Source organism: Methanospirillum stamsii (genome assembly GCF_003173335.1).
Taxonomy (GTDB): Archaea; Halobacteriota; Methanomicrobia; order Methanomicrobiales; family Methanospirillaceae; genus Methanospirillum; species Methanospirillum stamsii.
In genome coordinates, this window is sequence record NZ_QGMZ01000006.1 from 57,672 (window position 1) to 115,342 (window position 57,671).

Annotated in this window: 51 protein-coding genes and 1 pseudogene; 16 read left to right on the forward strand and 36 right to left on the reverse strand. The window is 41.7% G+C overall.

The genetic code is table 11. The features are described from left to right. Nucleotides 1-86: 86 nt before the first annotated feature. Nucleotides 87-1,082, forward strand: coding sequence for an ATP-binding cassette domain-containing protein (locus tag DLD82_RS02070; RefSeq protein ID WP_109939451.1), 996 nt, complete (start codon nucleotides 87-89; stop codon nucleotides 1,080-1,082). Next, nucleotides 1,079-1,834, forward strand: coding sequence for an ABC transporter permease (locus tag DLD82_RS02075; RefSeq protein ID WP_109939452.1), 756 nt, complete (start codon nucleotides 1,079-1,081; stop codon nucleotides 1,832-1,834). Before DLD82_RS02070 ends, DLD82_RS02075 begins: the two co-directional genes overlap by 4 nt. Nucleotides 1,835-1,851: 17 nt before the next feature. Here DLD82_RS02075 and DLD82_RS02080 read toward each other — a convergent pair whose 3' ends face one another. From DLD82_RS02080 to DLD82_RS02095, 4 genes are all read right to left on the reverse strand, one after another. Continuing rightward, nucleotides 1,852-1,989, reverse strand: coding sequence for a type II toxin-antitoxin system HicA family toxin (locus DLD82_RS02080; protein WP_219968289.1), 138 nt, complete (start codon nucleotides 1,987-1,989; stop codon nucleotides 1,852-1,854). 69 nt (nucleotides 1,990-2,058) lie between these two features. Further along, complete coding sequence (locus tag DLD82_RS02085) at nucleotides 2,059-2,277, reverse strand: type II toxin-antitoxin system HicB family antitoxin (RefSeq protein ID WP_109939453.1); 219 nt, start codon at nucleotides 2,275-2,277, stop codon at nucleotides 2,059-2,061. A 257-nt stretch (nucleotides 2,278-2,534) separates the two neighbouring features. Then, nucleotides 2,535-3,155, reverse strand: a complete 621-nt coding sequence (locus DLD82_RS02090) for a flavin reductase family protein (protein ID WP_109939454.1) — start codon at nucleotides 3,153-3,155, stop codon at nucleotides 2,535-2,537. A gap of 12 nt (nucleotides 3,156-3,167) precedes the next feature. After that, nucleotides 3,168-4,058, reverse strand: coding sequence for a class I SAM-dependent methyltransferase (locus tag DLD82_RS02095; RefSeq protein WP_245920337.1), 891 nt, complete (start codon nucleotides 4,056-4,058; stop codon nucleotides 3,168-3,170). A 454-nt stretch (nucleotides 4,059-4,512) separates the two neighbouring features. On the opposite strand from DLD82_RS02095, the gene DLD82_RS18190 reads away from it, so the two are divergent. Continuing rightward, nucleotides 4,513-4,734, forward strand: a complete 222-nt coding sequence (locus DLD82_RS18190; RefSeq protein WP_146199660.1) for a hypothetical protein — start codon at nucleotides 4,513-4,515, stop codon at nucleotides 4,732-4,734. 179 nt (nucleotides 4,735-4,913) lie between these two features. Here the strand turns inward: DLD82_RS18190 and DLD82_RS02105 are convergent, their stop codons facing one another. Together DLD82_RS02105 and DLD82_RS02110 are read right to left on the reverse strand one after the other, a co-directional pair. Beyond that, nucleotides 4,914-6,449 (reverse strand): beta-ribofuranosylaminobenzene 5'-phosphate synthase, encoded by a 1,536-nt coding sequence (locus DLD82_RS02105; protein WP_109939457.1) that lies wholly within the window; start codon nucleotides 6,447-6,449, stop codon nucleotides 4,914-4,916. A 357-nt stretch (nucleotides 6,450-6,806) separates the two neighbouring features. After that, the gene (locus DLD82_RS02110) at nucleotides 6,807-7,433 is read right to left on the reverse strand and encodes a hypothetical protein (RefSeq protein ID WP_109939458.1); all 627 of its coding nucleotides are present in this window, start codon (nucleotides 7,431-7,433) and stop codon (nucleotides 6,807-6,809) included. Nucleotides 7,434-7,833: 400 nt separating this feature from the next. Between DLD82_RS02110 and DLD82_RS02115 the strand changes: the two genes are divergently transcribed. Further along, the gene (locus DLD82_RS02115; RefSeq protein ID WP_109939459.1) at nucleotides 7,834-9,402 is read left to right on the forward strand and encodes an L-lactate permease; all 1,569 of its coding nucleotides are present in this window, start codon (nucleotides 7,834-7,836) and stop codon (nucleotides 9,400-9,402) included. Between the two features lie 106 nt (nucleotides 9,403-9,508). Next, on the forward strand, nucleotides 9,509-10,024 hold the full coding sequence (locus DLD82_RS02120) for a shikimate kinase (RefSeq protein ID WP_109939570.1): 516 nt from the start codon (nucleotides 9,509-9,511) through the stop codon (nucleotides 10,022-10,024). A 103-nt stretch (nucleotides 10,025-10,127) separates the two neighbouring features. On the opposite strand, the gene DLD82_RS02125 is transcribed toward DLD82_RS02120, so the two are convergent. Both DLD82_RS02125 and DLD82_RS02130 read right to left on the reverse strand, forming a co-directional pair. After that, a complete protein-coding gene (locus DLD82_RS02125) occupies nucleotides 10,128-12,755 on the reverse strand; it encodes a DUF3821 domain-containing protein (RefSeq protein ID WP_109939460.1) in 2,628 nt (875 codons plus the stop codon). A 237-nt stretch (nucleotides 12,756-12,992) separates the two neighbouring features. Next, nucleotides 12,993-13,616, reverse strand: coding sequence for a hypothetical protein (locus tag DLD82_RS02130; protein ID WP_146199661.1), 624 nt, complete (start codon nucleotides 13,614-13,616; stop codon nucleotides 12,993-12,995). A 337-nt stretch (nucleotides 13,617-13,953) separates the two neighbouring features. On the opposite strand from DLD82_RS02130, the gene DLD82_RS02135 reads away from it, so the two are divergent. Both DLD82_RS02135 and DLD82_RS02140 read left to right on the forward strand, forming a co-directional pair. After that, entirely contained in the window at nucleotides 13,954-15,210 is a 1,257-nt protein-coding gene (locus DLD82_RS02135; protein WP_109939462.1) for an ABC transporter substrate-binding protein, read from the forward strand. A 1-nt stretch (nucleotide 15,211) separates the two neighbouring features. Beyond that, nucleotides 15,212-17,896 (forward strand): PAS domain S-box protein, encoded by a 2,685-nt coding sequence (locus tag DLD82_RS02140; RefSeq protein WP_109939463.1) that lies wholly within the window; start codon nucleotides 15,212-15,214, stop codon nucleotides 17,894-17,896. Nucleotides 17,897-18,013: 117 nt separating this feature from the next. Here the strand turns inward: DLD82_RS02140 and DLD82_RS02145 are convergent, their stop codons facing one another. Then, complete coding sequence (locus tag DLD82_RS02145; protein WP_109939464.1) at nucleotides 18,014-18,514, reverse strand: type II toxin-antitoxin system VapC family toxin; 501 nt, start codon at nucleotides 18,512-18,514, stop codon at nucleotides 18,014-18,016. Further along, the gene (locus DLD82_RS02150; RefSeq protein WP_109939465.1) at nucleotides 18,483-18,677 is read right to left on the reverse strand and encodes a hypothetical protein; all 195 of its coding nucleotides are present in this window, start codon (nucleotides 18,675-18,677) and stop codon (nucleotides 18,483-18,485) included. Before DLD82_RS02150 ends, DLD82_RS02145 begins: the two co-directional genes overlap by 32 nt. 578 nt (nucleotides 18,678-19,255) lie before the next feature. Here DLD82_RS02150 and rhuM point away from each other — a divergent pair. After that, entirely contained in the window at nucleotides 19,256-19,642 is a 387-nt protein-coding gene (rhuM, locus tag DLD82_RS02155; protein ID WP_245920338.1) for a RhuM family protein, read from the forward strand. Between the two features lie 34 nt (nucleotides 19,643-19,676). Here rhuM and DLD82_RS02160 read toward each other — a convergent pair whose 3' ends face one another. The 11 genes from DLD82_RS02160 to DLD82_RS02205 all read right to left on the reverse strand — a co-directional run bounded on the left by DLD82_RS02160 (nucleotide 19,677) and on the right by DLD82_RS02205 (nucleotide 27,615). After that, complete coding sequence (locus DLD82_RS02160; RefSeq protein WP_245920339.1) at nucleotides 19,677-20,351, reverse strand: restriction endonuclease; 675 nt, start codon at nucleotides 20,349-20,351, stop codon at nucleotides 19,677-19,679. After that, nucleotides 20,338-20,586, reverse strand: a complete 249-nt coding sequence (locus DLD82_RS19110) for a winged helix-turn-helix domain-containing protein (protein WP_245920340.1) — start codon at nucleotides 20,584-20,586, stop codon at nucleotides 20,338-20,340. The genes DLD82_RS02160 and DLD82_RS19110 overlap by 14 nt, the downstream gene beginning before the upstream one ends. Before the next feature lie 105 nt (nucleotides 20,587-20,691). Then, nucleotides 20,692-21,153, reverse strand: coding sequence for a hypothetical protein (locus tag DLD82_RS02165; protein ID WP_109939466.1), 462 nt, complete (start codon nucleotides 21,151-21,153; stop codon nucleotides 20,692-20,694). After that, complete coding sequence (locus DLD82_RS02170) at nucleotides 21,150-22,271, reverse strand: AAA family ATPase (RefSeq protein WP_109939467.1); 1,122 nt, start codon at nucleotides 22,269-22,271, stop codon at nucleotides 21,150-21,152. Before DLD82_RS02170 ends, DLD82_RS02165 begins: the two co-directional genes overlap by 4 nt. 4 nt (nucleotides 22,272-22,275) lie before the next feature. Beyond that, entirely contained in the window at nucleotides 22,276-22,470 is a 195-nt protein-coding gene (locus tag DLD82_RS02175) for a 2-oxoisovalerate dehydrogenase (protein WP_109939468.1), read from the reverse strand. Between the two features lie 229 nt (nucleotides 22,471-22,699). Then, entirely contained in the window at nucleotides 22,700-23,068 is a 369-nt protein-coding gene (locus DLD82_RS02180; protein ID WP_109939469.1) for a nucleotidyltransferase domain-containing protein, read from the reverse strand. Next, complete coding sequence (locus DLD82_RS02185; protein WP_109939470.1) at nucleotides 23,041-23,427, reverse strand: HEPN domain-containing protein; 387 nt, start codon at nucleotides 23,425-23,427, stop codon at nucleotides 23,041-23,043. The genes DLD82_RS02180 and DLD82_RS02185 overlap by 28 nt, the downstream gene beginning before the upstream one ends. Before the next feature lie 137 nt (nucleotides 23,428-23,564). Continuing rightward, on the reverse strand, nucleotides 23,565-23,873 hold the full coding sequence (locus DLD82_RS02190) for a hypothetical protein (RefSeq protein ID WP_109939471.1): 309 nt from the start codon (nucleotides 23,871-23,873) through the stop codon (nucleotides 23,565-23,567). A 4-nt stretch (nucleotides 23,874-23,877) separates the two neighbouring features. Then, on the reverse strand, nucleotides 23,878-27,006 hold the full coding sequence (locus tag DLD82_RS02195; RefSeq protein WP_109939472.1) for a hypothetical protein: 3,129 nt from the start codon (nucleotides 27,004-27,006) through the stop codon (nucleotides 23,878-23,880). Beyond that, on the reverse strand, nucleotides 26,993-27,286 hold the full coding sequence (locus DLD82_RS02200) for a hypothetical protein (protein WP_109939473.1): 294 nt from the start codon (nucleotides 27,284-27,286) through the stop codon (nucleotides 26,993-26,995). The genes DLD82_RS02195 and DLD82_RS02200 overlap by 14 nt, the downstream gene beginning before the upstream one ends. Further along, a complete protein-coding gene (locus tag DLD82_RS02205) occupies nucleotides 27,283-27,615 on the reverse strand; it encodes a PDDEXK family nuclease (protein WP_109939474.1) in 333 nt (110 codons plus the stop codon). Before DLD82_RS02205 ends, DLD82_RS02200 begins: the two co-directional genes overlap by 4 nt. Nucleotides 27,616-28,080: 465 nt before the next feature. Here DLD82_RS02205 and DLD82_RS02210 point away from each other — a divergent pair, with 465 nt between their 5' ends. The 3 genes and pseudogenes from DLD82_RS02210 to DLD82_RS19425 all read left to right on the forward strand — a co-directional run bounded on the left by DLD82_RS02210 (nucleotide 28,081) and on the right by DLD82_RS19425 (nucleotide 32,434). Next, on the forward strand, nucleotides 28,081-30,726 hold the full coding sequence (locus DLD82_RS02210) for a NosD domain-containing protein (protein WP_109939475.1): 2,646 nt from the start codon (nucleotides 28,081-28,083) through the stop codon (nucleotides 30,724-30,726). 418 nt (nucleotides 30,727-31,144) lie between these two features. Continuing rightward, a pseudogene (locus tag DLD82_RS19420) lies at nucleotides 31,145-31,651 on the forward strand (AAA family ATPase); the annotation flags it as partial. 210 nt (nucleotides 31,652-31,861) lie between these two features. Continuing rightward, nucleotides 31,862-32,434, forward strand: coding sequence for a DUF234 domain-containing protein (locus DLD82_RS19425; RefSeq protein ID WP_342764511.1), 573 nt, complete (start codon nucleotides 31,862-31,864; stop codon nucleotides 32,432-32,434). Nucleotides 32,435-32,466: 32 nt separating this feature from the next. Here the strand turns inward: DLD82_RS19425 and DLD82_RS02220 are convergent, their stop codons facing one another. The 7 genes from DLD82_RS02220 to DLD82_RS02250 form a co-directional block, all read right to left on the reverse strand. Beyond that, nucleotides 32,467-32,652 (reverse strand): hypothetical protein, encoded by a 186-nt coding sequence (locus DLD82_RS02220; RefSeq protein ID WP_146199663.1) that lies wholly within the window; start codon nucleotides 32,650-32,652, stop codon nucleotides 32,467-32,469. Further along, nucleotides 32,642-33,202 (reverse strand): hypothetical protein, encoded by a 561-nt coding sequence (locus DLD82_RS02225; protein WP_109939478.1) that lies wholly within the window; start codon nucleotides 33,200-33,202, stop codon nucleotides 32,642-32,644. The genes DLD82_RS02220 and DLD82_RS02225 overlap by 11 nt, the downstream gene beginning before the upstream one ends. Nucleotides 33,203-33,226: 24 nt before the next feature. Continuing rightward, nucleotides 33,227-33,730 (reverse strand): hypothetical protein, encoded by a 504-nt coding sequence (locus tag DLD82_RS02230; RefSeq protein WP_109939479.1) that lies wholly within the window; start codon nucleotides 33,728-33,730, stop codon nucleotides 33,227-33,229. 253 nt (nucleotides 33,731-33,983) lie between these two features. Continuing rightward, on the reverse strand, nucleotides 33,984-35,291 hold the full coding sequence (locus DLD82_RS02235; RefSeq protein ID WP_109939571.1) for an ATP-binding protein: 1,308 nt from the start codon (nucleotides 35,289-35,291) through the stop codon (nucleotides 33,984-33,986). 259 nt (nucleotides 35,292-35,550) lie between these two features. Then, nucleotides 35,551-36,756, reverse strand: coding sequence for an MFS transporter (locus DLD82_RS02240; RefSeq protein WP_109939480.1), 1,206 nt, complete (start codon nucleotides 36,754-36,756; stop codon nucleotides 35,551-35,553). A 53-nt stretch (nucleotides 36,757-36,809) separates the two neighbouring features. After that, nucleotides 36,810-37,538: an ABC transporter permease gene (locus DLD82_RS02245; RefSeq protein WP_342764508.1), complete on the reverse strand. Its 729-nt coding sequence runs from the start codon at nucleotides 37,536-37,538 to the stop codon at nucleotides 36,810-36,812. Next, complete coding sequence (locus DLD82_RS02250; protein ID WP_109939481.1) at nucleotides 37,535-38,491, reverse strand: ABC transporter ATP-binding protein; 957 nt, start codon at nucleotides 38,489-38,491, stop codon at nucleotides 37,535-37,537. Before DLD82_RS02250 ends, DLD82_RS02245 begins: the two co-directional genes overlap by 4 nt. Before the next feature lie 390 nt (nucleotides 38,492-38,881). Between DLD82_RS02250 and DLD82_RS02255 the strand changes: the two genes are divergently transcribed. Beyond that, entirely contained in the window at nucleotides 38,882-39,088 is a 207-nt protein-coding gene (locus DLD82_RS02255; protein ID WP_109939482.1) for a CooT family nickel-binding protein, read from the forward strand. Nucleotides 39,089-39,420: 332 nt separating this feature from the next. On the opposite strand, the gene DLD82_RS02260 is transcribed toward DLD82_RS02255, so the two are convergent. Continuing rightward, nucleotides 39,421-40,242: a hypothetical protein gene (locus DLD82_RS02260; RefSeq protein ID WP_146199664.1), complete on the reverse strand. Its 822-nt coding sequence runs from the start codon at nucleotides 40,240-40,242 to the stop codon at nucleotides 39,421-39,423. 155 nt (nucleotides 40,243-40,397) lie between these two features. Further along, nucleotides 40,398-41,276 (reverse strand): hypothetical protein, encoded by an 879-nt coding sequence (locus tag DLD82_RS02265; RefSeq protein ID WP_146199665.1) that lies wholly within the window; start codon nucleotides 41,274-41,276, stop codon nucleotides 40,398-40,400. Nucleotides 41,277-41,608: 332 nt separating this feature from the next. Between DLD82_RS02265 and DLD82_RS18840 the strand changes: the two genes are divergently transcribed. Continuing rightward, nucleotides 41,609-45,013 carry a hypothetical protein gene (locus tag DLD82_RS18840; RefSeq protein ID WP_219968290.1) on the forward strand — a complete coding sequence of 1,135 codons (3,405 nt, stop codon included), beginning with the start codon at nucleotides 41,609-41,611 and terminating at the stop codon, nucleotides 45,011-45,013. Nucleotides 45,014-45,318: 305 nt separating this feature from the next. Here the strand turns inward: DLD82_RS18840 and DLD82_RS02280 are convergent, their stop codons facing one another. The 3 genes from DLD82_RS02280 to corA all read right to left on the reverse strand — a co-directional run bounded on the left by DLD82_RS02280 (nucleotide 45,319) and on the right by corA (nucleotide 48,983). Then, on the reverse strand, nucleotides 45,319-46,416 hold the full coding sequence (locus DLD82_RS02280; protein WP_219968291.1) for an adenosylcobinamide amidohydrolase: 1,098 nt from the start codon (nucleotides 46,414-46,416) through the stop codon (nucleotides 45,319-45,321). A 156-nt stretch (nucleotides 46,417-46,572) separates the two neighbouring features. Next, complete coding sequence (locus DLD82_RS02285) at nucleotides 46,573-47,703, reverse strand: PKD domain-containing protein (RefSeq protein WP_109939486.1); 1,131 nt, start codon at nucleotides 47,701-47,703, stop codon at nucleotides 46,573-46,575. A 230-nt stretch (nucleotides 47,704-47,933) separates the two neighbouring features. Continuing rightward, complete coding sequence (gene corA, locus DLD82_RS02290) at nucleotides 47,934-48,983, reverse strand: magnesium/cobalt transporter CorA (protein ID WP_181391206.1); 1,050 nt, start codon at nucleotides 48,981-48,983, stop codon at nucleotides 47,934-47,936. Nucleotides 48,984-49,863: 880 nt separating this feature from the next. Here corA and DLD82_RS02295 point away from each other — a divergent pair. The 3 genes from DLD82_RS02295 to DLD82_RS02305 all read left to right on the forward strand — a co-directional run bounded on the left by DLD82_RS02295 (nucleotide 49,864) and on the right by DLD82_RS02305 (nucleotide 53,046). Next, nucleotides 49,864-50,949, forward strand: coding sequence for a FecCD family ABC transporter permease (locus DLD82_RS02295; RefSeq protein WP_109939488.1), 1,086 nt, complete (start codon nucleotides 49,864-49,866; stop codon nucleotides 50,947-50,949). A 17-nt stretch (nucleotides 50,950-50,966) separates the two neighbouring features. Beyond that, the gene (locus tag DLD82_RS02300; protein WP_109939489.1) at nucleotides 50,967-51,755 is read left to right on the forward strand and encodes an ABC transporter ATP-binding protein; all 789 of its coding nucleotides are present in this window, start codon (nucleotides 50,967-50,969) and stop codon (nucleotides 51,753-51,755) included. 280 nt (nucleotides 51,756-52,035) lie between these two features. Then, entirely contained in the window at nucleotides 52,036-53,046 is a 1,011-nt protein-coding gene (locus tag DLD82_RS02305) for an ABC transporter substrate-binding protein (RefSeq protein WP_109939490.1), read from the forward strand. On the opposite strand, the gene DLD82_RS02310 is transcribed toward DLD82_RS02305, so the two are convergent. From DLD82_RS02310 to DLD82_RS02320, 3 genes are all read right to left on the reverse strand, one after another. Continuing rightward, nucleotides 53,022-54,422, reverse strand: coding sequence for a tetratricopeptide repeat protein (locus tag DLD82_RS02310; RefSeq protein ID WP_109939491.1), 1,401 nt, complete (start codon nucleotides 54,420-54,422; stop codon nucleotides 53,022-53,024). The genes DLD82_RS02305 and DLD82_RS02310 overlap by 25 nt on opposite strands. Before the next feature lie 74 nt (nucleotides 54,423-54,496). Further along, a complete protein-coding gene (gene ppcA, locus DLD82_RS02315; RefSeq protein WP_109939492.1) occupies nucleotides 54,497-55,984 on the reverse strand; it encodes a phosphoenolpyruvate carboxylase in 1,488 nt (495 codons plus the stop codon). Nucleotides 55,985-56,130: 146 nt separating this feature from the next. Further along, complete coding sequence (locus tag DLD82_RS02320) at nucleotides 56,131-57,474, reverse strand: SpoIIE family protein phosphatase (RefSeq protein ID WP_109939493.1); 1,344 nt, start codon at nucleotides 57,472-57,474, stop codon at nucleotides 56,131-56,133. Between the last annotated feature and the right edge of the window lie 197 nt (nucleotides 57,475-57,671).

The window sequence follows — 57,671 nt, forward strand, 5'->3', positions numbered from 1 at the left end:
GGGATGAAAAAAAAATTTATGTTTCGAAAGATCTCTTTATACCAATTTCAAACTCATGAATACTGATTACAACAACCGGACAATTCATGAATCAAATAATCATCGAAACAGACAACCTGATAAAAAAATTCGGTTCAAACATTGCGGTAGACAATATTTCTCTGTCCATTAAACGCGGCGAGGTCTTCGGCCTTCTCGGACCGAACGGGGCCGGAAAAACCACTCTCCTTTCAATGCTCTGCACTATCCTGAAACCCACCTCCGGAACTGCCCGGATAAACGGATATGATATTATCAGAGATAATTCCATGGTGCGAAAATCAATCGGCATCGTCTTCCAGGACCCGAGCGTGGACACTGACATGACCGCCAGGGAAAACCTGCAGATGCATGCCGACCTCTATGGCGTTCCGGTGTCAGAACAAAAAGAACGGATAAAAGACGTTCTCAACCTGGTAGGTCTCTCTGATAAGGCTGAAGATTTTTTAAATACGTATTCCGGAGGCATGAGACGAAGACTTGAGATTGCTCGTGGTCTGCTCCATTATCCAAGGGTTCTTTTTCTTGATGAACCAACCATCGGTCTTGATCCCCGGAGCAGGGAACATATCTGGGATTATATCAGAATGCTCCGGAAACGGGAAGACATGACCGTTATCCTCACGACCCATTACATGGAGGAGGCAGACCGACTCTGTGACCGGATTGCCATCATTGATCGGGGGAAGATAATAATCCTCGACAAGCCGGATGTCCTGAAAGGAGGTATCGGAAAAGATACGGTCATATTAATCACCGATGAACCGGACAAACTCCAAACAGTACTTACCGGAGAGAACATATCCGAAGATATCAGGATATCAGGCAGGGAGTTGAAGGTAGGAGTGAGTCATGCCAATCTCCTGCTCCCGAAAATCATGGAATCCGCTATTAAGGCAGGAATCCGGATTGAATCAGTCACCATAAGTAATCCTGACATGAATGATGTGTTCATTCATTATACCGGAAAAAACCTCTCTGATGATGAAACCCGGGAACGAACCGGACGGGTTGCGATGATGAAACGGAGGCGGGCCAGATGAGTGAAATCAGGGGAATTTACACACTCTGGCTCAGGGAAGTAAAAAAATTCCTCCGGGAAAAACCCCGGCTCATCAATGCATTCTGTCAGCCGCTCATCTGGCTGTTTATTTTCGGAACAGGCATGAGGTTTTCTGCAGGAATTCCCGGAATAAATTACCAGGAGTTTATCTTTCCCGGACTCATAACCCAGGCTATGCTCTTTACTGCCATGTTCATGGGCATTTCAGTCATCTGGGACCGGGAGTTCGGGTTCATGAAAGAGATCCTTGTTTCGCCCATATCAAGACCGTCAATATTTCTTGGAAAAATGATTGGAGTGAGCACTGATGTCATGATACAGGGGATTATCATCTTCCCGTTTGCTCTGCTCATTGGAATCCCGCTGAACTTTTTCATGGTTATAAAAGCTCTTCCGATTATGCTTCTCGTAACATTTGGCCTTGTCTGTATCGGACTAATATTTGCAAGCCTAATGAAAAGTTTTGAGGGTTTCGGCCTTATTCAGACATTCATAAACCTGCCCATGTTTTTCCTGTCCGGAGCATTGTTTCCTCTTTCCCAGGTGCCAGATTGGCTCCAGGTGGTCAGCTATGCAAATCCCCTCACCTATGGAGTGGATGCACTCCGGACGGTAATGATGGGAGAGAGCTGGGTTCAGTTATTCCCGATGGAATTGGATTTAGCAGTGCTAATCGGGTTTGATATTCTCATGTTTGTTATCGGAACAATGGCATTCAGCCGGATTGAATAAAAAAAGTCCGCTAATTTTTATGCATCATCCAGCATTGAGATAAACAACTCCTTATCTATCCCTACTTCATGAATAATTGTTCGAAGAAGCCCTTTATGAATATCTTCTCCATTATGTATGGGAATTATCGTGGTTCGTACATCGGGATGTTGCATTATCAGATTCCCCTTTGCCTTATAGTGACAAATCCAAGGGAAGAATGAACTTTAATAACTTTTTTGGGATTAACAGGCTAGAGCATCTACGATCTGAACCCCGACAAATGAACGCAATTCCTCAACAGGAGGTTTGCCTTTTACCTCAAGATAGAGGGTTATCGCTTCACGTATTCTTTCAAGGAGGTCATCAAGACTTTGAGCCTGAGAATGACACCCGGGAAGAGATGGGACAGTCGCTACAAACCAACCATCTTCATCCTTCTCAATTATGATATTAAATTGCATTATCCCTCATTTATGTATATATTCTCAAACCCTATCGTTTTTGTGTTTATATCCAGTAGTGAATAATGAAAAATTCCGGATGGGGGATTTCTTATAATATATATGGTTTTTATCAAGAATGAAGTCATTCCTTTCAATTGGGTATTATCATACTTGATGATGGATGTTTAATTACCCCAATTAAGGAAGCACATGAACAATTTATCGAATCAATCAGTGTCAGAAATACAACATCAGTGAATATCGGTTGGAAAAAATTATTTGGAAGATTTTTCCCGGTATTTTTCAGCCAGAGGATCTCCCCGGCCAGGAAACATCGCACTAAAAGGATCAGAACGTCCGGTTGGTGTAACAGTCCCATAATGCATGTGTGTATCTGATCCGGTCATCATAAGAGGCTCTGCCTTTGAAACATCCCATGAACCATCTTCCCGGAAGTATTCATCATCTATCTCAAGATGTACAACCTTACCCATAATGAGGATGTATGACGGCTCTTCAAACAATTTATCGAGTTTACACTCCATCCATGCATAACACCCTTTAATTCCCGGAGGTTTGACCACCACTGAGGGTTTTTCATCGAGTTCGGCAGTAATGAACTCGTCTTCCTCTGGTGGAGACATCCGGGCGGTCGGGATTACCTTATCGGAAAGAGCAGTTCCGGCCATGTTTATAACAAATTCTCCGTTTTCCCGGATATTATCCAGGGTATCACGCCTTTTCGCGGTTGCAATACAGACCAGGTCAAGAGGCCGGAGAACTGGCATGACACATGAATAGGGAGCAATATTCCTGACACCTGCATTGCTGATGGTAGAAATAAACGTCACCGGAAGTGGCATGACTGATTCCCGTTTGAACGGTTTCAAATCCATACTTGTTCACCATCATAAAAGTACAGGAGTTTGGTCTCTATTACAGTTTTTTCTCATATCCCAGACCATCATTCCGGTTGTAACCATCGTTTTTGAATGATACACTCCATTATCTGTTTTCCTAGCAAAGTATTCCCGGATTTTAATTTTTTTATCTTCATCAATATGCTTTGTAACTCCGAAAAACCCGGAAACGGTCTCAACAATCTCATCCAGCGTCTCTTCACTCTGCCATTCATCCTGTTTGAGGACAATATCCGGCTGGTATCCAAGCATGTACAGGTACATGAACGGCAGGTAAATTCCATGGGTTCCCTCACGATGCTCTTCATGAAAGAGATCACGATAGAGTTCGTAATATTCCGGAGACCATTTTCTCTTCACCCATCCACTATAGTAACAGACTCCTTTTGAAGCTTCGAGCATGAGTCTGAAATCATCCGGAGTCCGGACAGCAGGAGTCATCGATGCAAGGACAATATCAAATTGTTTTTTAAAACCCTCTTTTTCAAGATCAATGGCATCCCAGGATGAAAGAATGGTCCGTTCTATAGGGACTTGTTCTTTTTGTGCCCGTTCTTTAAGTTTCTGCAGCATACCTTCGGAAAAATCAACAACCGTAACCCGTGCACCGCTTTTAGCAAGAGGTATCGCTAGTGCTCCGGTCCCGCCACCAATATCCAGTACCCGGGCACCGTCCAGTATGATTCCGGTACTTTTCAGAAGATTAAAAATTGTTTCGAGCCGCTCTGATTCTCTCTTAAGGTCTTTATTCCGTTCGTATTTTCCGGCCATATGATTCCAGAAACCAGGATTCATCGGTCCTCTTCGTACTCCTTCCTGGATTGCTTCCTGCCAGAAATCTGCCCATAATCCGGAGTTGTTGTGATAAGTAGTAGTCATGTTTAGATCACTCATGAGAATAATGTCAAAAATTAATCAAAATACTAGCGATTAATATGAATTATGAATTTGTTATTATTTTATAATATCAAATTCTATTTATTCATTCTTCTTTTAGGTATACTTAGCAGGCAGGTATACTATGAAGAAACCTGAAACCCGGATTACACCGGATGATCACGAGAATAAAAAATTAAAATAGGAATTTACGCGAAATAGAAGAATGTTCGAATTTTCCCCCGGATGCGGCATAATTAAAGCAGGATAATCGATTCCTCTCCTTCCCCAGGGAGTAATGAACCGATCATCCTTCTTTTCAATCGTATCATATTGAACCATTACGGTACTCGTTAGATCAAGGAAACTCTTTGCATTCAGAGGAGGACATGTTTTTTCTGAGTACAAATCCAAAAAAACATCTTCATCAACTGTACCTTTCCTTTCAGGCGACTGTGTGATAGGTGTGGAAGAGAATTCGGTTTTTAAAGGGGGGGGAATAATAAAGGGACGTGTACCTACTGAATCCGGAACTGCAAAAAACTCCCAGATAAGTCCATACTTAAGTGCAGCCCTTGCATTCAGGTTTAGTGTCATTATTATTCTCCGGATGAACATGGTAACCGAACATACCCATATTCACTACTATCCAATTACCAAAACAGCGTATAAACTCTGACGATGAAGTGCAAAAAGAAAAAAACGGTATAATTTTTTAGAAAATAATTGACAAATCATATTTTTGGTAGTGCAACCAATACCTTTATTACACTGCTCCGGTATCCGGAATAGGAAAAAAATCCCATAGAGAGACTATCATCTCAAGCGAAAAAAGAGAGAACCCGGGGTTTTTCCTATTTATGATACTATCTTCGCTCCCTGGTTTCTTCCCTTGGTAAGGATAGTTTTCCCGCCGGAATAATCATTCATGACCTCTTCTGCCGCAGAAATCACAGATGATGACCCGGTATCACAGACCCCGTATACCACCGGACCAAAAGAACTCATCCCTACACCAGATGCACCGGCATCTCTCATGCTTTCCATCAGAGTTCTGATAACCGGAGGCTGGATATCAAGTTCGCACTTTTTAAACCCATATTCCTGGAATTCATTTATAGCAGTTCCGAACTGATCCAAATCATGCTCGATTATTCCGGGAATGAGTTTCATGAGAAGAATATGAGACAATACCTGCACATCATGAACCGGAACCGGACAACACTTCTGGAAAATGTTTACTTCATCAGTCCCGTGAATTTCATGGAGTCCATCAGGAACGGCAAGAACAAAATTCCATTCTTTTGGGATATCATACCTGCTTATCAGCGGTGCAAAACCTGCACCACCAGATACAGAAGAAGGAGCAAACGAACTCTTGGATTTCCCCGGACCAAACCGGTGTCCGGCATCAACAATAAGTCCCCCCTGGAAAAAAGCCTTCGTTCCGATTCCGGAAGTCCCTCCCCTGCCAGTTAAACCAATGAGGTAACTATCAGAATAAGATTCACCCTGAAATCCGGAGATACCTGCAGCTAAACCCAGTGCAAGCTGGGTTCCACTACCAAGCCCGCAATGGAATGGAATTGCCTGATCAATGTGGATGTGAAGAGGTGGAATATCAAGCCCGTTGGCTCTTAACCGTTCTATGACCGACTCAGCATTCTGACTTACTTTTGCATCTGATGAAGTAACAGAGAATGCATCTGCTTCAGAAATACGTATCTCAAATCCTGGGTTGTCTAGCGTAATCCCGGCCCCACCGTCAACTCGTCCGGACTCACCATTCATATCCAAAAGCCCGATATGAATCCGGGATGGTGTCTGAATCCGGATGGTTTTTCGTTCTGAAAACAGGTTTTCCGGAATTATCTCGTTAATCAGAAATATCGGCCGGTTGTTATGAATAATCCGGTATGACTTGCTTATTGAAGAAGAAACACGGGAAATCCCGGGTTTTCCCGCACCCGGCTGCTGCGATGGGAGTCGCTCCAGAGATATAATCTCCCTTCTGGATTCCATCATTTCATCCCGCATAATATACCCAATCGGTTCATCTTCGTTCATCAGACGGACCAGTGCATTTTCCGGAAGATGTGAGATTGGTGCGTAAGAAATTGCATGAATCAGGGTATTCAGGTTATTTTTATTATAGAGATCCACTTCACGATAATTTACCGGTTCATCCGGAGAAATATCCAACCTTGCAGCAATATCCGGAGAAGCCGGGATAATTTTCTGGCAGATTGTCCTCACCCCGACCGGAGCATTTGAGAACACCTCCAAAAGCCTGGTCACAGAACCATCGGTAATCAGGAGGGCCCGCTCGATATTTGACAGGGGTCCGGTCTCTTTTTCTATGATATTTATAAGATCAAGGACAGTACTTTCCATGAAATGATCTCCCACATAATGAAACCGTTACTCATTCTGATATTCATATTTACTTATTGGATGTACAAAACCCCGGTTGCTACAATGTGACTTTATCCATGAAGTTATGTGAGACAAAAATTGTCATTCTCTCCTCATTTAAAGAGAAACATGCACAGATAATAAACAACGGGGAAACCGACTGACAAAAAAATCTGGACAGCCCTGCAAACGATTTTAGAATAATCGAAATAAACCAAGATTATTCCTGGAAACTCCATGCACTTCAGGATATAAGCCTGTCTTTCTGGATTATTACAGAAAAACACAAAAAAATAAAAAAGGAGGATAACTAGTTGTTCGTAAGGCTATTCCGGGTTACTGGACTCTCTCACCGGTAAAGTCAAGAGTTCCGGTAACACCTGCTGCGGAGATTATTTTTGTGCCTTCGAATTGATCGCCGTTATATTGAGCGTTAACAGTCATGGAGATTGGATAGGTCTGGCCGGCATATTTAACTGAGGCATCGTTTGATCTCAGGGTAAGATCTCCATTCGGTGTGACCTGACCGGAGACGGTGCCTTTTACTTTTATTGTCCATCCCTGCTCGATGAATTTATAGGCTACGGTTCCTGATACGGAGTTATCTGGTGATACGGTATAATCGATATCTGCACCTCCTTCAAATAATGACCCATCAACACCGGTGGTCTTCTTCATGGTCTTATCCTGAAAAGTCCCTGCAATTTCTACCGGGGAGAAGGACTGCCCAAATTCGGTCACCGGAGAAGTCTCATGTTCACTGACAAGGTTTACATGAAGATTTCCATCTGAACCTAACGTACCGACACCTTGTGGAATTTCAATCGGAAGTGAGGTCGGAAGTCCGGTGTTTGCAGTTCCTGCAGGAGTGTTAAAGGGTGTTTCGGCTGATACAGGTAACAGAACATATGTCAGCAGAAACATTCCAAACAGGAAAGCACCGATGTTGAATGTTGTGGTCATGATTATCCTCCTTAAAGGTTGGAGGGCATGAGTTCCAGACTCATGCTCTCTACCCTCCAATTGCAAAAATACGAATATATATCAAACCAATGTGGTGCACGTTGAAAATTTTCAAAAATTTGTTTATAAATAAACGGGAAAGATAGCAGATGGTGCAATGCAACCGATGGTTTTTTATATCTTAAGAAATTTGAACCAAGAATATCTCTTATTTTTTGAATATCACTAAAAAACAGAGAAATTGGAGTGACATGCTACCACATATCAAGGTTTATATGAGCTCGAAAAAAACGTCTAAAGACATTGAGAAATTGCAGACATCCGGTACTGGTCACTATATCGAATAACCGGATCAACAGATTGCAATTTCCTCTATTCCTGAAGCGGACGGTAGATTGGATTGGACACGAATGTACTTTTTATTCTCGCAATTATCCCCATATTGGTAATCTTTGTAGGCCTTGTTTTTCTGCGGCTGTCAGGAACACTCATGAGCATCATCGGCTGGATTGTGACCGGAATCATCGCAATACTCTTCTTCAATACCACACCTGAAATCGTAGCCTATGCATCATTAAATGGCATACTTGCCTCTTTCGGGATATCCCTGATGGTACTCTTCACCATCCTCCAGGTGACCATGATGGACCTGACCGGAGCAATTCGTGCAATTTCCATCTATATCAAAGCTATTGCTGCAGAGCGATATGAACAGATTATGATCCTTAATGTGGGATTTGGATCATTTCTTGTCTCAATCGGGGCAACACCGGTGACGATGCTCCCTCCAATCATGCTGGCCTTAGGATTTTCACCCCTTGCAGCAGTTGCTCTTCCCTGCCTTGGGTACGATCCGCTCACCTCTTTTTCCCTGCTTGCAGTCCCGATTACGCTGCCGGCAACTGTATTCAACCTTGATGCAGGCCATCTTGGAAGCAACATCGCCATTTTTCTCCCGGTCATTTCTACCACCTTCGCTCTCAGTATGCTCTGGATTGCCGACGGAATAGAAGGTGTCAGAAAAGGCCTTTTCCAGGCTGTTGTGGCAGGACTGACTCTTGGGATATCCTGTATCATTTTTGTTCATATCCTCCCCTCATCTGCAATCGGACTGGTAGGAGTCTTTTCAGGACTTGTTACCATCCTTGTGCTCTTCCTGCTAAGATTCATCAAAGGAAAACAAATTCTTGCTAAACTGGATGAGAATGAGATAAAAAATGCGGGAATGCCACTCTGGAAGGCAGTCTTTCCGTGGTTACTTCTTGTTACCTTCTGTATTATCATCAGCATCCCGGCTATCCAGTCAGGCCTCTATGAATTCATCGGTCCCCTCCAGAAAATTACGATAGTAGCAGATAAATCAGTGGATCTGAAGATCTTAAACCAGGCATACTTCTGGGTGTTTATCAGTACCCTGCTTGCTGCTCCGGTCCTGATTCGGACGAAAGAAGAGGCAGATAAGATCGTAAAACTCTGGATGAGACGTGCCTGGGCCCCTACCGTTGCTGCAGCTGCTCTTTTTGCTGTTGCATATATCATGGACTGGTCCGGACAGAGTGTCATCAATAATAGTCTCAGCTTTGTTCCAGGCATGTCAGACCTGAACATGAATGCAGTGATTGGGCTTACCCTGGCCCTGGTATTTGGTGCTTCGTTCCCTCTCGTAAGTCCGATTATGGGTCTTTTCGGATCGTTTGTGTCCGGAAGTGAAACTTCATCGAATGTTATGTTTTATGGTATTGTGAAAAAATCAACCGACGTTTTGAACCTGGATTTCATGCAGGTATATGCAGCTCATGCTGTTGCAGGAGGAATAGCTTCAGCGATTGCACCGGCGAAAATTATCAATGCTGCGGCAGTAATTGACAGCCTTGGGATTGAAGGAGAGGTTATTAAAAAATGTGCCCCGGTCGCTGTCATTCTGACCATAATCACCGGACTCATGCTGACCGCTTTTATCTATCTCTAGTCTTCCCCCAATACCTTTTTCCGGACTTTATGGTTTATCCACCAATACTGAAACAGGGAATAATCCTTTACCGTTCAGATTAATGGTACTAAGAACTAAGAGTCCCATGAAGAATATTGTCCTTATTGGTCTTCCCGGTGCAGGCAAGAGTACCGTAGGAGTAATTCTTGCCAAAACCCTGGGAATGAAATTTATTGATACTGATATCGTCATACAGGAACATACCGGAAGACTTCTGCAGGAAATCATCGATACAGATGGACCGGAGTTTTTCCTGAAAAAAGAGGAAGAATCAATCCTTTCTCTTCATCCATTCAATAGCGTCATTGCGACCGGAGGGAGTGCAGTGTATGGGAGAGAGGCAATGGAACACCTGAAGTCCCAGGGTATTGTCGTATTTTTAAACATCTCCTATGATGAGATGGTCAAAAGACTGAGCAACATCAAAACCAGGGGTATTGTCAGGATTCCGGGTCAGACTCTTCATGATCTATTTGACCAGAGAATTCCCCTGTATGAAAAGTATGCTGATATCCGGATTGACTGTTCAGATGAGATGTTTGAGCATGTGGTAGAAAAAGTCGTGGATATCATCCGGAAACAAGGTCTGGAGAATAGATGAATCCAATTGTAATCCGGATTATTTAAATAGTAATTCCTTAAATGATAGATTAAAATCAGGTTTTTGTCCCGGAAAAACCTGACTTTATGCAATACAACAACAATTATCTTTTTAGCCTGGTTTCTGGTTCTTGACAGGTTTTGTCTCCGTCCTCAGTTTTCATCTTTTCCTGGCCGTCTGATGAAACACCAATCTTTCCATAGATGGTAATTCCGAAGATAAGAGCAATGACCAGGATAAGGACAGGAATTCCCATTCCTGGAGCCATTTCTGATGGAACTGAAGATACTGGTATTTCTTCTGTCACAGCCGCCTCGGTTACGACGGTTACAATATCTGATGTTAATTTTGGCGTTACAGGGGCAGCAGATTTCTCAGGTTCCGGTTCAGTTGTTCCTTTTTGAGCAGGACTGACAGTTGGTGTTAGTTTTGTCTCTTTCAGACTGACATTTAGTGTTCCGGTAGAAGAAGCCTGTGAGGAAATGGAATGTGCAATGACCCGGTATGAACCAACAGATATTCGTCCTGCAGGAATTTCAAGTGAAAAGAAATTCATTCCATCTGTGTCAGTCTGCACTTTCACAACTCCTGAGAAACCTGCTGTTGTCGAGCGTTCAGTTTTTAAAGTCGGTCCAAACCAGTCATCAGTAACTTCAACCAGAATCCTGGATCCCTCTTCAATATTTGTGGTCCCAGAGACAATAATCGGTTTATTAACCGTACCATCGAGTGATGCCGGATCAAAGGTTATTACCGGGTTTACTATGTTGATTGAATATTCAGCATATACGTCATCGATAAATGGACTGTTCAGGGCCTCGATAAGTGCGGTTGCTGCTGCCGGACCCTGCAATGCTCCCGGTCCACCAATCCTGAACTGTGGAGCTCCCGTATATGGTTGTGATCCAAGCACTAATTGCCGGTCATTATCAGGTCTCACACTAAATTCTCCATCTCCCATCGGGTGCTGGACAATCACTGTGTATTCTCCCGGATCCATAGATGCAGTAACCGGACCTGACAACTCGTGTATAAAGTCACCACTGTTTTCGGCTCTTGCAGTATCGTATCTGAAAAAATTTCTGCCAAATATCCAGACAGCAACTCCGGTATCTATGTCTCCTCCAAGTGTTCCGGAAATAAACAGATCATCTCCTTTTGCAACAGTTTGTGCAGGTTTGGTCAAAGATATAGAAGATCGTCTGAATGATACCGGAATAGTATCATAGGATGTTCCATCAAGGTGATACCTGTCGGATGGTGAAGATACGGCATAGATAGTATAGGTTCCAAAGTCAATCCCCAGATTTCCGGTATTAAACCGGAGCTCCCAAGTCTCACAATCTCCCGTAGTTACCATGAAACTGGAAGGATTCCCATTTTCCACCGCCTGTCCGGGATTATCAAGTCTTCCACCTACAGACGGGAGGTTTGGACCTGTCATGAAGAGATATGTGTCACATGAAGCGGTGTTTTTTCCGGATAGGAATATATCTTCACCAAGTGCAAAGGTGCTCCGGTCAGTGATTACCGTAACGGTTCCCATGACTATCTCAACCTGCTTTCGCTCAGTCTTTGGTGAAGATACTCCTTTGGGACCTTCAATCCGTATTGTATATATTCCGTCATCGGTTTCAGATGATGTGAAGAATTGAACCGTGCGTTTTCCATTCCGGTCAGGGGTCAGTTCTGCATAATATCTGACTCCTCCATACGGTTCAGAAGCAACCAGATCTTTGATGCTGTATGTGCTTCCTGCCGGTTTATACGACCCGATATTGTATGGGCCAAATGGCTGGTCCTGTTTTACTCCTTCCTGAGCTAATACTATCATAGGTGGCTGGTCACCAGAATTACCAGTCCTTCCTCCTGCATCCACCCAGACCAGATAGGGAGAACCAGGTGTACCGGTGATAGTAACTGAGAAAGGATCACTCCTGATTACCTGGTCTGTGGATAAAGAAAGTCCTATTCTGTCTGCTCCAAGTGTTATCTCTGTTCCTTTGAGTTGGTACCCTTTGTTCATAGACCTGAGGTTTTCCCGGACACGGTTAAACGAGAAGTAAGGTTCTATGCGGTATAGACCTGCCTGGTACCCTTTACCTCCTGTGTCCCAGCCTCCGATATCCACAGGTGGTGCATAACACAGGTCACTGGATGGAATAAAGGCACTTAACGGGTACTCATCTCCGGAAGGCAGTGCAACTGCAGAAAGAGTACCCCCACCGGGAGTGATAACTCGAAGATCAATTGGGCCATCTTTTCCAGTGAAACCAGGTCTGTGAGTTACTCCTGCCAGGTTGCTCTCGACCTCAATAACAATCTGCGTTCCCCGTGGAACCGTTCCAAAGGATCTGTCTGCAAGAGTTTCCTGATCTAATACTTTTAATGATATCCTGGGTTCCCTGACGATAAAGGCAACATTTCCCGGAGTTCCCTGTGCCTGATCCCATTGGTACCAGGCACCGGTCCGGTCAATATATAATGATGGAATAACACTGAACTGTAATGCATTAACCGATCTGATATCCAGTGGCTGATCCCTTCCGGGTGTTGCTCCCGGCGGATAATAAGCGATGTGAAAATATGGTGATGGAAGTGCAGCCCTTACATCAAGACCCTCCTCACCAAGAAACACTTCAGCTCCCTGGGATATCACATTCGATACTGCCAGTACAGGTGCAACCAGCATGCAAAATATCAGAACGATAATCAAAACAATTTTGAGCATAAACTTTCCCTTTATCCTTCGGCTTCAATAAGGTTGTGATCATTTTTACAGAAGAATTAGAAAACAGACAATATGCTCTTTATTTAAAAATTGGGAGATATTAAAAGACATTTTTATGTTTTTAATTATTAATATGTAAAATTTTCTTAAACCACTATATTACAATCTGGAAAAAACCGGGATTTTCCCCGGAAAAAGAGGAGGATAATTATGTTATTCTACGGACTATACGAGGGTTTACTGGACTCTCTCACCGGTGAAATCAAGAGTTCCGGTAACGCCTGCTGCCGAGATTACTTTTGTTCCTTCGAATTCGTTTCCATTATATTGAGCGTTTACGGTCATGGAAATTGGATACGTTTGTCCGGCATATTTTACCGATGCATCGTTTGAGGACAGGGTTAGGCCCCCGTTATCATTGACCTGACCGGAGACGGTGCCTTTTACTTTTATTGTCCAACCCTGCTCTATGAATTTGTAGGCTACTTTTCCGGATACTGAATTATCTGGTGCTACAGTATAATCGATATCTGCACCTCCTTCAAAGAGAGACCCATCAACACCGGTAGTCTTTTTCATGGTCTTGTCCTGATAGGCTCCTGCAATCTGGACCGGAGAGAATGACTGTCCCCCGGTCAACGCGGAAGTCTCATGTTCACTGACGAGGTTTACATGGAGATTCCCATCCGAACCAACGGTGCCGATACCTTGTGGAATTTCAATCGGGAGTGTGGTTGGAAGTCCGGTGTTTGCATTTCCTACAGGGGTGCCGAATGGAGTTCCGGCTGATACAGGCAATATAGCCAGTGTCAGCAGCAACAATCCAAACAGGAAAGCACCGATGTTGATGATTTTGGTCATGATTATCCTCCTGGGGTTTCGGAGGGACATGAGTATTAGACTCATGCTCTCTACTTCCCAATTGCCAAAATACGGATATATAGTGAACCAACGCGGTGCAAATAGTCCGGTTAAAAATTTTTACTTATAAAGGGATCAGAGAATTCGGACCTTATGCAGTGCATAAGTAACCTTTAAATATATCTTTATTATCTGCCCATTGTCCGAAAAAAATAATTGAGAATTTGACGGTTATTGTTCTAAATCACGAAAAATTTTTAGAGACATTCTTACACCAGCATGGTGTTATCACTGACGAAATTTCTTATAGTAAAGACCCGCATAATCACAATAATAGATGATTGATTCAGTGCAGGGGTATCAAAAGGTAATTGTAGAACTCTGTATTTCTCTCGTAATTATCACCTGCATTACCTTTTTTTCCGGATGTGTGGACCGGACTGATAATTCAGATGAACAGAATATTACCATCGGAATTATCCTGCCCCTGAGCGGAGATCTCTCAGACTTCGGACAGAACTGTTTAAATGCAACACTCCTTGCAGTTGAAGAAATAAATCAAAAAGGAGGAATTGCATCTAAAGGGGGGAAAAAATTAGAGATCATAATAGCTGATTCAAAAGGAGTCCCGGATATCGGAGCCAATGAAACAAAACGATTAATAACCGAGGAGAAGGCTCTGGCATTAATCGGTGCATATCAGAGTAGTGTTACAATCGCAGCAACACAGGTGGCCGAGACATATAATGTACCGTTCATTGTCAACGTCGGATTATCTGATGTAATTATTGACAGGGGATTTCAGTCCACATTTCGCATTTGTCCGGAGATTGAGATATACTCATCCTCAAAAGTTCAATTCCTTGATTATCTCAGACAATTATCAATAAAACCAATAAACCGGGTGGCCCTGTTATATGAAAATACGGCATATGGAACAGCATCTGCCTTTTCTGAACGGGATTTATTAAAAAAGGCCGGATATGAGGTAGTGAGTGATGTCAGTTATGCAGCAGACAAAGTGACATCACTTCATGATGAAGTGAATGGTACGCTTCAGGCAGAACCTGATGCAATTTTTATTACCACATATTTAAAAGATGCTGTTCTTATTCAGAGAGAACTCAGTAATGCCGGATTTTCCGGCCCAGTCATTGATACAGCCGGGGGAACAATCTCGGAGGGCTTTATCCATGAACTTGGAGGAGCAGCCAACGGGGTTTTTTCAGTATCAGAATTTTCAAAACATACATCCTATGGCGTTGTATTAAATGAACGGTACCGCACACAATTCGGAACCGATATAACAGGAGATGGAGCATATACCTATCAGGCAGTTATTGTTCTAAAAGACGCTCTTGAACGGGCAGAATCATTGGATACTGAGAGTATTAAAAAAGCAATCAACCAGACAAATATCATTAGCAGGGAGATGATTTTTCTTCCTGATGATGTTATTGCCTTTGATTCAGATGGGCAGAACAGTTACGAAAAACTCAGCATGATGCAGATACAAAATGGCACATGGATTACCGTCTGGCCTGCCCGGTATGCCGGAGGGGAAGTAATTCTCCCCAAGCTCATCCAGAACTAGTATGATAAGAAAACCTGATAGTCCGGTTCCTGTAAAGAAAAGTATTGCAACAAGATTGATATTTGCAGTTACATTTCTTGTCCTTATTTTCATATTGGTGGTTGGCATCAGCCTTATCTGGATTGCTCATGAACAACAATATCAAAATGTTTATAAATACCAGGACAAGGTATCAGAAGAGATTGGATTTATAATATCCCAATATATTTCTGATACATCTGATCAACTTACCGTTTTTGTCACCAGTTCCAGATTATCACAGATGTCTGTCCGGGAGCAAAAAGACGCAATAATTGATTTTTTAAACATCAGAAAAGGAATTTTCAGCGAATGCACCATACTAGCCCCTGATGGAGAAGAACTGCTCAAAGTTTCCAGATATTATACCTATCTTCCGGATGAATTGCAGAACAGATCCCAGGACAATTTGTTTACCCGGGCGTTACAGGGAGAGACCAGTACAAGTCCGATATACCTATCTCAAAATACCGGATTATTATCGATCGACCTCGTCATTCCAATCAAAGATACGAAAGGAAATGTCTCCCAGATTCTCATTGGAACAGCCAGTATCATTCACCTCTGGTTTGAGATAAATGCCATTGATATGGGTGAGACCGGATATTTCTATATTGTTGACAGGAATGGAACGATTATTGCTGACCAGGAGATATCACAGGTCTTAAACCGGTACGGGACAAATCCTGGTGCCATTCCCCCGGTTTTACTTTTTGCTTCAGGAGAAGAGGATGGATTATCTGAATCAGTGTATACCGGATCTCATGGCGAAGAGGTCATTGGGGCATTCTCTCCCATAAAAGGGACTGACTGGGCAGTTATTTCCGAAATTTCAACGAGAGAGGCTTTTTTAAGGACACATCAGATGATGGTCCTGACCGTCCTGTCCCTTCTCATCGGGTCAATCGCTGCAATAATCCTGGGATATCTTCTTTCCCGTCACCTTATCACACCGATAATATCTCTTACAGATAATGCCACAAAGATTGGGAAAGGGGATCTTCATAGCACGATTGTCGGAACTGACCGGGTGGATGAGGTCGGGGTGCTTGCCCGGAGTATGAATCAGATGCAGGATGATCTAAACCGGCTCTATGACAACCTGGAGAAGAAGATTTCAGAACTCTCAGAAATAAAAGAAGAACTGCAGATATCCGAGGAGCAGTATCGGACTATTTTTGAACATTCTGAAAATCCCCTCTTCATTTTAACAAGTGATAATATCATCACTCATGTAAACAAAAAATTTGAGACATTATGGGGGTATTCAAGGGAAGAGATTATCGGAAAAAAGCAATGGACAGAATTTGTTGCCAATCCTGATGATCTAGATATCATGACATCGTATTATGTCCGGCGTTTTGCAGGAGATACAGATGTTCCGGGGATATATGAATTTCAATTCCTTGACCGCAATCAAAACATTCATGATATTATTGCCAGTATCACATTAATGCCCGGAAAAAAACAAATGTTTGCCACATTTGTTGATTACACTGAAAAGAAAGAGTTTGAACGAGAGATTTTAAACAAAAATCTTGAATTGGAGGAAGCGAATAGTAAACTTGCCCAAAATGAGGAAGTATTACGGAGTAATTATAAAAAACTGGCAGATATTGAGAAGGAACTCATCGAGAGTGAGCAGAAGTACCGGAGCATTGTTGAAGACCAGACATATCTCATCATCCGGTTTAAATCTGATAATACGATAATATTTGTCAATAATGCATTTTGTAATTTCTTTAATCTTAAAAGGGAAGATATTCTTCATTCATCGTTTGAGATTCCGGCCCTGCATGACTATCTGCATGGAATGAAGGGTTGTATGGAATCATTAAGACAGGGAGAACCGGTATGCTCAGTTGAGCACAGGGTAACCGTGTCCGAAGGTAAGGAGAAATGGATCCATCAGAGGATACACGGATTTTTCAACGAAGATGGTTCTTTAAGAGAAATCCAGTCTGTATTGAGTGACGTTACAAACCGGAAGAATGCTGAACTGGCCCTTGAAAAAGCACGGAAAAAACTTGCACTCTTAAATTCCATCACTTTCATGGATATCAGGAATAATATTTTTACCCTTGCCGGTTATCTGCAGGTTCAGGATGAGTTATTTGATGATGAATCATTCAGGGATTTGACAAAAAAAGAGTATCATATTATCCAAAAGATTTCACAATCGCTGGATTTTGCAAAAGATTACCAGGATATGGGAATTAATCCGGCCAGTTGGCAGAATGTTCGTCAGGCTTATCTTTTTGCAATTTCCCATCTGGATCTGACCCATCTTGAAAGAAAAGAAGATTTAGAGGGGCTCAATATCTTTGCAGATCCCCTGCTTGAGAAGGTGTTCTATAACCTTGCATTAAATATCGTAATGCATGGTAAAGATAAGACGTCGTATCTTCGGGTATATTATGAGAAGAGAGACAGCGATATCATTTTATTCTTCGAGGATGACGGTCCGGGTATACCAGAATCCATAAAAGAGAGTATCTTCTCACGGAGAAGTGAAAAGAAAAAGGGAATGGGTCTTTATTTTGTCCGTGAAGTTCTGGGGATTACCGGTATATCTATTTACGAGACCGGTATCGAGGGAGAAGGAGCCAGGTTTGAGATTTTCATTCCCAAAGGAAGATACCGGATTGATAAAAGTAAAAATTCATAGATAGCCAGGGTCTCCGGAAAGAGTCACGTAAAGAGGAAACGAAGTTCTTCAGACCGATTACTATTGTGTAAACGCAATTATTACATATAAGGAAGAAAAAAAATAGTCATTTACTCTTCAAAATAATGTCTTTTCAATATCTGATATTTCTGATAAACGTATCAAAATAGAGAGAACACCTTTCTTCAATGCATGATGATGCATACCCTCATCATCGGTAAATAGTGGAATTTTCTCCCGGTATGCAAGTGCAATGAAATATGAGTCAAAGCCTGAACAACTTTGAGATTCAGCAATCTTCCACGATTCATGGAAGATTTCTTCTTCAGAGACGAGTGTACTAGTTGAATAGAGGCGGGATGTTATCTTCTGGCTGGTTTGTTTGTCAGTAAACCGACGGGAAACTGCAGCAACTTCAACTATACTCACTTTTGGCAATATGACTTCAATAAATCGTTCTTCAATGATTTTAAAGAGGTACATGCATTTTTTGTGAGTAAGAATCTCACGATTATAAATTTCTAAAGGGAGAGAAGTTTTTGGTGGGAAAAAACCTTTAATTATTACTGAAGAATCTAGAACGCACTTATTCATAATATTTTTTATGGCGAATTTCATCCAGAACAGAATCAATGTTTTCAGAAACCGGGATTTCCCCTAATTCCTGGGCTAGACTGTATAAACCAGGTTCAATTCGGATTGTAATTATATCACCGTCATGAAAGGGTATCGGTTCAAGTGGCTGAATCTGCTTCCCAATGACTTTTGCTCGAATTATCATATCTTCAGTGTCCTCATTGAGATGTAAGGTTTAAAAACTCACAAAATCTCTTTAAGTTATCTTATTAGTCATTTCTCGTAATTATGTGTATGGGAACCAGTGGTTGAATACGTAAATTTTAGGAAAAATCTGGTGTTTCAGGAGTGTCAAAAAAAATCCGATTTCTCACAATACATTATTTGCACAATTGAACATAATTATCCTTTATCTTATCAACCTTGGATATCTCCCCTGCACCCTGGAGGCCCGCTCATCCATAACGAGCACGGTGGGCTAACACCCAGCTCATGATACAATTGTTTTTGTGTTTCAAAAAATCGTTTGAAGAAAAGCCGATTAGTCATTCGTAAGTTATTCATTCATAAACTTAGGGATATAACCAGGAATACATGGTGAAATAACTAAAAGTTGTGAAAAGGTGGATTATTATACTCATAAAAAATCGCTTATATACTGCGAAATGAATTGTATAGATGGGTTAAGTGGAATGATGGAAAAAAACCAGTCTCATTCTGCATTATAAAGAGAATTTCAAAATTATCCGAAATCCCCTATTCGGAATACACATAGAAGGTATAATGGAAGGCGATGGAAAAAAACTCATCCGGAACAGCACTGCTGATTTTCTAATCTTCACTCTGGAATCAGGAGAAAGGAGCAATGAAGTCAGGTATGAGGATGAGACGATATGGCTGAGCCAGAAGATGATGGCCCTCCTCTTTGATGTTGCCCAACCAACCATCAGCGAACATCTGAATAGTATCTTTGAGAGAGGAGAACTCAACCGGGAGACAACTTATCGGAAATTCCGATTAGTTCAACGGGAGGGAAACCGAGACGTATCCCGAAAAATCGACTACTATAACCTTGACGCGGTCATTTCAGTCGGATACCGCTCAATTCTATCCATGCAACCCAGTTTAGACGGTGGACAACCCGGATATTCAGACATTTTACAAACGTAATTACTGCGTATCAGAAAGGAAACAATATTGCCATTTACTCTTCAAAATAATCCATGTCAATTTTCTTTACAATATATCGTGATTCTTCTGACACCCCGACATTATGATCTATCATAAGCTCTGTCAGTGTTTCCCCGTCAATGAGCACAACTTTCTGTTCAATCCGCTGGACATATTCCAATGCCTCTTTTGAGAACCGGGAGGTTGTGATAAACACCCCTTTTCGTGCACGATTACCGGCAAGACTACCAACAAATGCCTGTATTTCGGGTCTTCCAACAGTATTCTGCCATCTTTTGGCCTGAATACAAACCGTATCCAGTCCTAACTTATCCTCTTTAATAATCCCATCAATTCCATCATCACCGGATCTTCCTACCCTTTCACCTGCTTCACTCCTTGACCCCCCATAACCCATAGCAACCAGAAGATCAACGACCAACCTCTCAAAAAATTCCGGTGAACTACTGAATACCTGGGATAACAGTTCATGAGCTAATTTATTTCGTAAATCCTGATAACTATTTTCGAGTATTTCCTGAGGGGTCAGTTCATTTTCCAAAGAATCCGGGCGTTCCTCGAATGATGACTGATTATCAGATTTAAAGCCTTGAAACTCTAGAAATTCAGGAAATTGCTTTAAAAATTGTTGATCTATGTGACCGGGATTCTGACTGAGGACTGATAATCCCCGTTCAGTAATCCTCACCTTTCCTCGTGACGGAGTTGTAACCAGTCCTGCTTTTTATATATGTTTTAGCCCAGCCAACACGGTTATCAAAGGTTGACTGAACTCCACTCGGTAGTTTTTGGTTTAATTCTTCTTCAGAAAGCTGAAATGAAGATGCAATTAGTTTATAGATATCCTGATTGGAGTGTTCATTACCATCTTTTACTGCCAACAGGACCGGAAGCATGAATGCCTGATAATCAGGAATTGCCATAGTCTTAAGTGATATTTTTCTTAAAGCTCCATAAGTGATTCGATATTAGTCTCCATAAACAAAGCAGCCTGCTTCTTTGGCCATGGTCGGATCATCTGACCGGATTTAAGCATTATCGATTATCCATTTTCTCAATGTCATCAATTCATTGTCTTTTTGTGCCAGAGAATGAATGAATTTCTGAAACCCGGATTTATCTTCATAATGAGGGATTGAATGAAGAGTATTAGGATCCCGTGGAAGACCAAATTCACCAGGATCTATCTTTTGGGCTTTTGCCCACTTATAAAACCAATCTTCAAGTCTTGGTGATATCTGAATGATAAATGAACCATTTTTCATCTCCATTAAAATCAAATCACCACATCTTTCAATAATATTTGCTGAAGATAAAATACCTGGTTGATTGCTATCGGGATCTTCATCGATCATACCAATGGTTCCGGAATTATTCACAACGAAATTAATGACCTTCCCTTTATTTCCCTGATGTTTACAATTTTTTCTCCGAGCACCAAAAACCTTGTGTACAAGATGGGTATCCGGATTACATTCCGTTGCAATCACTCATTACTCTCCAGAAAAGAATCCAGGTCAAAAAAGGGATCAGTACAAATCATTTCAGAGATCTGATCCGGACCAAGCTGCGTCACCTGAGTTTCTCCATCGTTTCTGGTGACAATATTTACTGCAATATCTTCCTTTCTGACTTTTTCAATTAATGTGGAAAGGAGATATTGGTTATGAGTAACAATGAAAAACTGGTTACTCGTATCAAGCCAGATTTGCTCGGCAAGGTATTTCGTATAATAGGGAAATGTGTGAGATTCAGGCTCCTCAAAGATAAGTGTGGCATTTTTCTGAGAAGCTATTGCTATCGTGTAAAAAGCAACATGTCGCAAAGTATCTGAAGAAATGCGGTACGGATAGGTATAGACAATATTGTCCTCTTCCTGCTGGAATTCGAACTTATTTTCTCCGGGTTTCAGAACGAATTTAAATTCGTTGGATGAAAAGAGTTCCTTCATAATTTCCAAACATTTTTTGTCGTACATGACAACAGAAAAGAGGTTTTGTCCATATGGTGACTTGAGCGGAGCATTCGACGAATCAGGGAATTGAAACAGATCAACAAATTTGTAAAAGAATATTGAATTTAACTCCTGGACACGGTTTATTTCATTTTTCACCCTACCGGATGAACTAAATATTGATACTTCTCTTCCAATACCTGACTTCTCAATCTCATCCTCATCACTGCCTTGACGATGAATAACTTTACATTCATCACCACTCATGGTGATCGTAACATTCTGAATGCGGGAATGGGCAATAGAGTTTGAAGAATCACGAAGAGATATTGAAACAGGATTATCTATCTGATATTTAAAGAAGAGATTTTGCATCTTCTCAAACCTGACATATGAGGATATTTCCTGTATTTGATGAACTTCAAATGTTTCTTGTTTTTCCGGAGGATATGAGGGAAAACCTGAAGGATCGTTTAATATGTGTGATTTATTTTTTTTATAGTCACTCTGACCACAAAAGCTCAATATCCCTAAAGCTTCCAGTATATTTGATTTACCAGTATTTGGTTCTCCAAGAAAGATGTTTACCTTTCTGCATTTGAGATCCAGTTTCTTGATTGACTTAAAATTTTCAATTGATAAATCTGATATCATATCTTTAGTATCTAATCATCGGGGAGTAATTATTATCATCAAAGTGGCAATTAACAGCATCTTTGACCATTTCTCTGATTTCATCCACAGAATCTACCAGGGTATATGAATGACCAATGGATCTGGTACTATTACCCCCTTCTTCCGCTTCTTCTACTAAAAATAATATTTTAGTATTTTGTGGATGAACCACTATCATATCATGCTATAGTATGATAAAAGATAAGTATTTTTCAGTATTATGCTGATTTCAGAATATAAAACTGAATTTTTTTATCTCTCCTCCCGGACAAACAACGCAGCCTTCTTCTTTGGCCAGCCCCGGATCATCTGACCGGACTCAGGGGGTTTTAAGTTCAGGAGCGATAAATCCTTCAGGACCAGGAGAACATCACAAATAATAACTGACCGGATTACATGTATGGATATTATGCTTCAGCCGGATCTGGATGTGAAAAACAGATCGTGTCCGGATGCATGATAATACCACCCCGGATAAATTCCATCCGGATAGACTGTTCATTATTATATTCTTCCTTTGTCAGAGGAATAACATCAAAAGGAATATGATATTTCTGTACAGTTTTTACAATATGTTTACCAAGCATATGAAAGCGTTTTGAGAATTCACATCCCTGAAATTTATCAGATACAATGGCAATATCAATATCACTCTGATCTGTTGCTGTTCCGGTTGAATATGAACCAAATAAGATAACAGGATTTACCTGGAGGCCTGATTTTTCAAGTTCCTGTATAAAAAACTGAATTATCTGAGTAATTCTGTCTTGATCCATGTAAACACCAGTTTTGCTCTTTGAAGTGTTGAATAAACTCTCTCGGGAGGTAAATCTCGCAGCGTATTATCAAGGTCCGGTGGATACCTCGCTTCAACACCCATCCCTTCTAATTCTTCGAGTAACGAGAAATCAGGTTCTGATATATCTAATGACAGCTCACCAGCGAAAAAAAGGAGACTATGTGTCTTTGGAGGGGTCTTCTTTTTTAATTTAACATAATATGCCTTCAAAATTTTTTCAAGGGCCAGATGAATAGTAAATGTAGCATGTGCTGGGAGATTACTTTCAAGCATCCGCTCTGCTGCACTAAGGTCATATTCTGCTTGCTTTAACCATTCCTCTGAATTAGTTTTCATTATATCTAATATTTAATAAATTTTGATGTAAACACAGATGAACGGGGATTCCAGATTTTTTATTCATATTCTGTTATTTGTAATATACATCTCCCTTTAACCCTTTATACTATATCATAAAAAAATTGGTGATTAATTTATCTCTCCTCCCGGATAAACAAAGCAGCCTTCTTCTTTGGCCAGTCACGTATCATCACCCGGACCTGTTTTACGAGTACCACATACCTCCCGGAGATAATAATCCGATTCCCGGACTCCGAGAGTTCCAAATCCGGAACCAAAAGACCATTCAGGACCAGGAGAAGATCACTTGCTTGAATATTCCGGATAACTCCATGACCATCCAGGATAACCTCACATGATCTATTTTCACCCGGACGAAGTCTTCCGACCTTTTCATACCTGACCGGAGGTCTCGGATGTTCTGCAGTAACAACGAATTTCATCAGGTTACACCCTCTCTCGTCCCTTTTCCCGGGAATAACAGAGATCACAGATGCCGGTTTTCGTATCAGGATCATACCAGGACACTCCTCCGAGACCACAGACTTTGCACCGGCCATAGTCCTTATCTGCCCGGACCATCCCTGAAACATTGACCGTTCCGGGAATAGTCACATATGACAGACTGATTCGTGCAACCGCCTTTGAATAACACCGCTCACAGATAACATGGGGATTTTGCTCTTCATCTTTCATCAGGGCAGACTTTTCGATATACATCACCCATTTCCCTCCACAGACAGTACAGGGGCCTTTCTTTACACCGGAGAGTTTAACGAATCCTTCCGGATCGATGGCAGAGATGGCAAGCATCGGATTACCGGAGGGCGGGAGATCTCCCCGGAGGCGGGAAGAAGTACATACCTCCCGCCCGTCGATTTTCTTCTCCGATTCAGAAATCACGGATGATCCTTTTGTTGTACCCTCTTCTGAAGTGCTGAGGGCGGGAGCAAAATCCACAGGAGTATGAGAACTAGCCGGCAGGTTAGGGTAACATACACTCTCATTCTCCCGCCCTAAGGTATTATTAAAAAAATTATTTTTATTATAAGGAGTATTTATGGATTCTATTCCCGAATCATTCAGATCCGACAGGGCGGGAACTCCCGCCCTTAATTGATCCTCTCCCGCCTTCCCGCCCTCTCCTCCATCATGACCATCCGGAAAATTTCCCCGATCCCCGCCAGACGGAGAATTATCAAGCCAGCAACCACTACCGGATATCCAGTTCTGGTACACCTCATCATCCCAGACAAAACACATACACCGTCTTCTTGTCCGGCCTTCATCCTCAACACTGGTCCTATCAAGATACGATATCGCCGGACATTTCTCAAGCAGCCCTGAATAACTCTTCCCATAACTATTGTACCCGCAGATGTGTTTCCTGATGGTCTGCTCAGCCGATCCGGTGACTTTAGAGAGTTCTGCAACGGTCCATTCCTGTCTGCCACTCCTTAAAACCTTGATAAGGGCCGACTCACTTCTGGTCAGTTTGGTAATCTGACTTCCGCATTCACCGTTGAGTGCGGTATACATCCTGCAGGCATACTCAAAATCATCCATATTTGCATAAATGACCGTAAATCCATCTCTTTCCATCCGCTCACGCTGAAACTGATGGAGGCATGCAATCGACTTTATCAGGTCAAGAAGCATTCCGGGATTTCTCCGGTTTGTTGAGGATGAAAACCGGATTTTTCTGGCATATGGAATGACCACGTACACCGGTGACAACAGATCCCAGATCTGATGGCATATCAGGACTTCATCCCGGGAAATGGATGCATCATCCGGAAGACACTCGGCACAGGCCAGTTCTCGTGCAAGCACTTTTTCATCCTGTTCATGACTGTCATCAATCCAGCAGGTAAGCATTCGGTTCCAGACCTGGTCATCACCAGTCCCTTCCATCTTTGCAACCCACCAGACACACCGCTGCGGAATAATACAGACCTGCCCTTTTCTATCCTTATTCACCGTCCGGTACACAAACGGCTTTTTAAATGAGGTGGTAACCCCTTTCAATGTCTCCTGCATAGGTTCAGATAGAGAAACATCATCAAGGCAGATTGCAGTCCCACTTTTTAGATCTTCTACATAAAAGAGGGCCTTATCACTCATCCGGCCATCAAGACGAGAATCCGGAGGGATATGCCGGATCATCGTGTCAAATGCATGACTCTTTCCTTTTCCGGAATCTCCGGTAACAAGAACATGAAGACCGTTTGAATTCACCACCGACCGGGAAGCAAATGACATGATCAGGCATTGAGCAACGACCGTGTCTCCTTCATGATCTTTCGCAAAAGAATCCAGGATATAATCTACCGGATTTCCGGATTTCAAGATACCAGATGCAGCCTCTGCATGTTCACCTGTTTTGATGGGAACATCAGTCTCAATATCAGTTGCCGTATCAGCATCAGTACCAGTATTAGTATCAGTAACAGTATCAGTACGGTCAGGGACTTTTGGAATATTCCCATAAAATTCCGCCTTTGCCTGTGCCCGGTCCCGTGCCATCTGTTTTAATCGTTGCTCTGGATCTCGCTTTTTTCCGGAAGATGGACCTTCAAACTTCTGGCGAAGTTCCTGCCACCTTTGCATTCCTCCACCGCATGAGTTATGATGACATCCGGCAAAAATTGCCCCGGATTCAAACTGGATGGCATATGCCCCGTCCTTATGGGCGGATGAGAACGGGCATTCATCAAGAATAAAGAGCCTTCCATCGGAAAATTCCTTTTCCCGAAAGGAGAGATCATATGTCCGGAGCCATGAACCAAGATCGTTGACCTGGGTTCCTTTCTTCCGGACATCAGATGATCTCTCCTCTCCTAATGCCGGCGAAAGAAGGGAAGAAAGAGAGAAAAGAAGCTCCTTTGACACTACCCTGACCTCATCCGGAAGCGAGATGATTTCAGATCTCCGGTGTGGACGCTCCGTTGTTGAATCACCTTTTCGGGAGACCGTTCCATAGAGTTTCCATATCCGGGCAGCATTCGAGACAGATGTGTCAATATCCGAATCATCATCGGAAAAGAAGGTTTTGAGAACCAAAAGACAGTTTTTGACAAGGGTCAGACTTTCTGCATCGCTAGGAAGGGAGACCCGGTACAGGAGATGGGCACCGTTTCCTGAATCGGCTAAAACCGGTTCAGGCCAGCCAAGTTCAGAGAGAAATCCCCTGATCTTTTCTGCCTTTATCGCCGCCAGAGAATGTTCATTGTCGGTTGAGGAGATCCCGGAGATCCGTTTTGGATCGATGTCAATAGGAAACCACCGTCTGTTAATGATATCATCATCGGAGGTTGTCTTATCAGACTTCCCAAGTCTCATCTCTATCCGGTTTGACCGTCGTGCAAGCAGGTCCGGATTTATCTCGTTGAGGGTTACGTAAATACCGCTGTATTCAGGATCGCTATCGAGGATCTGCACTTTTTCAGCAAGTTTTGCATAATCAGTAAAGTATCCGGATGAAACAGCGTTCTTTCGAAATGCCCTGACTTCAACGACCTGTCCGGGTGCAAACAGGATTTCACAGTTCTTTCTGATTGTATCAGCATGAGACATGCTCAATCTCCCGGAAAACAGCCGGATACTCAAACCGGATGGTCCATGCTGTGATGAGACATGGATTTTTTAAACTGCTGCCCCAGGCTGAAAAATGACAATTCATTACCGAGCCAATGACTCTTCGCCTGGATAGCGATGTTGCAGAGGAGAGATAGGGATACAGATAGGGCCTTTTCTGGATTTCATCCTCTATCATCCGGCGAGAAATCACTGAATGAGGCTGAATGGTCAGCGAACAGGCGGCAAACAGCACCTCGTCTGATAATTCTGTCTTCATTCTTCGCTCCACGAAATTACGGATGCTCCTCCGGCATGAATCCTGTACCTGATCCATCCGGGTCTTCGATAAATCCAGAACTGGATCTCACCCGGAACCGAACCGGTTCTGATAAGTTCTGACAGACTGGCCAGTTCATGAGGAAAATGGGTGATTGTCAACCGTTTATTCGAGCGGATCACGAGGAAGAGAGCTTTGTTCTCCTTCCACCCGATAAGATCAAATCTTCGTTTCCTGCCGGTTATCTTCTCAGCCCTATATCCGGCCTTTTCAAGAGAAGTCATTGCGGCATACTCCGCTGTTCTTCCGGATTGCCAGGTAGTACTCATAGAAGTCCCCTCCTTCCGGAGTGGAATAGAGGATAAAGTCCTTTACTCTTGAGAACACATGTTACGATTACCCCTGCTTGATTTCTTATGCGGCCAAGCTTTGAAAATTGGCGGGGGTACCCAGGTTTATCTTCGCATTGATTATTCACGTAAATCACCAGAGATTGCGTTTTTATCCTGTTTCTTTATTATTTCTGAATACAGGATTTTTTTATCAACCTCTCATATGCCCCTCTAACTGACAAGGGTCTTACACAAATAACTAATTTATAAATAAAAAGATACCTAATTGGGCGGGCGATTAATCAGCTTATGAGATGAAAATTTACCTTAAGAGGAATAATTCTGATTGTGAGGCTATATATAGCGCGAAAAATCGGAGATACTTTTTAGAGATCTGAAATTTATCTCATAAATAATATATATAAAAATTTATACCTCATTAAAACCAGGATACTATCAGGGATGCCGGGGCTTATGGGGATGAACAATCTTTTCTCGTATCTGTGGATATCAGTTTTCATTATGCTCATATTCTGCACAATAGCAGCAGGATCAGACACGCCGGAGATAGAACACAATACTCTGTTCCAGAACATGAGTGATAATCTACTATCGTCGGATGATAGCAGAATTTTGCTTTCAGCCGTTCTGGATAGAAATTCAGAGTTACAAACTGCAATCATTGCTGCAGATAGTAAAACCGGACCACCAGTGAGGACTGAAGGGACCGGATGGCATGATGTTACCATGCCGGCTGTCATATCTGAACCAGGGCAATACCGGGTTGTCAATGATTATACTGGTGTAGGTGAACAGATCGGTCTTTTGATCAACTGTTCGGATGTCTATGTTGATGGAAACGGCCATACCTTCTCCGGTTCGTATGAAAATTATTGCTATGGCGTTGTTGCAGCGAATGATTACGAGATATCAAACATTACCGTAACGAATTTTAATAGCCGGAGATGTACCATCGGAGTTGCTTATTTAGGTGTTTTAGCCGGTGAAATAATAAACACGACCCATTATACGAATACCGGGGGAATATCGGTTGGAAACGGGGGTTCCATCCATATCACTCATAATACTATCTCCGGATATGATTCAGAAAATCCCTCCACTGAGATCTTTGGTATCGCAGGGACTGATGTCTCTGACCTGATTATTGAAGAAAACCAGATCTCAGATTTCGGCTCATCTGTTTACGCACTCAATTCAATTGGAATGATGTTTTCCAATGCACATAATTCCACTGTCCGGAATAATACCATGTCAGGACCGCTTGCAGTCGGACTTAATATTGAAAATACTGATGTAGAGGACAGTTTATATTCAAATATTTATAATAACCGGATATCAGGAGCTGATTCTCTTGGACTCAGTATTAGTAATGGATTATTTAGGGTAGCGAATAACACGGTTTTTTCCGGGAAAAATGGGATATTGGTAACTGCAGACGACTCATTTATCACACAAAATATCATCCGTGATAATGCTGGAAATGGTCTTTCAATACATGGGAGAAATCTGACTATCCGGGAGAATATCCTGACAAATAATACATATAATTTTTATATTGACGGATTAGAAACCGAAGATTTTCTCCATACTATTGACCGGACAAATCTTTGCAACGGAAGGCCTCTTATCTATATCCGGGAATCTGAAGGCGACCTTATCGGTAAGACAGATAATCCGGCGATGGTGCTTGCGGTAAACTCCCGAAACCTCACCGTCCGGGATGTTTCAACCGGATCAAACGTGGCCGGAATATTCCTTGTGAATTCAACGGGATCACATGTTTCTCATGCAACAGATTCAGGTTCTATTACCGGATCTGTAGCATTGAGATCGAATAACTGCAGCATTTCAGATCTCATCGTATCCGCTAACAAGGGTTATGGAGTTACCCTTTTTGAGACAAGTAACATCACATTTAACCGGTTAGATGTATCCGGATCTTCAAACACTGGTATCTTGGTACAGGTCTCCAGAGATACCCGGATAAACAACAGTTCTGTTGGCAATTTTAATCCAGAAACCCACGAGGATGATGCATCTGGTATTGAGATAAGTGAAAGTCATGGCATCGTAATAAATGATTCTGAATTCTCAAATGGTCCTTATTATGGTGTTTTTGTGGCAAATTGTAAGAATGTGTCAGTTCAAAACACAAAAATCATGGGTAACAAGGAGTCTGGTGTTTACTTCATACAGGATTCTTTTGTGTCAGTTGATAATTCTGACATTCTGGATAATGAAGACTGCGGAATTTCAATGGACTTTATCAGTAACTTTACCCTTAACCGGAATTTTGTCACCGGGAATAAAAAGTCCGGAGTAATGTTTCTTGACGTAAAGGATGGGATAATAGCCGACAATCTTTTTAATAACTCGGAAAATGTGATATTTGTTTATGAAAAGACTCCGCTTGTGTGGAATACTACTCTCACACAGGGTGAAAATATTGCAGGCGGGCCGTATCTTGGTGGTAATTTCTGGGCGAATCTGAATGGTTCAGGATTTTCACAGACTCATGCTGACCGGGGAGATGGGATATGCAATGCATCCTACCGTATTGCTACAGAAAATATGGATTATCTTCCGCTGGCCGTTCCATCAGACGATATTATTCCTGATTTTATCGCAGGTCCAATCTCCGGAACACCCCCTCTTTCGGTGAAATTCACTGATAATTCGACCGGATATCCAAAAGCATGGAACTGGACATTCGGGGATGGCACATTCTCAAGCGAACAAAACCCTATTCACATCTATTCCGGGATAGGTAGGTATTCAGTGATCCTGGAAGTCACCGGTAGAGACGGAAAACAGGGAATCACTCAAAAACAAGGATTTATTGATGTAAATGCCGGAAGGTATATCGGTCCGAACGGGATGCTTTTTGTGAATTCTACTCCGCAAAATGCATCAATATACCTTGATAATCTGTTTATTGGTCTTTCTCCACTAAAAGCGATTGGAATTTCTGCTGGACAGCATACGATAATGATTTCACATGAGGGGTATCAGAATAGGACTGATTCAATATGGGTAAAATGTAATGAGATGACCTATGTTCCGGCTATACCCCTGCGAAAAAAATGAGTGTAGAGATTAAAATTTTCGAAAAAAAATCAGGAAATATCAGATCTTAACAAAGGGATTAATTATCTCCAGATTTTTAATACATTGGAGATCCTGAGTAGTCCGGGTAACTAATAGATTATTATTGATAATGATATAACCTTCAATTTGCATTTATTCTCAGTGTTATTGTTTTTTTTAAACCCTGCATTAATTCAACGAAATTTTCAGCCTTAGTACTGGTATGGATTTTACCAACGTGTTTAACACAAAAACCAAACTTTCATGATATCGTGAGAGATAAGTAATATACTTATGTCTCACATTAAATTTATCAATCGGATCTATGAGCTCGCATTTCTTGAAGAAAGGTATCGCTCAAAAAACTCTGAATTGCTCATACTCTATGGAAGGAGGCGGGCTTTGAAAGACTGAACTTCTCATCCACTTTTTAGAGAATAAACAAGGAATATACATCCTGGCAACAACGGAATCGGAAAAGGTCAACATCGGACTCTTTGCTAAAGAAATTGGAGATTTCCTTGATGATCCAAATTTTGCATTCGTATCGTATCCATCATTTGAATCACTCTGGACTAGTTTTCTATCACATCAACAGTTTAAGAAAATAGCCTTGGAACAGAGGAAAATTCCTATAATAATTGACGAATTTCCATATCTCATCGAGAGAAACCGAACAATTCCATCTCAATTCCAGCGAATCTGGGATCTGCATATGCGAGATAGTCCGGTGATGCTTATCCTCTCCGGTTCCAGCATCGGTATTATGGAACAGGAGGTTCTTGGATATAAGAGCCCCCTGTATGGGAGAAGAACCGGACAATGGCAGGTTGAACCATTGTCTTTTGAGCATCTCAAGGAATTTCTTCCATGGTCCGGTGTATTCCTTGCCCAGGTATGGTTTATTACAGGAGGAATTCCTGCATACCTTGAATTGTTTGATCCAACCACCGACTTCTGGTCAAATGTTTCAAGACTCTTTCTTACCAAAGGTGCATACCTCACGATGGAGGCAGAATTACTCCTTCAATATGAATTCAGGGAACCTGCAAATTATCAGACTATTCTTAAAGCAATAGCAGAGCGTCATACCTCACTAGGCGAGATAATTCAACAATCTGGTCTTGACCGGAGTATGGTCTCTAAATACCTTTCAGTTTTAATAAAACTTCACATTGTTCGTGAAGAATTACCAGTTACCGCTACTCCGGGGTCCAGGAAACGGAGATACCGGATTTCAGATCCATATCTCTCTTTCTGGTTCAGATTTGTTTATCCGGAAATGACCGCTATAGAAGCAAGGCAGACATCACAAGTTCTTGAACGAATTAAGGATAACTTTCCCAGATTTTCAGGAACACTCTTTGAACTTCTTACAGAACATCTCATCAGAGAAAAAATTTTCTTTCCGGATACCCCCATAAACCAGCTTGGAAGGTGGTGGCACAATGAGACGGAGATTGATCTGGTAGGCATTTCAGAAAGTGAAGATTCTATGATATGTGTTGAATGCAAATGGACAGATCTTTCCCAAAATGAAGCAAGGGTAATCCTCAAAAAACTCGAGGAGAAAAGCCAGATGATCAGATGGAGGAATGACAAAAGAAAGACGATTTATGCCCTGGTTGGAAGAAAAATAGCAGGGAAGAGTGAGATCCGCAAATCCGGATATGAAGTGTATGATCTTTCGGATATTAACCGGATATAGGACACCACAGAAAAAATATGGTAATTTATCTTTCAGAACCGTCCGGATACTCCGATAATGTACAGATCTCCCTCATCACTGAGGTCATCATCTTTCCAGATGGTCCGGACAATCCCTTTGGCCGGTTCCAGGAACTTAATCCAGAGCATAACGGACGAAATACCGGATGCAAGGGACATCCCTACCGAAAGGAAACTGATAAGTAATTCAAGTGTCATCTGTTTCTCCAAATTGCATATGTTCTGAAATATTCAACATTCCGGCCACATCAGAGGCATAGTTAAGTGACTGGTTGGCATCTGAAAATGCCCGTGTAAGGAGTATCCCGGAACCATTGGCCTGTATGAGATATCGTGAAATATCCTCCGGTCCCGGAAGTTTTGCAGAAGAATACACTCCATGTTGCATAAGACCTGATACAGAGGTTTCATGATGCCTTTTTGTCTGATTGTTTTCTGGTTCAAAGATACATAACGGAGGATTCTCATCGTCATTTATCCGGACCGATGAGTATTCATCAATTCCCATAGGGCCTTCTGACGTTGCCATGGTTTTTGCCTGTATTCTCTCTCCGGTCAGTAATTCACGGAGTATCATTGCCGGATCGGTGGTAAAGAGATCCTGCGTAAGTGTTGTGCCCGGACCAAGGACTGAAGAAGAGACCCATGATGCACCTGAACAGACAATGGAAGAAGAGACAGAATCAGCACAGACAAACCCGAAGACAAGGAGAAGAAGAAAGAAGGATAAAACCGCATATCGGTTCATTATTTCTCCAAAAAAAGGCCGGGATCAGGCCAGTTCAGGAACTGTGTCTGCCCAGGTCTCGATGGTGTTCTTGATACTGTCCGATTCAAAACTGCTAATGGAGACCTTATCACGTTTAAAATTCACATTAAATAGTTCTCCTTCTGAAGAATGACATTTCAGGGTTACATTGAATGCATCTTCAGAGCTGTCATGAGAAGCGTTACCTCCCATGGCTGATGCGATGGCCGTATTTGCAAGGATTGTTGCAATGTTTGTGTCAAATCCTCCGGATGTCTTTGCCCGGACAGAAATTTTTCCAACCTGTTTTCCTTCCGTGTTCTCGTAGATGATTGCTCCGGAATAATACTCTGAGCTCTTTAATACCGGCGGAAGAGTAGATCCTCCGGAAATATAGGTTGTGCATCCCCAGGGGTTATCAGTGATGATTGCACTGATGATGGTGTTCATGGCTTCCTTACTTGCGAACGGTGTGGTAAGTTTTCGTTCTACATTCTTTACTACTGATTTTGAGGTAAAATCGGCCATAGTTTTTCCTGTCACGTCATGTGACAGAACAGAATCAGAATCTATGGATATACCTTTTTATCCGGGAAGAAAACCGGCAGAGACATTGTGAGATATTCCGGATCCGGAAGTGTTTTCGCATCCGTTATGAGTGAAATGATAGAGAGCAGTCATTTTTTCACCATCATGATGAATTATACTTGAAAGGACGAAATTTTTTACTGCTTTTGGAGTAATTCAAGATACTTCGGTCAAATATATGCGAACGGGGAGTTCATAGAGATAACAGAAATTTTACGACAGGTTTGCAGTATATGGTAATATCATTGCTTTCAATAACGTCTTCATAATCGTTTGTGAGCAGAATAGATTTTGCGTTTTCATGCCCCTCTAAAGGTATTTTCAGACCAGTCAATTCACGCGATGGAATATCCTGCACCGACATATCATCATACCAGACCTGTATCCGATGGCTGATATTCAGCCCTTCCTTAACAATAAAATCTATCTCGGTTCCATTTTTCGAGAAAAATACCTCTTCATACTGTTGTTTCAGAAAACAGGCAACAACATTTTCCACCTGCCATCCGGAATCTTCGGAAAATGAAAATGCAACACGATTACGAAGCCCGTTATCAATTGCATATGGTTTGAACCCTGAGCGAATAGACTGTTTCAGTGAATACGAAAATCCTGTAATCTGAAACAGCAGGTAACATTCCAGAATTGCAGATATATAATGTTCTGTTTTATCCTGTGAAATTGAGAAATTTTTTTTCAGTTTAGATATACTGGTAGGTCTTGCCACCTGTGTAAGCAGAGAAACGGCGAGATTTCGAAGAGTTGCCACATCCCTGATCTCATACCGGGAAACAATATCCCGATAGAGTATATCATCAAAATAACTTTTCAGAAGAATCTTCTTCTCATTTTCTGTTTTTTTTAGTGTTACTTCAGGAAAACCACCATAAATGAGAAATTCTCCGAATAATTTTCTGATTATTGTTTTTTTACTAATATAATCCAGTTCAGAATCAACACTAATCCCGTGGAACCGAAGGTATTCTACAAAAGAGAGAGGAAAAACCTCGAATGCAACATTTCTACCGGTTAGTTTTGTTCCAATCTCACGAGAAAGTATGGATGCGGATGAACCAGTCACAAAAAATTTGATATCCTCTGTATCCTGTCGACCTCTTACCCATGATTCCCATCCTGCCACCTGTTGAATCTCATCTAGAAAAATCCAGCACTTTCCTTCCGGATATACTCGTTCCCGATACGTGCGATAGATATCTTCAAGAAGTGAGAGAGAATACTCTGATGCAAACAGGGGTTCTTCCATGTTTATCCGCAGGATTGCAACAGATGGAATCCCCATTTTTAGCAATTCCAGAATAACCTGATTGAGGAGTGTGGATTTTCCTGATCGCCGTATTCCTTTCAGAACCAGTACCTCTTTGGAATAGACTTGTTCAAGACAAGCCGAGAGCAGAGAACGAGGAATGCCAGCATCAATAGTCCCGGATATCCAAAAAGGATTATAGGCTGACAGTATTTCAAGTATTTTTGAGGTGTTCACAATTATCACCGATGTAACCTATAATAATGACAATATTTTGACCGACATATCGGTTAAATGTTTCGTGAGTGGAAAAAAAGTTCGTCAATTACGTCATTGTACCTTCAAAAATTGTGAGAATAATGAGGAGGGAACATGCCTATCCGGCCTATAGTGTTCTGATTACAGATTCTCCAAACATTTTTTCAAGATATATTTTTAGTCAGGAAGGGTCAAATGGCTGACCTTTTCACCGAAGTCCCTCAAAAATTTTTAATTTTCAAATTAAACTACATTGGATTTTTTTCCGATTTATGGTCATCATCATAAAGTACACCGTGATAGCGATTGCAAGGAGAAGACCGGACAAAAACCCCATACCATACCCGGATGCAGTAATTATCACCCCGGTCACAAACGGACCGGATGAGTGCCCGATATCCATAATTGAAGACAATGCACCCATAGAGGCGCCCATCTCTTCTTTACGAGCAATATCTGCGATATATTTCGTCGTTGCAACGGTTGAAAGTGACATTCCGATTCCGGATGTGAGGGTGAGAATTAAAAGGAGAATTATCGCCCTACAAAATGGTATCAGAAAGACCGAGAGACCCAAAAGCATGAGACCTGCCATAATCTGGTACCGGGGATCCTGTTTGTCTGCCATTTTTCCGAAAAACGGTTTTGTAAGAGCAATTGAAAGAACCTGCACGGCAAAGAAGATACCAATGAGATATACCTCAAACCCCTGACTTACTAAATAGACCGGAAAAAAGGTCTCAAATGCTCCGAAAATAAAATACGTCCCCATGTCAACATAAGCCGTGGCCCGGAGCCGGGAGTCGGCCCAAAAAACCTGAAGACTTTTCACAAACACGTCAAAGGTCAGGGTTACATCAAGTCCTTTCTTATCTCCGGGAATCCGGAATATGAGCAAACAGACAATAAGACCTGCAATAAAAGCGGCGAGATACACACTCTGGTACCGGAAAAGACCGGGAGTTATCGCAAAAAATGATATGAGCAAACCGCCCACGAGCGGAGCTACGGTCCGGCCATAGAGTGTGGCAGATGAATACTGACCGATTCGTTCACCTTTTGTACTGGAAAACCGTTCGGCTATGATTGCAGATACCACCGGTCCCAGAATCGCCGTTGCCATCCCATGAAAGAACCGGACCGGGATGAGCATAAAGGGATCTGTGATGAAAAGATAGAGAAGTGGAGCGACAAGGAAGACTCCTCCGGCGAAAAGGAGCATACGTCTCCTCCCCAGACGATCAGATATGACTCCGACCGGAAAACTGAGGAGAATTCCGGCAAGGGGCGATATTGCGGATATCAAACCGATGAGGGCATCATTTGCCCCAAGAGAAGATGCATACAGAGGAAGGACAGGGTTTTTTGATATTGTGGTAGAGAATATTGCGAGAAAACCAATAATTGAGAGCTGGACAATGTATGCCCTATCGGTAAGACTCATAGCATAATATAGAATAAATATTCATATAAACCCCTATCGAAACCAAAATTTGATTATAATTTTACTCTCCTAAACATCTTCACATTGATAGACACCACAATTATCGTCAAAATAACGAGGATGAGGATGCTCTGTCCGGGAATGAGCCCGGCGGTTACATCCCGGATTGAATCAATGGCAATACTGAGAGGATTCACATGAGCAGGAATCCGTAACCATTCCGGCATGGAAGAATACGGCATCATTGCACTTGATGTGAAAAAAAGAGGCATCGTAATCATTGCGGTGACTGCTGCATAATTATCATGTTCACCGACGGAAATTGCAAGTGTTGTGGTTATTGATGAGAGCAGGCATCCAAAGAGTATCAGGATAAGATATACTCCGATAATCTGTGCAGGGGAATACACCGGAACACCGAGGAAAAAGGCCAGTACGAGAATGATTGTTGACTGGATAATGCCCCGGATAGTAGTAACAAGGATTTTTCCAAAGAGAATGGATTCACGTGCCGGTGGGAGAGCCATAAACTTATTGTAAAATCCGAGAATTTTATCCATGATAATCAGTGCTCCTCCCTGCATCGATGCCGATAATGTGGTCATTACTAATATTCCAGGAGTGACAAACGCCAGGTAATTATCCGTGAACGTTACCGGGAGAGCCAGCCCGACAAAGATAAGCCATGCTGCCGGAGCCACCAGGGCAGAAATAAACCCCCATTTTCCCCGGAACCAGCGGATGAGATCACGAACGCAATAAATTATGATTGCATTCATCATCTCTTCCCCATCATGTTCCGGAATCTGCTCATGTTTATCGGTCGGGTATCTTCATAATCATCGACAAGATGAAGAAATACGTCGTCCAGAGTTGGTTTTCTTGCATAAAGAGAATGGAGTGTTAACCCCTGGGATAAAACCTCCCGGCGAATCAGTTCGGATGCCATCTGACCATCATGAGCGAGAAATGTAATTTCATCTTCCTGCTGCCCGATGAACCGGATATCCGGGATATTGCTAAAGGAAAAGTTCCCATTTATGGTAGCGACGATGATGTCTCCGTTTATAATGGTCTTAAGTGAAGCAGGAGTGTCACATTTCCGTACCCTTCCCTTATCAATAAAGGCGATCCGGTCACAATTCCGGTCAGCCTCATCCATGTAATGAGTAGTAACAAAAACGGTCATTCCTTTTTTTCTGAGTGAACGGATATGGTCCCAGATCTTTCTCCGGGCAGCAACGTCCAGACCCACGGTTGGTTCATCAAGAAAGAGAACCTCCGGGTCATGAACCAGAGCCTGGGCCAGTTCAAGACGCCTCCTCATCCCTCCGGAGTATGTTTTGACATAATCATCCGCTCTCTCGGCTAAATCCAAAACTCCTATCACCTCATCAGTCATCTCCTTTGGACGGCTGACCCCGTATAATTCAGCAAAAAACCGGACATTTTCACGTCCGGTCAGGCGAACATCAAGTGCCATATCCTGGGGAACATAACTGATCTGTTCCCGGACTTTTTTTGGGTATTTGACAACATCTATTCCACAAACAGATGCTGTCCCTTTTGTCGGTTCAAGAAGCGTGGTAAACATGAGAACAGTCGTGGTCTTTCCGGACCCGTTCGGTCCAAGGAGACCAAAGATCTCATTTCCCACATCAATATTCATTGAATCAACTGCACAGAGATTTCCGTAATAGCAGGTGAGATCCTCTGCAACAAGTTTTGAGTTCATATCTTTCAGTTTTTATTTCATTTTGGATATTGTCACCAAATCAGTTACATTTTCGGTATTGCCTTATTTACCCTCAAACCCGGTGAAAAGGGGATCTGATGGAATACAGGGTAAAAGAAATTTAAATTCCGTACTATAACGAAAATATAATTGAATAATGCCGATTTTCTGTTTGAACCATGTAAAAAATATGAGGTTCAGGCTAATATGAGTATTCAAAAAATTTTGTGTACTTAATTACATAAAATTTACACATTTTCTTAAAAATTTTGTAAATTTTGTTCCACGAAAATCTAAATCACATGCCAGAATATAATTGATCGAAATACTCAATACTATCAAGCGTCCTGGTTGAATAGTGGATTCCAAAAGTACATCAGGAGAATTAAAATGTGTGAATTTAACGTATATCGTGTGGGTGAAAACCCGGAAGACAAAGAACTGGTTGCAAAAGATATTGTTATTGTAAAGTCCCAGGATAACCGTATTGTTCTATTAAATGTCCTTGGTGTGCCGGTATATGTTGAGTCTGTGATAATCCGGGAAGTAAATACCATGACACAGGAGTTAATCCTTCAGAAAACCGATTCTTCTTAAATGGGGGGGTTAAGTGCTTGTATCCGGTTTTACAGAGCCTGCTCACGAAAGATCATCCGGATACGGGAGAATATACATCATTGTGTGTTCGATGTGACGTTTCCCCCTTGTTCTGGTTAAATTAGATAAAGAGCCATTGAAGAACCGATTAAATCTCGGAAAGTATCCTCTGCTCCAAATTTATGGAAGTTATTTTGTGTGATTCTGTTCTTTGTGATGGGCAAGTTCACCAAAATTCCACGGTTTGTTTTATCATCAGGAAGAAAATAATGAACCTTTATGATAAATTTCCATGAAGGTGATAAAAAACATTACATGGTTTTCTTACAACATCAGATGTTTAATCCAGATTCATAGGTTAATTTCTTCTGGAACCTTTCAATGCCACCGGTTACTGATATTGAATCTTTCCAGGTATTCGTCGCAGAGACATTGTTGGATCGTTCCCTGGCTTCCATAATTGAGCCACCAAAGTCAGTTTTTATCGTCCCCATTGCTGGGCTGTTCATATCAGAATCTGGTCTCACTGCAATGAGATAATTAAGTGCTGATGGATATTGTGTGTAATAAGTTACCGCTCGTGCCACTCCTCTGGTTGAGAGTTGTCCGGTGTTGAAATTCAGTAATTTACTGTCTGCTTTGATAATATTGCAAAATGCTGGAAAATAATCGGGATCATTTTCTGCAAATACGCACCTGACATATTGACGTTTAAAATCCCAGTTTCCTGCAACATCCAGAGACCATGATTCTCCTCCTGAAAGATGGGATCCTTCTTTTGTCCGATATGTAAGAACTTTTTCAGTTTGTAGGTTATACCTTGACGTTGCCTTATTTTTTGAATTATACGCAACTTTTTTGCCTATTGCGATGCTTCCTCCTGAACTCCGGAGTGAATCATCCCATTGAAGTATCGCAATGCTCTCAGTTCTGTTCAATATTCCATCGTGAATATGTCCATAATCATATGTTCCATTGACATACAAACGCTGATAATCAATAGTCCAGTCAACAGAACTTTCTTCACTCATTATCCCGACTGCTTTTATTTCAGTATCTATGGTAAATATCTGATTTTCTGCAACTTCACTCGGAAGTCTGTCCGCAATAACGAGAGCACAGAGATTTGTGCAGACAATGAAAATCAGAACCATTAAAAATTTTCTAAAAATGTTCATTTTGTGTCTATTGATGTGAATTCCTTTTTATTAGAGACTAATTGAAAAATAATAATCAGATTTTCAATCAATCCTCTCAGGTTTTTTCTGTAATCAATTAAAAATTTGATTTTCTAAAAAAACCCACTTTACTAGTTACCCTGGTCCATTGAGAGCATTGTCACCAGATGACGGAATATCATGGTTCCTTCAGGCATGGTTTGTTTTCCGGTTATCGAAGAATTTCTCTCAAATGGTTCGGTTGCCGTATGAGAGAGCATTCTTGAGGTTACACCTATACCATCTATCAGGATTAATTCTTCAACTGATTCAACTGGAACATTTGCGATGATATGAGGGCCAACAATTTTTACTTTATATCCGTCATATGTTTTGCCTGCAAAAGTCACAGGCTCTTCAGTTATAGTATAGATCCTTTTTCTTAATTTGGATCCTTCCTTATCCGGATTGTAAGGTCCCCAGTACTCAACCCAGCTCTGACCTTCAGCAAGATGACCACTAATCCATGTACGTGGATACAATGTTCCGTCAACAACATACCAACCGATATTATTTTGTTCATCATTTTCAAGAGGGGTTAAATCAGGATTATATTTTCCTTTCGGGGTTGATGCTACCTGTGCCAGCATGTCATCACCAGTTACCGGGTTTTTCATCTCAATAAGCCATGGCATCGTTTCAAGCCCTTCATGATAAATTGCATATGCTGTCTTATTTGGGAAAAGAGGGGGGTTTTCATATGCAATTATTCGAATTACATGTTCTTTTCCAACACCATACATATCCCAGTCTTTTTCAGTGAACGGACTAAATGCGTGATCTACAAGGGGATATCCAGCTTCAAGGGACAAATTACCAACCCAGGTAATTTTTGGATCCATAGGGTAAGTAGGGAAATAACCCTCTTTCCATTCAGGAGGATTGTCCAAGGTACTTACTTCAGCACTCCCAATACCTACAAAACTTAAGCAGATGGATAAAAAAAAAGTAAAAAGGAATATCGATTTCATACGCTATAATTGGAATATCTTTTATAAATTTATATCGCTGAATCTTATTTGAGTTATATACCTTTTATTTAATATTAATTTGTTTATAATAATTTTACAATTTTATTTGCTGGATTCTACTATCAATACATCTAAATATTATTATGACCTATTATCGATTATCACATAAAGACTGAGATTTCAGAATCGTCTTTTTCCATATATGGCCTTCAATAATTGATGAAATCTCTGAAATAGTCGGGCCATTAGAAATATAAAAAAATCTATTTTTATTGAATCAGAAATTCATCGAAATTATGGTGCGAGAGAAAATAAAACCAGGGGTGGAAAAAATGATATCACGATCATGGAAATTATCAATTACAATAATAACTCTGATAATTTTTTTATTGGTAAGTCCTTCTTGTGCTGATAATAATACTGCGGTTCCTACGCCTGAACCCATAGAATCTGATGACCCTTTTGATTGGAATAATTTGTTGAATGAGGAATATGAGGAACCGGTCAACTGGGAGGAGATGGATATATCAGAATCTCTTGATTGGGAAAAGTCTGTTTCTTCAGAACCAGATCCAAACCAGATTCCTACTCCACCAGATCCTACCCTGGTTGAAAACCATGAATATCAAATTTCAATCGCAAATGGAGCAATATTTGGGGAAGGTCTCAATTCTGATGAAGGTATGTTGGAATTCGAGTCGATATCTTCGATTGAGTCACCAGAAGAAGACATATTTGGTTCATGGGCAGATTTTGATATTGATTTTGAGCTTTCAGTAGCGAATGGAGCAATATTCGGAGAGGGGTTAGTGTCTGAAGAAGGTTCTCCGATAATTGAAACATTTTCCACAATTGAACCGGTTACAATAATACCAATTACAGATGAAGAAACAGAACAAACGAATTTTGAGTTTTCAATAGCAAACGGAGCAATATTCGGGGAGTCTCTCTCCAATTTGGAAGAAGAATTTATGAGTTCCCTTTCTTCAGTGGTATTGCAAGATGAAGAAACCATTGATAAGAAAGATAAGGGGGGTGCCCAGGTTACCACTCCCTCTGGATCCCAGGAGATAACTGATGAAGGAGAGACTCTTGCAACACCTGGTTATGATGGAACGACTGGGACAAAGCCAGGGGCTCAGGTTTTGCTCCCCGATTCAGCGAAGAAAGATAAGGATGAAACCCTTGCCGAATCAAAGGGTGAACCTAAAGGAACTCTCAGTCCAGAGCTGACTACAACTGTTGATTCAACAAAAGACCAGAAAGACGAGAAAGATAAGGGGGGTGCTCAGGTTACCACTCCCTCTGGATCACAGGAGATTACCGATGAAGGCGAGACCCTTGCAACCCCCGGTTATGATGGAACGACAGGGACAAAGCCAGGGGCTCAGGTTTTGCTCCCCGATTCAGCGAAGAAAGATAAGGATGAAACCCGTGCCGAATCAAAGGGTGAACCTAAAGGAACCGTAAGTCCAGAGCCGACTCCAACGGTTGTTTCAACAAAAGACCAGAAAGACGAGAAAGATAAGGGGGGTGCTCAGGTTACCACTCCCTCTGGATCACAGGAGATTACCGATGAAGGCGAGACCCTTGCAACCCCCGGTTATGATGGAACATCCGGGACCAAGCCCGGGGCTCAGGTTTTGCTCCCCGATTCAGCGAAGAAAGATAAGGATGAAACCCTTGCCGAATCAAAGGTTGAACCAAAAGGAACCGTAAGTCCAGAGCCGACACTGACAGGAGAACCTACCGAACAAGTAACTCCAGAACCAACAGTCACAGGAGAACCCACGGATACAGTTAATCCGGAACCGACAGTGACCATAGAACCCACAGACACAGTTAATCCGGAACCTACAAGGACAAAAGAACCTACCGAACAAGTCACTCCGGAGCCAACAGTGACAATAGAACCCACGGATACAGTTACTCCGGAACCAACAGTAACAGGTCAACCCACTGATACAATTACTCCAGAACCTACAAGGACAATAGAACCTACCGAACAAGTTACTCCAGAACCAACAGTGACAATAGAATCCACTGATACAGTTACCCCGGAGCCGACAGTGACAGGAGAAACAACTGATACAGTTACTCCGGAACCGACACTAACAGGAGAACCTACTGAAATTGTTACTCCGGAACCTACAAGGACAATAGAACCTACCGATGTAGTTACTCCAGAGCCGACAGTGACAGGAGAACCCACTGATACAGTTAATCCGGAACCAACAGTCACAGTGGAACCCACAGATACTGTTAATCCGGAACCCGCAGTGACCGGAGAACCCACGGATACAGTTAATCCGGAACCAACAGTAACAGGAGAACCTACTGAAATTGTTACTCCGGAGCCGACAGTGACCAGGGAACCTACCGAACAAGTCACTCAGGAGCCAACAGTCACGGGAGAACCTACTGAAATTGTTACTCCGGAACCCGCAGTGACCATAGAACCCACTGATACAATTACTCCGGAACCTACAAGGACAATAGAACCTACCGAACAAGTCACTCAGGAACCGACAGTGACCATAGAACCCACTGATACAGTTACTCCAGAACCAAAAGTGACAGGAGAACCTACCGATGTAGTTACTCCAGAGCCGACAGTCACGGGAGAACCTACTGAAATTGTTACTCCGGAACCTACAAGGACAATAGAACCTACCGATGTAGTTACTCCAGAGCCGACAGTGACAGGAGAACCCACCGGTGAGGTCAATCCGGAACCCGCAGTGACCGGAGAACCTACTGATACAATTACTCCGGAACCTACAAGGACAATAGAACCTACCGAACAAGTAACTCCGGAGCCGACAGTGACCATAGAACCCACTGATACAGTTAATCCGGAACCCACACTGACCGGGGAACCTACTGAAATTGTTACTCCGGAGCCGACAGTCATAGGAGAACCCACTGATACAGTTAATCCGGAACCTACACTGACAGTGGAACCTACCGACACAGTTACTCCAGAACCAACAGTGACCGGAGAACCCACAGATACAGTTAATCCGGAACCTACTCCTGAAATCCAACCAATAATGACTCCTAAGCCGAATGAAGGATTAATCAGTAGGATAGAAGAAGAGTCTCTTCAAATTGAGCCAACAGAAACGGTATTTGGATCAATTAACCTCATGGAACAACCCGATAATATCAAGATATATATTAATGGAGAACCACAGGGAGAAACCCCATTACTCATTACGGATGTTCATCCTGGAGAATATTTGATAACCTTTGAACATGATGATGGATATGAGGACCAGATTGTTGAGGTTCCTGAAAGTGGTGGTGAGATAAAACCTGAAAAAACTGAGTCCGTTTACAAAATATCAGTTCTTGCAGGTGAAAAAGAATCCTGTAAAGATTGCTGCACAATACAGGAAGTACATGCAAGAACATCCACCCGGGATTATTCAGAGGTCTTTAAGATTAGCACCATTGCAATGAAAACTGATGAGTCTGACAGGATACCCTATACGCTCTATTGGAATGGAAAACCCTGGTATAAAGGAGCCTTGAAACCTGATGTGGATGAAAAATCCGAAGGGTGTGAGCATTGTATGGTGATGGAAGACTATATCAGAGAAGTTACACCACCTGGAACGTTCGAACTTGTATTGGATGATGGACGGTTATGCACCTCTTCGGATAATCAGGGAAGACTTACCTTCTTTGGAATTGAAGGTATTCCCATCACTTCTCCTTTGGACACAGGATAAATCTCTTTTTTGTAATGACGAGATTTCCAGAGAGTAGAGAGATAATAAGCTCAATATAACTTAAGAGCAATAGCCGTACTGTCATTTTTTCATTCAAACTACATCATACCCATTAACTAACGAAAAACTGAAAATTTTTATAGTTTTTTAGGCTCCGGATATTTTTTTTGCCATCAAAACCCAGAGATGAATATTTATCCTTCCAGAGGAATTGTTGCAAATTTCACCGTCTCAACACCCTTTTGTACTATTAATTGTTCTGAAAATTTCATAGAAAAAAGCGAAGATATGATGAATACTCATTTTCACGATATTTTTTTCTTTGCAATCCATGCAATGATTTTTTCCAGATGACTGTCTATTGGCTCATCACTCCGGAGGAGGAATAAAAACTCCTGGTCCGGCATCAATCCACAGATCTCCGGCATAACCCGTAAAATCTTTCGTGCTGCTATTTTTCCTGCCTCTTCAGGTACCAGATTCTGTCTTATCTCATCCATGATGTGAATAACAGCCGTTACTGCAGCAAGAAGGGAAGGTTGTTTTGCAATGTCATGCAATGTAGAAAAAAAGGCCCCCTTATCACCCGGACCCTGCATGGAAAGTGATTTTTCAAAGATATCCTCTTCCGTTATGGAAAAACGCCTGAGCCTGTCAAGGATATTCTGCTCAACGGTATTTCGATCCGGATAAATCCTCTCAAGAATAATTCGAGTGGCCTCGTTTACGGTACTTTTTATCAGATCTTCAATATCTGCATACTCTTTCAGATTTTTCAGAGTATTTTCCAGGTTTTTTTGCGCAATAATTACGATACCATCAGTGCTATATGCTGAAGATTTCCGGCTATCAAGCCGGTGTTGTTTCATTAATTCCATGAAAACGTTTGTTTTCGCTTCAGCAGCAAGTGTTACCGCCCGAACCATATCATGATCGGGTATTTCGGCGCCAATAATAAGGACAATATTTACCGCATCGGAAAAAAATTCCATTGGTTCATCATCAGATTTCACCCGGTGGTCATCATATTTTCCAAATCCTGAGGTGGCAACTGCTGTTATTTCTATTCCATTCATTGAATGGGTAACTATTGCAGCATCTTTTACCGGGGCTCCGGTAAGAAGTCCGGAAGTAATGGAAGGATCTAATTGAAATTTTTTTGAGATTGTTGTAAGGTATGACTCTACGGTCACTCTTTTCAGGTCCGGTTGTGTAAAAGTCTGTGATGGAGGATGGCTGATAATGACTGCACTCACGTCTTCCCGGTATCCCCCGTTAATCCATGAGGTTGATAAGACTGATCGGATTGAGGGAAAACGGATGATAATCGTGTCATCTGCAGATACAATTTCTTCTCCATGAGTTGTCCTGGAATATAGATGAAAATCCGGTTTTTCTGCCATAACTAATTCTTCCACACACATCTAACAGAATAAAATCCTGAACAATGAACCTATCCTAAGATTCTTTTATAGATACAATCAGAAAGAATAAAATTATTACCTGATTGAAAATTGATAAACTTTTATCAATTAAATAAAAAAGAATGAATAAAAAAATTATTTGCTTACCACAACATCCCAGGATTTTTCGTCCAGGATAGTAGTGTAATTATCTTTATCCCTCAATTGGACCGCCACGGTGTATGTCCCCGGATCATAATAATTATACGTAAACGTCGGTTCTTCGGTCCAGGCTACCGGTTGTCCATCAAAGAAAGCTTCACCCATATCCCAGGAATAAGATGGATTTGCCGGAGGATTGTTTGTATTCAGGGTAAAGGTAATATCCTGTCCGGCGGTAGGTGCTGATGGAAGATACGACAATCCGGCCAGAATACCCCCTCCGCCGGAAGGTGCAGATATCGTAAACGGATGGGAATACAGAAACTTTCCATCTATGTAGATGTTGGATGTCCAGGTACCAGGATTGTTGGCCGGTTCCCATCCGGCTATACTAATGTATGAATAGAGCGTATATGTCTCCCAATATTCAAAATTCTGTTCTGCCGGATCAGAAACGGTCATTTTTGAAGTGTAATGCTCATTTCCATTTGGATCTTTCCAGATTATGTTGACGGCCTCTCCCCCATATACTGGCCCTAATTTGACCCATGTATATACCGTTTGATCAGTTGTTGAGAAGGCTGACTTCCTATCCGTGTTGAGATAATTATCATCAACTAAGGATGTAGTGGTATAATCAAGGATTGGGATTGGAAATGCTGCCGACGGAGTATATACCTGTCCGGTCGGGCCAAAGTCATAGGTCCAGCCTGAAGGAAGTGGTGCTGCTCCGGTTCGAAGGAGCTGAACCGTGCTTCCATCATACGAGATGGTAAATGTTCCCTGCTGGGGATACCCGTCTGCAATGGTAAGCTGAGTACCACATACAGAATCGCCCCCGGTCCAGGTTCCGGTGATTGTTCCGGACCCTTCCCATGATCCACCGGCCAAAACTCCGTTAAGTGTAAGGGTTGTACTGGTAAGCCGGATATTGCTCTCACAAATGCCTGGTTTTGACAGGGTACCGGTTACCGCAGTTCCGGTAATTGCGAGGTTCATTGTAGCCGGCTGATCATCATACGTGGCAACTCCGGAGTAGGCAAAATTGGCATCTGCTGCATTAACGGCATTGGCCGATAAAATACCCATTATGCTGCAAATCAGGATGAATAACCATCTGTTCATTCCTCTCACCTCATATTTATACCTGAAGATGAAGTTATAAACATATATAGTTAGTGCTCAAAAAAATCGCGATTATTAGAGATATCCGGAGTTTTTTTTAGGATGCAATCTTGTACAACTGCAACATAAGAAAACGAACAATTCAAGTTATTAGAGCCTGTTTTCATCTAACATGGAATGCCCGGAATCAGAAAAAAACCATTCCCTTCACCAATACCAATTAACCGGAATTATATCCATTTTTTCCATTTGAATAGTATTACCATGAAACTTGCGATGAAGGTCATCATGGACATAATCAGAATATGCCCGTCAGGATCATTTATTCCAGGCAAAAAGGTAAAATTCATACCATAGATACCGGTAATAAACGTCAGGGGAATAAAAATAACCGTAATCACGGTAAGTGTCCGGACAATATCATTAGTCCGGTTGGAAATTGATGAAAGATAGATTTCCATTATTCCTTCGGCCATTTCCCGGTGCATGTCAAGGTCTTCAGTGATTTTTATGACGTGATCATAAACATCCCTCATGAAAACCCGGGTCGTATCTTTCAGAAAAACAGATTCAGAGCGTTCAAGGTGCATAACCACTTCACGTAATGACCAGACCTGTCGCCTGAAAGTAATAAGATCATGCCTGAATGATTGTATTTCCCGGACTATTTCCGGATTTGGATTTTTTAAAACCTTATCTTCCAAGGTTTCTGCTGATTCTTCAATCCTTTCAAGAGCATAAAAAAAGGAATCTACGATTAAATCAACCAGGGAATACATCAGATAATCAATTCCATTTGATCTGAACTTCCCATTTGGGTGCGTAATTCGTTCTCTTATAGTAGAGAAGGGATCTCCGGATTCTGAAACAGAGATTAAAATCCCATTTTTTACGATGATATTAATTTTTTGTGAATACCATTCCTCTTCAGGAGAATTAACCATTTCAAGGACAATAAAAAGAGAATCATTAAAATCCTCTATTTTCGCCCGACCCTTTGTATTAAAAATATCTTCAATAATGAGAGGATGTAAAGCAAGTTTTGAAAAAAATCTGTTCAGCTGATCAATATCACGGAGTCCTGATACATGTATCCAGGTGATCTGTTTTTTATCAGGGTGTAATTCAATGGTATCAGGATCCAGATGAGATAAAACCTGAACATTTTTGTCATCATACCAAATAATCGAAAAAGTTGTGTTATTCGCTTCCTGTTTTCCGATATAAATGGGTACACCCGGAGGATAACCGGATTTTACGGAAATATATTTTTCATGCACCTGAAAGACACCCTGAAAATGAATGTATCTGAATTTTTGGTTTATGAGGTTTTATGTTTATCTGGAATAATCTCTCACCTTTTTTTTCTGGAAGGAAAGAACAATCTCTTCCCTAACACTAAAAACTGAATTTTTTGAATTTATGTGCAGACCGAGGTTTATTATATTTATGGACACAATACAAGAAAATTCATAACAAGTTAGAGCATAATTAATAATAGTACTACATTAATGAGACTCTCTAAGAGGTGGATGTACAACCAGAGAGAAGAAAAATTCCGATTTATGCAGTTATTCATTCAATATCCGGGCAGTATTGATTTGGTCTCATACTGTTACACCTCTTGCGCACTTCCATACACTCCGCATTGCTGTCCGGACATATAGAAATAGGATTTTATTATTTTCCCGTTGAATCCTCTGTTTAACGATTTTTTGAAGATCTGACCCGCAGATTTATACACATATCAAATGAATTGTGTTTCGGATATCATTTCACAAAATTATTATTCTATCTGAACAAATTTGAAAGTTATACTACTGTAAGGGTCGCCTGAAGAAGTGATAGTATATGCACTGGATATTAAAACAGAATAGGAATTCCAAATGGTTTATCGTGATAGGGGTAATCCTGTCAGATACCAAATTCTTATGAACCCTTTACAAAAACATCTCTTTCATTAAATTCATAAAAACCCTCCCGCATCTTTAAAATGTTACTGAAAAACTCATAATTTCATCGGTAATACAATGTTGCAAAAACAAATTTCAGGTGTCGTTTGTGTGCTGAAGAGTGATTTGAACTTTAAAACCAATATTAGCTCCTTCTTTGGCAGATAGATTGTTAAATATTAGATGAACTCCTGGTAGAAATATACGAATGAAAAATCCTGAAAATTCAACCATTACCTTATATCTTTGCGGAAAAAAGCATAAACTCATAATCCTCTTCTCTCTTCTTGTACTCCTTTTCATGACCTCCATTTATGCTCTTAATTCCGGATCATACCATCTTTCTTTTGATAGGATATGTACAATCCTTTACCAGGCTATGGTAAATCCCGGACTCCTTGAAGGAACACTCTCTGAAAAGATTGTTATTATTGATTTTAGATTGCCTCGGGCTCTTTTAGCAATCTTCACAGGAATAAGTCTTGCAATTGCCGGTTGTGTGATGCAGGCATTACTCAGAAATCCCCTGGTTAGTCCCTTTACCCTCGGACTCTCTTCTGCTGCATCATTTGGAGCAGCAATCGCAATAGTTTTCGGAGGAATGTTCATGACCTTCATTCCGGAAGAATTCCAAAACGGAGTGATTATACTCTGTGCATTTCTCCTTGGATGGCTATCAGTTCTTATTATTTATGCAATTTCAAAGATGAAAGGATCATCCAGTGCAACGCTCATTCTTGCCGGAGTTGTAATCGGATATATCTTCACCGCTGGGGTTATGATCCTAAAATACCAGACCAATGATGAGAAGCTCCGGGAGATTACCCTCTGGCTTATGGGAGGGATGTGGGGAGCAAACTGGGGTGCAATTATAATTATCGCTCCAATAACTCTGTTATGTCTCCTATATCTCGAATCTCTGGCCTGGGATTTAAACAGCCTTTCTGCAGGGGATGATATTGCAAAAAACCTGGGAGTAAATGTAAACAGGCTCCGGATAAAGGGGCTATTTATCTCTACCCTTGCAGCATCGGCATGTCTTGCATTTACCGGAATAATTGGGTTTATTGGCCTTATGGGCCCTCATATTGGTAGAATGCTGATAGGTAATGATAACCGGTACCTGATACCCTGTTCAGCACTTCTTGGAGCACTTATTCTCCTGATTTCAGATACTGCAGCACGGACAATTATGGATCCAGTTGAAATTCCGGTTGGTGTCATCATGTATGTTATTGGGGGTATCTTTTTCCTATTTCTCATATTGAGAGGCAAACACCGAATGATAACATAACAGGAGAGAAAACAGACATGACACTGAGGATAGAAGATATTTCAGTACGATATGGAAAAGTTCAGGTTCTCTCCGGAATCAATTTTTCACTTGCAAAAGGTGAGATTGTCTGTATCATCGGTCCGAATGGATCCGGAAAGAGTACCCTTATCAAAACCATTGCCGGAATCCTGGAATCATATTCGGGAAATCTCTTCATGAAAGATAAAAATTTCCTGGAGTTTTCACGCAATGAAATCGCCAAAAAAATCGGGTACGTTCCTCAGGAATTTCATTACCTGACCTCTGCATCAGTTCTTGAAGCAGTAATACTAGGAAGACGTCCGCACGTGCAATGGTCACTAAGTCCTGCAGATCTTAATAAGGTTCATGAAGCAATGCAGATGCTCAGTATCGATTTAATGTCAGAAAAAATGTTAACCGAACTATCCGGAGGTGAAAGACAACGGGTCTTTATTGCCCGGGCATTAGCACAGGAGCCGGAATTTTTCCTGTTTGATGAACCAACCAGTGCTCTTGATATCAGGCATCAGATAGAGGTATTCGAGATAATGAAAACTATCACCAGAAAGGGAGCAGGAACAGTCCTTGTTGCAGTGCATGATCTCAATTTTGCCTATCATTATGCTGACCGGGTGATACTACTCGATAAAGGAAAAATTGTTCAAATGGGCACAGCTCCGGAGGTCATGACTGAAGAGAATATCACATCTGTGTACGGAGTTCCCATGAAATTTATTACAACAGGTAAAGGCCGTTATGTATTACCAGACTGGCCTCTGGCAGGAGAAAAAAAGGAGAGTTAAGTAAAAGTGGAATAAATGAAATCTGGCCAGAATACTTAATCAGATACCCGATTGAAACCTATCATCTCAAAGAAATACGAAAGCCCTTGTGCTGAAAACATTGGAAAAACCGAACCTGAATTCAGTCAGGGTTTATAGATTTACATATAAAATGAACCCGAAAATTAGAATGGGATGAATAACCCTTCTTGTAGTGCATACATTCAGGTTCATAAATACAATTAAAAAGATCACTTTTTGTATTTTCGTAACAACTAATAATTATTCATAGGTAAGTGGTATGATGAATAATGTATATCGTTTTCTTTTTATCCTGGGATTTCTATCATTTGGGGCAGTAATTATTGTAGGTTCTGCAGAGGTGACCTTTACTGATAGTGTGGGAGAAACAATCACCCTCCCTCATAGTGTAGAACGGGTAATTGGTCTGAATAGTGATGCAGCAGAAGCAATGGTTGTCCTAGGTTCCGGAGACAAAGTCATCGGAATTACAGAAAGCACCCTGTCAGATTCAGCATTGATGAGTCATCTTCCAAATGCAGTGAGTGTCGGGAACTGGCAGACACCTTCTGTTGAACGGATACTTGAATTAAAACCGGATGCCGTCATCTCATATTCCAGTTCCAAACCAAAGAATGCAGACCAGTTAGAGGCTGCCGGAATTAATCTCATCTATCTTGACTTTTATAAATTCAACACATTAGAACATGATATCAGTGCTATCGGGACCATGATTGGTGCAGAAGAGAAAGCGGATGAGTATATTTCCTTTATGAAAAAATGGGAGGATGAAGTAACTTCACGTATAGGAAATATTTCAGGAGAAGAGATGCCTACTGCATATATCGAAGGATATTCCGAGTATTCAGCTCAGGGAAAAGACAGCGGTATTGACATTCTTATGAATCTCGCCGGAGGTAAAAACCTCGCTGCTTCGCTTGGAGAACAGTGGCCAAAAGTTACTCCGGAATGGGTTATCACTGAGAATCCATCAGTAATTATCAAGACCGCTTCCGTGAAACCGGATAAAACACTTGAGCAGGTACGGGAAGATGTACTCACCAGACCCGGATTTGAATCCCTTAATGCAATAAAAGAGAAAAATGTCTATGTTCTAAACGGAGAACTTATTTATGGTCCCCGTAGTCCTGCAGGTTTAATGTACCTAGCAAAAGCTCTTCATCCGGAAGAATTCAGTGATGTAAATCCGGATGATGTACTAAAACAGTATGCAGATAATTTTGTATCCGGGATGGAAGAAGGAGACTATTTTGCACCGTTAGCCTTCTGATACTCTTCTATTTTTTCCATCGCTTTTTTGATATTTTCTATTGCAGAGACAAGGTGAGCATTTTCAACCTCTTTTTCTCCAAGGTCAGAGGCCTCAATCGCTTTTTCAGAATAATCCACAACTTTCTCAATTAAACCGGTTATCTCATGAATAGTCCGGGCTGATTCAGTTGCCTCCGGAGAGAGTGAATATGAGGTATATTTTATCGTATAATCGTATATCAGATCCAGAACGGTCTCAACTTCGTCTGATACCAGGGCATACTTGTGATCCTGAAGAGCAGATCGTAAGACTTTCAGTTCATTATCTGCCCTTGACAGCATGGTAGTGGTAACAGCGAAAAATTCTGCATCATCGTAATTTTCAGGCAGATTTTTTGTATCTAATATCTCTTCAGGAGTTAAAATTTCCACCGGCTCCGGGGGAATGGTGGACGTATTTTCTATGACCGGACTGAGGCTCCCATCACTCGTTGGTATTACCGTTACAGGAGTGGAAATTGGTTCAGAAATTTGGTCATACATCGGTTCAGGGCTATAATACTCCGGGCTCTCCATGAAAAACCCGGCATTCCAGAGAAAAATCCCCGCTATCAAAAGAATAACCAATGCTGCCAGTGAAAATATCAATGGTTTTATCGGAATAGAACTACCTGGGGGACTGTTTTCTTCTTTTCCTTCTTTCTCTCTCGTTTTTTCCTTTTCTTCTTCCTTTTCTTCTATTAATGAAAACGTATCTGCATACGGATTTTCTAAAAACCCTAACGAATCAGGCTCTTTTTTATTGTCTTCTAAACCTAATTGTCCATCATCAGGGGATCCACCTGGCAAAACACCCAGGTCATCAATATCCGGAGTGGATGTTTCATCCCGGAGTGATACTTTTTCTGATTGAAGAAATCCAGGTTCTTCTTTAATTATACTGCCAGGAGCAACTGACGATTCATCAGAAGAAAAAACTTCAGAACCCTGTGAGATCTCCCATTGGTCATCAAGGACATACTCCTCATCTTCTTCAACCTGAATAAGATCATCAGGTTTTGTATGCAATTTTAGAAATTTGTCAATTACAACTTGCCGGGTGCCTTCTTTTGAATGGATATACGTGGATTCATCAATTTCAAAGGTATTGGATAATTGAGTAAGGATTTTCTCTCGGTTCTTTTTACACACCGGATTGTCAGGATCCAGCCGTACAGCGGCATCAATGGCAGTTAATGCCCGGGTATTATCTCCCGATTTCGAGAGTGCTACTGCAAGAGCGTTCCATACCTTCAGGTTATCCGGCTGCTCCGTACTGGCAATTGAGAGCAGGTCTCCTGCTTTTTTATATTCTCCTTTCCGGAATAACAAAAGACCCTTTTCAAATGAACCCATGTTTGTAGTGAATGGTATGTTGTGACAAACTTAATAGATAACCAAACCGGACCCCGGAAAAAATATCAGGGAAATTATCCCAGGAATTTTCTTATAACTGCTGCCCGGATGATCAGATCATGGACGGTATCAATCCGGCATGATGTTACTGCCTTTTCTATCTGACCGGAAAGGGCCATATGCTCCGGATGAGGTTCATAATCAACCCAGTCAGGAAGAGCCTTTTTGAGATCTTCCGGAAGATACGTAGAGTCGGGATTTAAGTATCTGCAGGCATCTTTCAGATCATCAGAGATATACCGGTAATTTTCAAGGATGAAATCTCTGTCATTGTCTGTCAGGACATTGAGTCCGAGAATTTCCGGCGGAATACCAATCGAATACAACGCAGCAGTAACTGTAATGGCACGGGGAAGAGATACTCCTCCCATGTTTCGCGAGTACCCGAATAAACCAACATGCAGTTTTCTTTTTCTCCGGCTGGGTATATACGCAGCAACCCGGTTGATAAGAGGAGCCAGACTCTGGATCTGTTTCTGGTATCCTTCGGCATACCGGTCAATAAGGGGAACAGCATACGTCTCATCAATCTCCCTGGCCGGAGGTACCTCACGTTCTTCAAGGAACCTGATTGCATTTACTGCATCATCCAGATTGGTATCATATTTAAATGCAGACTGGATGGTAAACGTATGAGCACCTGCATACTCATCGGTAACCCGTTTTACCGTATCCGGACGTAAATTTCCCCTGAACGGTGCAGACCCTGCCCCAATAATCGGAAATATGGGAATCTCCGTCTCTTCTGAAAGGAGACGAAGACGCCACAGACCTATCTTATTCAGAAGGACTGCACCAATGAGTCCATAATTCACTGCCGGATCTGACCGGGCGAAAAATACCCGCTGATAGTCAAGTTCCTTGTCCTGGAAGTAACGTTTGAGAATGGAATCTGCGGATAGAATTCCATCCCGGTCCTCAAAAAGCGGGATGACCCGGATTTTATCCGGATGAAAAGGCCCAATCCAGTCGGCAATGGTCATATCACGACCACCTAGTCTCTTATGCTGCTGGCCGATGACAAAATCACAATAATACTGGTAAATATTGTCGATTGATGTAAACGAAGTAGTCATCGGGAGAATGACTTCAAAAATTGGTGCCAGTTCATCTCCATAAAAGTGATGGGCAACATCATATGAACGGGGAATAGACCCCAGTGTTTCAAGGAGGATTTTTGCTTCGGTCCGTTCAATCTCCGGGTTTGGGACACGAAGGGTAAGGAAAAGATCCCGGCCCAGGTGATGCTCCTTGAAATATTCCCGGTACCTGGAAAGAAGTTTTTTCACGACGTAATTATCCACTTCCTTTCCTTCACAGTCCCACATCTGTTCAGTGCATCCCAGGTGTGAGTATACATAATAGGCTTCTTTTACTTCATCTTCGCCGTTAAGTTCGATGTTTTCAGTAAAAAATGGAGTATGGACATTATCCGGGTGCTGGGTGCTCATCGTCTTTGGTATTTTTGGTATCTTCGGTAAATTACCATACTTATCTTTCATATGTTTTCAGAATAGGTTAGCACTATTCATGCATCATTCTTCTGTTTTATTAATTACAGATGCCCAATGCTTTATCTGATTCTTTTTTAATAAAAATTAAAAAAACGTGTTTTTAATACGGAAAAAAGGCAGGATATTAAACCGATTTACTGAGCAGGAAAAAATCCAATCGTAAGTATTGTTGAGTCATCACTCATGGGATTGTCACCGGTCCATTGTTTTACTTCGTCATTGAGAAGAGTAACCACTTCTTCCGGTCTTAAAAAGGGGTGCTGACCTAATTTTTCAACCACCTGCGAAACACCATAGAGATCCTCGAAGCGCTCAGCTTCTGTAACTCCGTCACTGACAATGGTGAGCAGATCACCTGGGTTTAAGGTAATCTTTTGGGAAACATAGGATTCATCTTCTATAATTCCTGCAGGAAGATTCCCGTCTGATTCAAGAACCCGGGCACCTGACGGAGTAATAATAAACGGAGGAGGATGTCCTGCATTACAAAAAATTACTTCTCCGGTGTCTGAATTGATATGGCCCACAATCAGGGTGATAAACTGTTTGCTATCACCATCTTCAAGGAAGGAGCGGTTTATCTCACTGACCAGGGCACAGGGATCACGGGTCTCACGAAGTTTTGACCTGAGAACCATCCTCGTTGATGACATGAGAAGCGCTGCAGGGACTCCTTTTCCGGATACATCACCCAGGGCAAAGTAAAGACCTCCATCATCAAGTTCAAGATAATCGTACAGATCTCCACCGATATATGATGCAGGAATGAGTGATGCAGCAAGTTTCAGGTTCTTCCATTCAAAGGTTTTTCCAGGGAGAGAGCCCAGTTGAATCTGCCGTGCAGCCTGCATCTCTCCTTCCATCCGGTAAGATTTATGGGTGTTTTCAGCTTCTATTCTCAGATTATTAATGATAAACACGAAGATAATCAGACCAGCTATCGTTGGGAGAAAGACATCCAGTATTCCTTCCAGTACCTCACCAGGCATGAGGACTTCAGGCCGGATTCCTTTTTCTCCGATACTGAACTGAATAATTCCTATCAGGATGCCAAGAAGAAATACATGAGGTATCCGGATTAATTCATTCTTATTCCATTGCCTGAACAATCCGCCGATTATACCGGAAAGCAGAGTTATCAGGCATCCGGAGGGTTCTAACGGATGACCTGTCACAACCTGAAGCAGCATTCCAAAGATACCGGCTAAAAAACCGCTCATAACCCCTGCAATCAATCCGGCAATAACCGGGCCGAGAACCTGAATACTAAAAAAATAGGGGCCTATCTCAACTCCGGTCATAATCCCGTATACATAGAAAAGACCCCCGATAAGCCCCATGAAAAGGACTGAAAACCGGGAAAACTTTCTCGTTACGAAAACACTGGCGTACCGTGTTCGGGTTAGGAAATATGCAATAAGAGAGATAACCGCTACGCCATCACAGAGCTGTACAAGACGTTCCAGTTCAAAAACCATTGATCCCTCTTTTTAAAAATCCGCCGTCAAGAATCCAATCAGAAGAGAGATTCATGAGATACACGATACCAATCAACTCACTCAGCCCTGCCCTGGGACCTGACCTGATATGAAAGTTAAGAGATGTAAGGATATATAAGAATGGTGATAATTCACTTCCGGTTTTGCTTTTCTTTTCTATGGGTGGATCTTTATTG

Bases quoted from the DNA above. Each gene is read 5' to 3' on its own strand.
- DLD82_RS02070 (WP_109939451.1), top strand. From the start codon at position 87: ATGAATCAAATAATCATCGAAACAGACAACCTGATAAAAAAATTCGGT.
- DLD82_RS02075 (WP_109939452.1), top strand. From the start codon at position 1,079: ATGAGTGAAATCAGGGGAATTTACACACTCTGGCTCAGGGAAGTAAAA.
- DLD82_RS02080 (WP_219968289.1), bottom strand. From the start codon at position 1,989: ATGCAACATCCCGATGTACGAACCACGATAATTCCCATACATAATGGA.
- DLD82_RS02085 (WP_109939453.1), bottom strand. From the start codon at position 2,277: ATGCAATTTAATATCATAATTGAGAAGGATGAAGATGGTTGGTTTGTA.
- DLD82_RS02090 (WP_109939454.1), bottom strand. From the start codon at position 3,155: ATGGATTTGAAACCGTTCAAACGGGAATCAGTCATGCCACTTCCGGTG.
- DLD82_RS02095 (WP_245920337.1), bottom strand. From the start codon at position 4,058: ATGACTACTACTTATCACAACAACTCCGGATTATGGGCAGATTTCTGG.
- DLD82_RS02105 (WP_109939457.1), bottom strand. From the start codon at position 6,449: ATGGAAAGTACTGTCCTTGATCTTATAAATATCATAGAAAAAGAGACC.
- DLD82_RS02110 (WP_109939458.1), bottom strand. From the start codon at position 7,433: ATGACCACAACATTCAACATCGGTGCTTTCCTGTTTGGAATGTTTCTG.
- DLD82_RS02120 (WP_109939570.1), top strand. From the start codon at position 9,509: ATGAAGAATATTGTCCTTATTGGTCTTCCCGGTGCAGGCAAGAGTACC.
- DLD82_RS02125 (WP_109939460.1), bottom strand. From the start codon at position 12,755: ATGCTCAAAATTGTTTTGATTATCGTTCTGATATTTTGCATGCTGGTT.
- DLD82_RS02130 (WP_146199661.1), bottom strand. From the start codon at position 13,616: ATGACCAAAATCATCAACATCGGTGCTTTCCTGTTTGGATTGTTGCTG.
- DLD82_RS02135 (WP_109939462.1), top strand. From the start codon at position 13,954: ATGATTGATTCAGTGCAGGGGTATCAAAAGGTAATTGTAGAACTCTGT.
- DLD82_RS02140 (WP_109939463.1), top strand. From the start codon at position 15,212: ATGATAAGAAAACCTGATAGTCCGGTTCCTGTAAAGAAAAGTATTGCA.
- DLD82_RS02145 (WP_109939464.1), bottom strand. From the start codon at position 18,514: ATGAAATTCGCCATAAAAAATATTATGAATAAGTGCGTTCTAGATTCT.
- DLD82_RS02150 (WP_109939465.1), bottom strand. From the start codon at position 18,677: ATGATAATTCGAGCAAAAGTCATTGGGAAGCAGATTCAGCCACTTGAA.
- rhuM (WP_245920338.1), top strand. From the start codon at position 19,256: ATGGAAGGCGATGGAAAAAAACTCATCCGGAACAGCACTGCTGATTTT.
- DLD82_RS19110 (WP_245920340.1), bottom strand. From the start codon at position 20,586: ATGGCAATTCCTGATTATCAGGCATTCATGCTTCCGGTCCTGTTGGCA.
- DLD82_RS02170 (WP_109939467.1), bottom strand. From the start codon at position 22,271: ATGATATCAGATTTATCAATTGAAAATTTTAAGTCAATCAAGAAACTG.
- DLD82_RS02175 (WP_109939468.1), bottom strand. From the start codon at position 22,470: ATGATAGTGGTTCATCCACAAAATACTAAAATATTATTTTTAGTAGAA.
- DLD82_RS02180 (WP_109939469.1), bottom strand. From the start codon at position 23,068: ATGGATCAAGACAGAATTACTCAGATAATTCAGTTTTTTATACAGGAA.
- DLD82_RS02185 (WP_109939470.1), bottom strand. From the start codon at position 23,427: ATGAAAACTAATTCAGAGGAATGGTTAAAGCAAGCAGAATATGACCTT.
- DLD82_RS02190 (WP_109939471.1), bottom strand. From the start codon at position 23,873: ATGAAATTCGTTGTTACTGCAGAACATCCGAGACCTCCGGTCAGGTAT.
- DLD82_RS02195 (WP_109939472.1), bottom strand. From the start codon at position 27,006: ATGTCTCATGCTGATACAATCAGAAAGAACTGTGAAATCCTGTTTGCA.
- DLD82_RS02200 (WP_109939473.1), bottom strand. From the start codon at position 27,286: ATGAAGACAGAATTATCAGACGAGGTGCTGTTTGCCGCCTGTTCGCTG.
- DLD82_RS02205 (WP_109939474.1), bottom strand. From the start codon at position 27,615: ATGAGTACTACCTGGCAATCCGGAAGAACAGCGGAGTATGCCGCAATG.
- DLD82_RS02210 (WP_109939475.1), top strand. From the start codon at position 28,081: ATGCCGGGGCTTATGGGGATGAACAATCTTTTCTCGTATCTGTGGATA.
- DLD82_RS19425 (WP_342764511.1), top strand. From the start codon at position 31,862: ATGGTCTCTAAATACCTTTCAGTTTTAATAAAACTTCACATTGTTCGT.
- DLD82_RS02220 (WP_146199663.1), bottom strand. From the start codon at position 32,652: ATGACACTTGAATTACTTATCAGTTTCCTTTCGGTAGGGATGTCCCTT.
- DLD82_RS02225 (WP_109939478.1), bottom strand. From the start codon at position 33,202: ATGAACCGATATGCGGTTTTATCCTTCTTTCTTCTTCTCCTTGTCTTC.
- DLD82_RS02230 (WP_109939479.1), bottom strand. From the start codon at position 33,730: ATGGCCGATTTTACCTCAAAATCAGTAGTAAAGAATGTAGAACGAAAA.
- DLD82_RS02240 (WP_109939480.1), bottom strand. From the start codon at position 36,756: ATGAGTCTTACCGATAGGGCATACATTGTCCAGCTCTCAATTATTGGT.
- DLD82_RS02245 (WP_342764508.1), bottom strand. From the start codon at position 37,538: ATGATGAATGCAATCATAATTTATTGCGTTCGTGATCTCATCCGCTGG.
- DLD82_RS02250 (WP_109939481.1), bottom strand. From the start codon at position 38,491: ATGAACTCAAAACTTGTTGCAGAGGATCTCACCTGCTATTACGGAAAT.
- DLD82_RS02255 (WP_109939482.1), top strand. From the start codon at position 38,882: ATGTGTGAATTTAACGTATATCGTGTGGGTGAAAACCCGGAAGACAAA.
- DLD82_RS02260 (WP_146199664.1), bottom strand. From the start codon at position 40,242: ATGGTTCTGATTTTCATTGTCTGCACAAATCTCTGTGCTCTCGTTATT.
- DLD82_RS02265 (WP_146199665.1), bottom strand. From the start codon at position 41,276: ATGAAATCGATATTCCTTTTTACTTTTTTTTTATCCATCTGCTTAAGT.
- DLD82_RS18840 (WP_219968290.1), top strand. From the start codon at position 41,609: ATGATATCACGATCATGGAAATTATCAATTACAATAATAACTCTGATA.
- DLD82_RS02280 (WP_219968291.1), bottom strand. From the start codon at position 46,416: ATGGCAGAAAAACCGGATTTTCATCTATATTCCAGGACAACTCATGGA.
- DLD82_RS02285 (WP_109939486.1), bottom strand. From the start codon at position 47,703: ATGAACAGATGGTTATTCATCCTGATTTGCAGCATAATGGGTATTTTA.
- DLD82_RS02295 (WP_109939488.1), top strand. From the start codon at position 49,864: ATGAAAAATCCTGAAAATTCAACCATTACCTTATATCTTTGCGGAAAA.
- DLD82_RS02300 (WP_109939489.1), top strand. From the start codon at position 50,967: ATGACACTGAGGATAGAAGATATTTCAGTACGATATGGAAAAGTTCAG.
- DLD82_RS02305 (WP_109939490.1), top strand. From the start codon at position 52,036: ATGATGAATAATGTATATCGTTTTCTTTTTATCCTGGGATTTCTATCA.
- DLD82_RS02310 (WP_109939491.1), bottom strand. From the start codon at position 54,422: ATGGGTTCATTTGAAAAGGGTCTTTTGTTATTCCGGAAAGGAGAATAT.
- ppcA (WP_109939492.1), bottom strand. From the start codon at position 55,984: ATGAAAGATAAGTATGGTAATTTACCGAAGATACCAAAAATACCAAAG.
- DLD82_RS02320 (WP_109939493.1), bottom strand. From the start codon at position 57,474: ATGGTTTTTGAACTGGAACGTCTTGTACAGCTCTGTGATGGCGTAGCG.